The sequence below is a fragment of the Mesorhizobium sp. M0833 genome (assembly GCF_040319905.1).
Lineage (GTDB): Bacteria > Pseudomonadota > Alphaproteobacteria > Rhizobiales > Rhizobiaceae > Mesorhizobium.
Genome location: NZ_JAMYOQ010000032.1, coordinates 1 through 56,404, shown reverse-complemented (window position 1 = coordinate 56,404; position 56,404 = coordinate 1). Strand labels below are relative to the sequence as shown.

Here is a 56,404-nt window from a genome sequence, read left to right as displayed (position 1 = left end):
GGCGACGACACGATGGGCGCGCGCCAGGTCGCGGGTGAACACGCCAGCGGCGAGGCCGAATTCGGTGTCGTTGGCGCGCTCGATCACCTCGTCCTCGCTGTCGAATTTCAGCACACTCATCACCGGCCCGAAAATCTCCTCGCGCGCGATGCGCATCGTGTCGGTGACACCGGTGAACACCGTCGGCTCGACGAAGAAGCCATCCTGGAAACCCTGCAGCGAAGGCACGTTTCCGCCGCAGGCGAGCACCGCGCCATCCTGCTTGCCAGCCTCGATGTAAGAGACCACCTTGTCGTGCTGCGCCTTCGAGACCAGCGGCCCCATCTGCGTGTCCGGATCGAGCGGATCGCCGATGCGGATTTTCTTCGTCCGTTCGGTCAGCCTCTCGACGAAACGGTCATGGATGCCGCTCTGCACGAAGACCCGCGTGCCGTTGGAGCAGATCTGGCCGGTCGAATAGAAATTGCCGAGCATCGCGCCGCCGATGGCGTTTTCGAGGTTGGCGTCTTCGAAGATGATCAGCGGCGACTTGCCGCCGAGCTCCATGGTCGCGTGCTTCATCTTCGAGCCGGCGAGCGACAGCACCTTGCGGCCGGTCGGCACCGAGCCGGTCACCGAGACCTTGGCGACGACATCATGGCCGACAAGGCCGGCGCCGACATCGCCAAAACCCTGCACGACATTGAACAGCCCGTCCGGCAGGCCGGCCTCGGTGTAGATTTCGGCGAGCGCCAGTGCTGAGAGCGGCGTGTTCTCCGACGGCTTGAACACCATCGCATTGCCCATGGCGAGGGCCGGTGCGGATTTCCAGCCCGCGATCTGGATCGGGTAGTTCCAGGCGCCGATGCCGACGCAGACGCCGAGCGCCTCGCGCCTGGTGTAGGCAAAGGGTCCGCCGAGATCGATGGCCTCGCCATTGAATGCGGCAACGGCGCCGCCGAAATATTCCAGGCAGTCGGCCGCCGACGGGGCGTCAGCAACCAGCGTCTCCTGGATAGGCTTGCCGGTATCCAGCGTCTCAATGCGCGCCAGATCGGCATTGCGCGCGCGCAAAATGTCTGCGGCACGGCGCAGGATGCGGCCGCGTTCGACCGGCTTCAGCCGCGCCCAGGCCGGTTGTGCTGCACGCGCCGCCTCGATCGCGAGCTCCAGCACGTTTGGCGTCGCCGAGCGCAGCATGGCGATGGTCTCGCCAGTTGCCGGATAGATAACCGGCAGCGCTGCGCCGCGCTCGTCGTCGATATAGCGGCCATTGACATAATGCGATGCCGTTGGCTGGGCGCGCATGACTGTTCTCCAAATCGTCTTGTCGCGGCATGCGGAATATGCGTCCGCCGGATCATGGCCTATCTGTCCGACACCTGCCAGCGCGGATTGATCCATGGTTCCTGGTTGGAAGGTGGCAGCGGCGTGCGCCCGAGAATGTGGTCGGCGGCCTTCTCGCCAGTCATGATCGTCGGCGCGTTAAGATTGCCGTTGGTGACGCGCGGGAAGATCGAGGAATCGGCGACCCGCAGCCCTTCGATGCCGATGACACGGCATTCGGGATCGACGACGCTCATCGCATCATCGGCACGGCCCATCTTGCAGGTGCCGCAAGGATGGTAGGCGCTTTCGGCGTGGTCGCGAATGAAGGCGTCGAGCTCCTCATCGGACTGCACATGCGAACCCGGCGACAGTTCCTTGCCGCGGTACGGATCGAAGGCCGCTTGCCCGAAGATTTCGCGGGTCAGCCGGATGCAGTGGCGGAACTCCTTCCAGTCGTCCGGATGCGACATGTAGTTGAAGCGGATCACCGGCTTCGATTTGGGATCGGGCGAGCGCAGCGTGACCGAACCGCGCGACTTCGACCGCATCGGCCCGACATGCGCCTGGAAACCATGCGCCTTGGCCGCCGCCTTGCCGTCATAGCGGACCGCGGCCGGGATGAAGTGATACTGGATATCGGGATAATCGACGCCAGCGCGCGAGCGCACGAAGGCGGCTGCCTCGAAATGGTTGGTGGCGCCGAGGCCGGATTTGAAGAACAGCCATTGTGCCCCGATCATCGCCTTCGAAAACGGATTCAGCACCGAGTTCAGCGTGATCGGCTTTGTCGATTCCTGCTGGATGTAGAGCTCCATATGATCCTGCAGATTGCGGCCGACGCCCGGCCGGTCGGCGATCACCGGAATGCCGTTCTCCCTAAGGTGCTGGCCGGGGCCGATGCCGGACAGCATCAGGATCTTGGGCGAGTTGATCGAGGACGCGGCAACGATCACCTCGCGCCGCGCTCTGACTACCTGAATCCGTTTGCGCGCTTCAATCTCGACGCCGGTGGCGCGTTGATTCTCGATGATCACCCGCCGGGCGAAACCCTTGACCACGATGACATTTTTCCGCCTCAGCGCCGGCCTCAGATAGGCGCTCGCCGCCGAGCAGCGACGGCCGCCGCGGATGGTCTGCTCCATCGGCCCAAAGCCCTCCTGCTTCGCGCCATTATAGTCGTCGGTCAGCTCGAAGCCGGCCTGACGGCCTGCCTCGACGAAGGCGCCATAGAGTGGGTTCGTCCTCGAGCCGCGCTGCACAGTCAGCGGGCCGCCATGGCCGCGCCAGCCATCCTCGCCGCCTGCGCTGTCCTCCATGCGCTTGAAATAGGGGAGCACGTCGGCAAACCCCCAGCCGGCCGCGCCCTGTTCGGCCCAGTGGTCGAAGTCGCGGGCATGGCCGCGCACATAGACCATGCCGTTGATCGACGACGAGCCGCCGATGACCTTGCCGCGCGGCGTCGCCAGCACGCGGCCGCCGAGGTGCGGCTCCGGCTCGCTGGCAAAGCCCCAGTCGTAGAGGCTCATATTGAGCGGGATCGACAACGCCGACGGCATCTGGATCAGCGGCCCGATATCGCTGCCGCCATATTCGATGACGATGACCGAATGCTTGCCGTCCTCCGACAGCCGGTAGGCCATGGCCGAGCCGGCCGAGCCGGAGCCGATAATGACGAAATCCGCTTCAAGCATGGTTCATGCGCGCCCGTGGTTCATATGCGCAATGAAATCGGCCAGCGAGACGTTGCCGCCGGTTGCCACTACGAGAACGGTCTTGCCGGTCGCGTCGACCTTGCCGCCGAGCAACGCCGCCAGCGAAGCAGCGCCGGATGGTTCGAGCACCAGCTTCAGCCGCTCGAAGGCGATGCGCATGGCGCGCCGCACCGAAGCATCGTCCACGGTGACGCCGCGAACGCCGGCTGCCTTCACCGCTGCGAACGGCGCGTCGCCCGGTCGCCGCGACATCAGCCCGTCGCAGATCGATTTCGGCCCGATCGGCATGGTTTCGATGGCGCCATGCGCCAGCGACGAGCCCATGCCGTCAAAACCTTCGGGCTCGACGCCGATGATCTCCGTGGCGGGCGACAGGTAATGGAAGGCCAGCGAAACGCCGCCGATCAGGCCGCCGCCGCCGACTGAGCAGAACAAGAGATCGACCTCCGCTTGCCTGGCGGCGAGCTGGTCGAGTGCCTCCAGCCCGGCACCGGCCTGGCCGGCGACGATCTCCGGATCGTCGAACGGGTGCAGCAGCGCCAGGCCTTCGCTAGCAGCGATCTCGCGCGCCTTGGCGGCGGCGACTTCCTCACGCGCGCGCTCGCCATGGTCAGTCAGCACCACGCGCGCGCCGTAACCCGATGTGGCGTCGCGCTTGGCGGCTGGAGCGTCGATCGGCATGACGATGGTGACGGGAATGCCAAGCGCTTCGCCTGCCGCCGCTAGCCCCTGCGCGAAATTGCCGGAAGAGTAGGCGACGACGCCCTTTTTGGTTTCGTCAGGCGAGAGCTTCTTCAGCCGCCAGTAGGCGCCGCGCACCTTGAACGATCCGGCCCATTGCAGCGATTCGGCCTTGACGAAGACGCGGGCAGCGCCGGTCTCGCGGGCGAGTGCCGCCGATTCCAGCAGCGGCGTGACCTGCGTTGCCTTGGAGGTGACGGCATAGGCCTGCCTGAGATGGTCGAGCGAGGGGACGAGACGGTCTGCCATCATTTGCCTCGCGGAAAGCGCTTCTGCTCTTCGAGCAGGTCGAGGTTCATGTGGTTGCGCATGTAGCGCTCCGATGCCTTCTGCAGCGGCTGGAATTCCCAAGGATAATGGGTGCCGTTGCGCAGCGCCGGGTAGACCACCCAGCGGCGTGCCTGGCTGGCACGCACCGCGGCATCGAACGCCGCCATGTCCCAGCGCGCCCGCACCTTGTCTGTGAAAGCGGCCACCAAAGCCGCATTGGGCGGATCGGCGGCGAGATTGGTCAATTCCCGCGGATCCGATTCAAGATCAAACAGTTGCGGCGGATCGATCTCGCAATGGATGAATTTGTGGCGGCCCTCGCGCATCGCCACCATCGGCGCGTTGGAGCCTTCGGCGGCATATTCCATCAGCACCGGCGCGGAGCGTTTCTTTCCGTTCAGCAACGGCAGCAGCGACTGGCCGTCGGTCCACGGGGCAATCGCGCTGATGTCGATGCCGGCGAGGTCGCAAAGCGTCGGCGTCACGTCGAGATTGGAAACCGGCGTCTCGATTAGCCCGGCGTGTATGCTCTTGCCGGCGATCATCAGCGGCACCCGCGCCGAACCTTCGAAAAAGCACATCTTGAACCACAGGCCGCGCTCGCCAAGCATGTCGCCATGGTCCGAGCAGAACAGGATGATCGTATCGTCGAGCATTCGCGTGCGCTCGAGTACCGACAGCAATTCGCCGACCTTGTCGTCGAGATAGGAGATGTTGGCGAAATAGCCGCGCCGCGCGCGGCGTATCTGCTCAGTGGTGATGTCGAAGCTGTCATAGTCGCTGGCGCGGTAGAGCCGCTGCGAATGCGGGTCCTGCCTGTTGTAGGGGATGAAGCCGACCTCCGGCTCGAGCGCCGGGCAATCCTCGTAGAGATCCCAGTAGCGCCGCCGTGCGACGTAGGGATCGTGCGGATGGGTGAAGGAAACCGTCAAGCACCAGGGCCGATGTGCGGCATCGTCGGAGACGCGGGCAAAATCGTAGAGCTTCTGCACCGCATGGAAGGCGACCTCGTCGTCATATTCCAGCTGGTTGGTGATCTCGGCAGTACCGGCGCCGCTGACGGAGCCGAGATTGTGATACCACCAGTCGATGCGCTCGCCGGGTTTGCGATAGTCGGGTGTCCAGCCGAAATCGGCCGGATAGATGTCGGTGGTCAGCCGCTCCTCGAAACCGTGCAACTGGTCCGGCCCGACGAAATGCATCTTGCCGGAGAGGCAAGTGTGATAACCGGCAGCGCGCAGATGATGGGCAAAGGTCGGGATCGAAGACGCGAATTCGGCGGCGTTGTCATAGACACCGGTGCGTGACGGCAACTGGCCGCTCATGAATGCGGCGCGGCCCGGGGCGCAGAGCGGCGAGGCGGTGTAATTGTTGCAAAACCGCGCCGAACGCGCGGCGAGCGCCTTCAGATGCGGCGCGTGCAGGAAGTCCGCCGGCCCATCCGGGAACAGCGTTCCGTTGAGCTGATCGACCATGACGATCAGGATGTTGGGTTTGGATGTCACTGCTTCTGCCGTCCGCTGAGCTTCGTTTCGAGATAGTCCTCGATCAGTGCGATTGCGGTCGCGGCATCGGGGACGCCGTCCTTCAGCGCGCGCCTGATATAGAGCCCGTCGATCAGCGCCGCAGTCGCTTCGGCGACCCGGTCGGCCTCGCTCCTCGGCAGGATGCCGGTCAGCCCGCTGAGCAGATTGGAATGCAGCCGCCGCGCATAGACCTTGAGCAGCCGACGAAGTGCTGACGACTTCTGCGCCTCGACATAGAAAGCGAGCCAGGCGGCGATCGTTTCGGGCTGGAACTGGATGTCGGAGAAGTTGACCGCGACCACCGCCGAGACGCGCTGGCGCGCCGTGCCGGCCGCGCGAAGTGCACGGCGCGTATCGGCGGTGAGTTCGCTGAGGATGTGCCGCATGGTCGCCAGCAGCAATTCGTCCTTGGCGCCGAAATAATGGTGGGCAAGCGCCGAGGACACGCCGGCGCGCCCGGCGATTTCCGACATCGTCACATCGAGCGAACCGCGCTCGCCGATCGCCGAGATCGTTGCGTCGATGAGCGCCCTGCGGCGCAACGGTTCCATTCCGAGTTTCGGCATTCTTGCTCCGGCCTGTTGGCACCAAGATTATTTTTTATTGACGCATCAATCAACAAAAATCCGGTCTGATTTGCTGGCAAAAGCCAGGCACTATGACCAGATGTTCAAGATCAAGCGATTGTGCGGTTCTGGCCCCTTCACGAAGCCGGCGGAACGGTTCATGCTTGAACAATGCTGAGGCGCGCCGCAAGTATCGCGTAGCCCGGGTCCACAGGATGGAGATCGCCATGACAGCATGCATCGTCGGTTGGGCGCATTCGCGCTTCGGCAAGCTCGAAGGCGAGACGCTGGAGAGCCTGATCACCAAGGTGGCAGTCGAGGCGCTTGATCATGCCGGCATCGGTCCGGATGACGTCGACGAGATCGTGCTCGGCCACTTCAACGCCGGGTTTTCCGCCCAGGATTTCACCGCGAGCCTGGTACTCCAGGCCGACGACCGGCTGCGCTTCAAGCCGGCGACCCGCGTCGAGAACGCCTGCGCCACCGGCTCGGCGGCAGTCAGGCAAGGCATCCGCGCCATCGCCGCCAATGCCGCCCGTATCGTGCTGGTGGTCGGCGCCGAGCAGATGACGACGACATCAGGTCCCGAGATCGGCAAGAACCTGCTCAAGGCCTCGTATCTGCCGGAGGACGGTGACACGCCGGCAGGCTTCGCCGGCGTCTTCGGCAAGATCGCCCAAGCCTATTTCCAGCGCTATGGCGATCAGTCGGATGCGCTGGCTATGATCGCCGCCAAGAACCACAAGAACGGCGTCGACAATCCCTATGCGCAGATGCGCAAGGATTTCGGTTACGAGTTCTGCCGGCACGAAAGCGAAAAAAACCCCTTCGTCGCCGGTCCGCTGAAGCGCACGGACTGCTCGCTGGTCTCAGACGGCGCCGCCGCGCTTGTCCTTGCTGATACGGCCACGGCGCTGAAGATGCGCCGCGCCGTCGCCTTTCGCGCCAATGAGCATGTGCAGGATTTCCTACCGATGTCGAAGCGCGACATTCTCGCCTTCGAAGGCTGCGAGCAGGCCTGGAACCAGGCGCTGAAGCAGGCGGGCGTGACGCTCGGCGACCTTTCCTTCGTCGAGACGCATGACTGCTTCACCATCGCCGAACTGATCGAGTATGAGGCGATGGGCCTGGCCAGGCCGGGCGAGGGCGCCAAGCTGGCCCTGGATGGCGAGACGGCGAAGAATGGAAGGTTGCCGGTCAATCCGTCGGGCGGGCTGAAGGCCAAGGGCCACCCGATCGGTGCCACCGGCGTATCCATGCATGTGCTGAGCGCCATGCAGCTTGTCGGCGAGGCGGGCGGCATCCAGGTGCCGGGAGCAAAACTCGGCGGCATCTTCAACATGGGTGGTGCCGCGGTCGCCAACTACGTTTCCATTCTCGACAGGATCAGATAAACCCGCCCGCATTTGCGGGAGGTGACATGGCAAATCCGGTTCTGGTCGAAGTCTTGCGCGGCGCAATCGTCGAGAGTGCCCATCGCGGCGCTGTTGCCGTCTTCGACGCCGATGGCAAGCCTGTCTGGGAGATCGGCGACACGGCACAGCCGGTGTTCCCGCGTTCGGCGGTCAAGGCGATCCAGGCGCTGCCGCTGGTCGAGAGCGGCGCTGCCGATGCCTACGGCTTCGGTGATCGGGAGCTGGCGCTAGCCTGCGCCTCGCATTCCGGCGAGCCGCCACATGTCGAGCTGGCGCGCGCCATGCTGGCGAAGGCCGGCCTGGACGAGGCGGCACTCGAATGCGGCGCGCATTGGCCGTCGAGCCATGGAGCGACGCTGGCACTTGCCCGCGCCGGCAGCGTGCCGAGCGCGCTGCACAACAATTGTTCCGGCAAGCACTCAGGCTTCCTATGCACATGCGTTCACAGCGGCATCGCCCATCGTGGTTACGTCAAGGCTGGCCATGCCTCGCAGGAGATGGTGCGCGAAGCGATGCAGGCGGTGACCGGTGCTGCCCATGACGCCGATCACCGCGGCACCGACGGCTGCTCGATTCCGACCTATGCCGTGCCGCTGCGCAGCTTTGCCCTTGGCTTTGCCCGCATGGCGACAGGTGCCGGCTTCGAGCCGGTGCGCGCCCGGGCGGCGAAGCGGCTGCTCTCCGCCTGCATGGCCGAGCCGTTTTTCGTCGCCGGCACGGGCAGGTCCGATGTTGCGATGATGGAGGCCGCGCCCGGGCGGATTTTCGTCAAGGGAGGCGCCGAAGGTGTTTTTTGCGCCGCCCTTCCGGAGCTCGGGCTTGGCATCGCGCTGAAATGCGACGATGGCGCCGGCCGCGCCGCTGAAGCGATGGTCGCGGCCGTGCTGGCTAAGCTGCTGCACGCCGACAAGATGGTAGCGGCGAAACTGGTCGAACAGGCAAATCCGCCCATCGAAAGCCGGATCGGCGCCAAGGTTGGCGCGCTCCGGCCGACGGCCACCCTCAACTGATGTGGTTGCGCTCGACGGTCAAATGCGCGTAGCCGGCATTGCCTAATGCGGCGAGGTCGCCGGTCACCGGCTCGGCCCAGCGTTGGCCGACAATCGCGCCGTTCTGGACCCCGTCGATGACATTGTCGGAGATGATTGCCGTCCCGGCACCTTCGACCACGGTGACGACGATGCCGGTCCCCGCCTTGCGGATGACGTTTCCCGTGGCGACCACATTGCGCATGAACGGTCCCCAGCCGATCTGCATGCCGTAGAGCGGCGCATTCTCGACGACATTGCCGGAAACTGTGGTGTCTGCCTCGACGCTGATGCCGACGCCGAAGCCGGGCGCGTCGGCAGGGTAGGGGCCGCTGGTCGACAGATTGCGGACGATGTTGCCGGAGCAGACGCCCATGCGGCCGCCTTCGTTGAAATTGACGATCGAAATGCCGTTCGCGGCGCCATCGACAATATTGTTGCCGATGATCGCACCTTCGAATGAGAATTCGGAATACACGGCCGTTTCGCCCGAGCGCGAGCAGGTATTGCTGGTGATCTGCACATTGCTGGCACTGTTGGCGCGGATCGCCGAAAACGCGCAGTCCGAAACAATATTGCCGGAGATGATGACGTTGCCGGCGCGGAAGGCATTGATGCCATTGCCGTTCTGGCCGGTTCCGCCGCCGCGCGCCTGGATCCGTTCGATCCGGTTGCCGCTGACGATGGTGCCGTCTTCAGCCGCTTGCCAGCGGTGCACGAGAATGCCGCCATTGGCGCAGTCGGAGACGCTATTGCCTGATATTTCCAGGCCATCGGCCTCGACCGAATAGATGCCGGCGTCGGCCGCACCGGATATCTCCGAGCGCTCGATGCGGCCCGAGGCGTGTTCGAGCGCCAGACCGTTCTTGCCGCTGCCGGTCATCTGGCAGTTGTCGACGACCAGATGGACGATGCGGCGCAGATCGAGCAGGCCTTGCGTGTAGTCGCCCATCCAGCGCTTGCTGCCGTCGAACACGAGCCCGCTGAGTTCGATATGCTCGGCCTGTTCTGCCATGATGAGATGGCCATTGCCGCCATAGACGATCCGCGATGCGCCCGGCACCCCGGACAGGCGCACGCGGCCGGGCAGCGACAGGTTGGAAACGATATAGGTCCCCGGCGGCAGGAACACCGCCATATCGCGGTCGTGCGCGTCGCGCAGCAGCTTGGTGAAAGCCTTGCTCTGGTCGTCAAGCGCGCCGGGCCGGACGCCGAGATCGGTCGCGTTGATCGCGCCGCGCATCGCGGCTTTCTCGATGCCGGGCAGGTTCTTCGCCGCTGCCTTGCCGAGCGAAAGCCCCATGACGGCAAATCCGGCGGTCTGCGCAAGCAGCGTTCGTCTGTTCAACATCGGCACAGATTCCTTGTGTTCGACGGTCGCGCCGCAGGATTCGTGCCAGACAGGATCGGCCCCGACGTCGGTTCGCCGGCTACGGCTTGTGGAGTCGTCACGTCAGGCATAAGTTCGTCGGATGAGCAGGGCCTTCACCCGCGAGGAAGACAGCGAAAACGCCATCGCCGGCATCGGCGAGCGGCCGATCAGCCATCACCGCAATCTGGTGACGGAACGCGGCCTGGCGCTGATCGATGCGGAGGTGGCCGCTCTGCGCGACGAGCTCGGCAGAGCCGAAAAGCGGGCCGACCGCGAGCGCATCGCGCTGGTGTCGCGTGATCTTCGCTATTGGACGGCGCGGCGCGAAAGCGCCGAACTTTCGGTGCCGGAGCCGGGCAGCGACATGGTTCGCTTCGGCATGGGTGTCACGTTGGAAAGCGACGACGGCAAGAAGGTGCACTGGAAGATCGTCGGCGAGGATGAGGCAAATCCCGCCAAGGGGACAATTTCCCATGTGTCGCCGATGGCGATGGCGCTGTTCGGCAAGAAGGTCGGCGAAGTTGCCGTGGTCAATGGCAAGGAGTGGGAGATCGTCAAGCTCTCCGACAGTTAGTCTCCGAGCTCGACGACATGGTCGCGGAAGAACGCCGCGGCACCAGCCTCGTCGATTTCGCCCGCGGCGACCATCATGACCAGTTGAATAATGTCCGCCTGCTCGGCTTCGATGCTCAAGCCATTGAAATAAAGGAACAGATCGGCCGCCGCGAAAGCAGTAAGCTTGTTTCCGTCGACGAATGGATGGTTTTTGGCGATACCGAAAAGATAAGCGGACGCCAGCTCACAGAGATCGGGCTCGCCATAGATTTCCCTCTGCTGCCGCCTGTAGAGCGCCGACTCCAGCATTCCCTCGTCGCGGATGCCCGCTGCGCCGCCGTGGAGGCGCAGCTGCTCGGCGTGAAGCGCCTCCACGAATTCCCGCGAATGATGCTCGGTCATTTTGCGAGCGCGCGGTAGGCAACCTCATACTTCTTCATCCGCTCACGCGCGATCTTCATCTTGCGCTCGAATTCTTCAGCAGTGTCCTCGGTGCGGCGCAGACGAAGCTCATCGCCTTCCTGAACGATGACGATGCTGTCGCCCGCCTTCAGGTTCATGCGGTCGAGAATTTCCCTCGGCAGGATCACGCCTTCGGAATTGCCGATTTTGCGAATGGTGGTGTTCATGGTGAGACATCCTGTTGCAACGCTGATTATAACTCTGCGTGTTTCTCGTTACAACAGACGTTAGAACAAGGCATCAGCCAACCTGCAGCAGGCGGTCCATCAGCCGGTCCGCCGCTTCCGGGATGACTGTGCCGGGCGGGAAAATTTCAGTGGCGCCTGCCTGCCGGACTGCGTCGTAATCCTGTGGTGGAATGACGCCGCCGGCGACGATCAGCATGTCGTCGCGGCCGAGCTTCTTCAGCGCGAGTTTGAGTTCGGGAATAAGCGTCAAATGGCCCGCAGCTAGCGACGAGGCGCCGACGATGTGCACGTCATGCTCGACGGCCAGCCTGGCGATCTCTTCCGGCGTCTGGAACATCGGCCCGACGGTGACGTCGAAGCCTAGGTCGGCAAAGGCGGTGGCGATCACTTTCTGGCCGCGATCATGGCCGTCTTGGCCCATCTTGGCGACCAGAATGCGCGGCCTGCCGCCCGACTTCTCCTCGAACGCCACGATCTTGTCCTGCAGCCGGTCGACCACTGGACTGTGACCAAGCGCGTTGCGATAGACGCCGGAGATCGTCTGCACCGAGGCGACATGACGGCCGAAGACTTTTTCCAGCGCCAGCGAAATCTCGCCGACCGTGGCATTGGCGCGTGCCGCCCGGATGGCGAATTCCAGCAGGTTTTCGTTGCTGCCGGCAGCGCGGGTCAGCGCATCGAGCGCGCTCTCGACGGCGGCGACGTCACGCGTGCCTTTCAGCCGCTGCAGCTTCGACAATTGCCGCGCCCTGACCTCGGCATTGTCGATCCTCAGCACGTCGACATCGATGTCCGTCCCGGGCTGGTGGGCATTGACGCCGACCACGATCTGTTCGCCGGAATCAATGCGCGCCTGGGTGCGCGCGGCAGCCTCTTCGATGCGCAGCTTCGGTAGGCCCTTTTCGATTGCCGCGGCCATGCCGCCGAGGCTCTCGACCTCCTCGATATGCGCAAGCGCACGCGCCGCCAGGTCATGCGTCAACCGTTCGACATAGGCGGAGCCGCCCCACGGGTCGATAATGCGCGTCGTGCCGGACTCCTTCTGCAGGATGAGCTGTGTGTTGCGGGCGATGCGGGCCGAATGGTCGGTCGGCAGCGCCATTGCCTCATCGAAGGAATTGGTGTGCAGCGACTGCGTATGCCCTTGAGTCGCGGCCATCGCCTCGATCATGGTGCGGATGATGTTGTTGTAGGGGTCCTGCGCCGTCAGCGACCAGCCCGAAGTCTGGCAATGGGTGCGCAGCGACAGCGAACGCTCGTCCTTCGGCGAAAAATTCTTCAGCATCAGGCTGGCCCACAAAAGGCGCGCTGCTCTCAGCTTCGCGACTTCCATGAAGAAATTCATGCCGATGGCCCAGAAGAAGGAAAGGCGCGGAGCGAAACGGTCGATGTCGAGGCCGGCCGCGACGCCGGCGCGGGCATATTCGATACCGTCGGCAATCGTGTAGGCGAGCTCGAGGTCCGCCGTCGCTCCCGCCTCCTGCATGTGGTAGCCGGAGATCGAGATCGAATTGAACTTCGGCATGTGCTTCGACGTGTAGGAAAAAATGTCCGCCACGATCCGCATCGAAGGTTTTGGCGGATAGATATAGGTGTTGCGCACCATGAACTCTTTCAGGATGTCGTTCTGAATGGTCCCGGCGAGGTCCTTCTGCGCGACGCCCTGTTCCTCCGCCGCGACGATATAGAGCGCCATGATCGGCAGCACGGCGCCGTTCATCGTCATCGATACCGTCATCTCGTTAAGCGGGATGCCGTCGAACAACTGGCGCATGTCGAGAATGGAATCGATGGCGACGCCGGCCATGCCGACATCGCCGGCGACGCGCGGATGGTCGCTGTCGTAACCGCGATGCGTGGCGAGATCGAAGGCGACCGAGAGGCCTTTCTGGCCGGCGGCAAGGTTGCGCCGGTAGAAGGCGTTGGATTCCTCTGCCGTCGAGAAGCCGGCATACTGCCGGATCGTCCAGGGTTGCTGGACATACATCGTCGGATAGGGGCCGCGCACGAAGGGCGGCAGGCCCGGATAGGTATCAAGATGAGGCAAGCCCTTGAGATCGCCCTGGTTGTAGAGATGCTTGATGGCGATGCCTTCCGGCGTCATCCGCTGACCTTTGACCTCGACAGGCGCCCGCCGTGGCGGCGACCAGGCGATCTGGCTGAAATCCGGGATCATGGTACCGCTCCGATCGACTGATCGATGCGGATCGGAAACAGCGGCTCGCACACCGCAACGCCTTCGTCGAAGGCAGGCCGCCGCGCCGCCGCCAGCGTCTCGACCGGACGCTCGGTCTTCGACGGGTGCAGCGTCGTGCCGACGATCGCCCGTTCGCCCGCCTGGTAGGCTGTGTTGCGGCGGGCGGAAGCTGCCTGGACGCGCCTCTGGATGTGGCCTTGCTCAAGGCTGCTCAGCACGCCGCCTTCCGCCTCGATCTGCTGGAACTCCTGCCAGGCCGCCGCGCAGAGCTCCGCAGTCAGCGCTTCGACGGCGCCCGAACCGCAAACCGGATCGGCGACGTGGTCGATGTGGCTTTCATTGGCCATGATCAGTTGCGCGTTGCGGGCAACGCGGCGGGCAAAGCCCGCGGGTAGGCCGTGCGCGATCGTGTGCGGCAGGATGGCGATCGAATCCGCGCCGCCGGCGGCAGCCGCGAAAGCGGCGATGGTGGTGCGCAGGATGTTGGTTTCCGGGTCGGCCGCCGTCATCATCCGGAAGGAGGTTTCGGCATGGATGCTGGCGGTGGAGGGCGATATCGAGCAGGCCTCCTGGACACGCGCCCACAGCCTGCGCAACGCCCTGACCTTGGCCGTCGAAACGAACTGGTCCTGGTCGACGCTCAGCGCAAAACCAATATGCGGCGCAGCGTAGACGAGCGGCTGGCGCGCCTTCTCGAACAGCCTCAGATAGGAGACGGCCGAGGCGAGCATGGTGCCAAGCTCCTGCGCCTCGGTCGCGCCGGCATTGTGGAATACCCGCCCGTCGGCCTCCAGCAGCACGCCGGGCACACCCATCGAAAAGAAATGCGCCAGCGATTGCGGCATCGAAGCCTGTAAAGCGTCGATCGACATGCGCAGCCTGCCGGTCCCGGCAAAAATCGCCGCCGGATCGATGCCGAAGGAGAGGTTGAGCTTTGCCGGGTCGGAGCGGCGCTTGGTCAAAAAAGCCACCAGCCAGTCGGCCACGGCACGGCTCCAGGGATGGGCGTCGATGCGGATCTGGATGCGGTTGAGCGGCACGCCGTCGAGCACGCCCTCCAGCGCCTCCGCCGTCCTCGGCAAGCCATAGCCGAAGGCGTTCGGCGCACCTTCGAAGACAAGCGACAGTCCGGTGGCACCCTGCGCGACGTCTTCCAGCGCCTGCGCACTGGCCCGGCCTATGTCCGGATCGTCGATACGCTGGCTGACGATCCACGGTGATCCCGGGTTGGCGCGCACGACAGGCTCGGCGGTTACCGAACGCTCGTAGAGCGGTTCGATTCGGATGGCGTCGTCCGTATGCGAGACGAGCTTTTCCTCGAAGGACCCGCCGGCCAGCGCCTTCTCCGCCAGCGCCAGCCATCGTTGCCGGTCGGCGTTCGGAAGTTCGGCATCCTGGGTCAAGGCACCGGCGCCCATCCGTTCTCCTCATTCTAGCGGCCGCAGCGGCCAGCTACGTCAGTCTACGTTCCCCGGTCGCATATCACAATGCAGCGTACACGCCGTGCAACACGTCTTGCGTGACTGCGACCGTCAATCGATTGCCAAACATGGGCAGGTTCCGCAAGCTCCAAAAGCCATTTTCGACGACGCCCATTGTCGCTGCGCAATGGCCTCACTATACCTGCGGCGGGGCTCCCTTTTCTTCAAGGGATCAGGGCATTCAACCCTATAGGTTTGCGGAGACCGGGCACATGGCCGACGACACCAGTATCTTCATAGGAGCCAGCCGCAAGCCGGACGACAGCTATCAGCGGCCCGAACAGCTTTTGCTGCAATATGGCAATCGTCACGGCCTGGTCACCGGCGCGACCGGCACCGGCAAGACGGTGACCCTGCAGATATTGGCCGAGGGTTTCTCCAATGCCGGCGTGCCGGTGTTCTGCGCCGACATCAAGGGCGACCTGTCGGGTATCGCCATGATGGGCGCGGTGCAGGATTTCCTGGTGAAGCGGGCCGAGCAGGTCAAGCTCGATCCCTATGAATTCCAGGAATTCCCGGTCATCTTCTGGGATCTGTTCGGCGAGCAGGGCCACCCGATCCGCGCCACCATCTCGGAAATGGGGCCACTGCTTCTGTCGCGGCTGATGAACCTTTCCGAGGCACAGGAAGGCATCATGAACATCGCCTTCCGCATCGCCGACGAAGAAGGTCTTCTGCTGCTCGATTTGAAGGACCTGCAGTCACTGCTGGCCAATATCGCCGACCGCGCCGAAGAGATCGGCGCCCGCTACGGCAATGTGACGAAACCTTCGGTCGGCGCCATCCAGCGCACGCTGCTGGTCCTGGAGCAGCAGGGCGCGGCCAATTTCTTCGGCGAGCCGGCATTGCGGATCGCCGACATCATGCGCACCACGCGCGATGGACGCGGCGCCATCAGCGTGCTCGCCGCCGACAAGCTGATGATGAATCCGCGGCTCTATGCGACGTTCCTTCTGTGGCTGATGTCGGAACTGTTCGAGGAACTGCCCGAGGTCGGCGACCCGGACAAGCCGAGGCTGGTCTTCTTCTTCGACGAGGCGCACCTTCTGTTCGACGACGCGCCGAAAGTGCTGATCGACCGCGTCGAACAGGTGGTCCGGCTGATCCGTTCGAAGGGCGTCGGCGTTTATTTTGTCACGCAAAATCCACTGGATATCCCTGAAACGGTGCTTGCCCAGTTGGGCAACCGCGTGCAGCACGCACTTCGTGCCTATACGCCGCGCGAACAGAAGGCCGTCAAGACGGCGGCCGAGACGTTCAGGCCCAATCCCGATTTCGACTGCGCAACCGTGATCACGCAGCTCGGCACCGGCGAGGCGCTTGTCTCGACGCTGGAAGCCAAGGGCGTGCCGTCCATGGTGCAGCGGACGCTGATCCGCCCGCCATCGTCGCGCCTTGGCCCGATCACGCCCGAAGAGCGCCGCAAGCTGATCACTGAGAGCCCGGTCGCGGGACAGTACGACCAGACCGTCGATCGCGAATCGGCCTTCGAGATCCTGCAGAAAAAGGCCAAGGACGCCCAGGAGGCACAGGCGCAGCAACAGGACGCAGGCCGTTCGCGCTGGACCATTCCCGGCTTCGGCAACGACGATCCCCAGCCAGCCGGCGGCCGCCGCGCGCCGCGCCCCTCCAACCGCCAGACGGTGGCAGAGGCGGCGATCAAATCAGTCGTGCGCTCGGTCGGCTCGTCCGTCGGGCGGGCGATCGTGCGGGGTATTCTGGGGAGTTTGGCCAGGGGGCGGTGAAGAGCATCGGACCCGAAGGCGGGCATCGGTGTTGGCAAATTCTGCCTTCGCATGAAGCGCCAGTAGCCAGATTTGGAGGACAGCGGAGGGCGGCTATGCCCCATTTGGAGACCTTTCTGACAATCGCCGACAATGTCGCGCTTCGGACCCGAAGCCGCTTTCCGGCCAGTGGGACTCCGGGCGCCATCCGTCGTTGCGAGTTCACGCCGTTCCAAATGGAGCGGTCTTGCGCTTGAGTCTGTGCTATGTTGGGTAGTGAAGGAAGGGGCAAGGTGAGCGAGATCCGCAAACTTGCGGCGATCCTGGCCGCCGATGTTGTCGGATACAGCCGGCTGGCTGGGTCGGACGAAGATCGGACGCTCGCGCGACTCCGGGCGCTGCGCAGCGATCTCATCGACCCCATCATCGCGGTTCACGCCGGTCGGGTAGTGAAGCGAACAGGTGACGGAGCCCTCGTGGAATTCCGCAGCGTTGTCGGTGCCGTGCGCTGCGCCATCGAAGTGCAAAATGGCATGGTCGAGCGCAACGTCGGCCTCCCACCGGAGCGCCGCATTGAATTCCGGATCGGTATTCATCTTGGCGATGTGGTCGAGGAGAGTGACGGCGACCTGATGGGCGACGGCGTCAACATCGCCGCCCGTCTGGAAGGAATCGCCGAACCAAATGGGATCTGCCTCTCAGGTGCGGCCTATGAACAGGTGCGCGACAAGTTGAAAGAAGAATTCGTCGATCTCGGCGACAAGGAGCTCAAAAACATTGTACGGCCGGTGCGAGCCTATCGTCTGAGCCTGAGCCAAAACGTGGCGAAGTTGGAGCTCGTCGCGTCGGCCGTGTCCGGCGGAAACCTGCCGCTTCCCGACAAGCCTTCCATTGCCGTACTGCCATTCCAGAACATGAGCGGAGACAGGGACCAGGAGTTCTTGAGCGACGGCATCAGCGAGGATATCATCACCGCGCTGTCCAAGCTGCACTGGCTGTTCGTCATCGCCCGCAACTCGACATTCGCCTACAAGGGCAAATCGGCCGACATCCGCCAGGTGGCCCGTGAGCTCGGCGTCCACTACGTGCTCGAGGGCAGCGTTCGCAAAGCCGGCGACCGTATTCGCGTTACTGCCCAGCTGATCGAAGCCGCATCCGGGACGCATGTGTGGGCCGAGCGCTATGACCGCGCGGTGAGCGACATATTTGCCGTGCAGGACGAGATCACGGGAAGCGTCGTCGGATCGCTGGAGCCGCAGCTCTATGCTGCAGAGAACGTGCGCCTCAGGAAGCGGCCGACCGAGAGCCTGGACGCCTGGGGCTGCGTCGTGCGCGCCATGCCCTACGTGTGGACCTGGGTTGCCCGGGACAACGAGGTCGGTGTCGGTCTGCTCAAGCGGGCCATCGAGATCGATCCGGAATATGCCCGCGCCATTGGCCTGCTCGGCTGGCTTTATGCCGCGAGGGCGCATCTAGGGGTGGCGGAGCCTTCCGAGGTGCTCGACGGGGCACTCGCGCTCGGCCAGCGCGCGCTCGACCAGGACAATGACGATCCATGGGCTCATCTCGTGCTCGGTTACGTTCACATGGTCGCGCGGCGTCCCAAGCCTGCCAGGGAGGCGCTTACCGAAGCGATCGAGCGAAACCCGAGCTTTGCCATGGCGCATATGGTTCTGGGCTCGAGCTATGGCTACGCCGGGATGGGCGCGGAGGGCGCCCGCCACGCAGAACTAGCGATGCGGCTCTCCCCACGCGACACGATCCAGGCAGCGGTGCTCTCGACGATCGGCACCTGTCATTTTGCAGCCGGGCGCATCGCCGAGGCGGTCGAGTTCCAGCACCGCGCGGTACAGCTCAGGCGCGACTTCGGCACCGCATGGCGCAGTCTCGCGGCAGTGGCCGGGCTGTCGGGCGACCTTGCGCTCGCCGCTTCCGCACTTGCGGAGGCCTTGCGGATCCAGCCGAAACTCACGCTGGACTGGATCGAGCGCTATCATCCGATCGCCCCCGCGGAGCTTCGTGCGCTCTATGCCGAAGGGCTGCGCCGGGCGGGCCTAAGCTAATTAATCAACCTGGCCGAACAAAGCGACACCCAACAACCTGGTAACCGCCGGCTCGAGGCAGAATGACCGCTTGAGCCGCGAGGAAGATCCCGCCGCGCTTTCGACCAGCTCAGAGGATCGAATTTGTGATCGATTTTATCGGACCGAGCAGGATCGATCCTTCCGGCACGCCGGCGTCGATCGGAATGGCTCTGCGGTTTGCTGTTGCCACCACCGGCTGGCCGACATCGGCTGTCACCACGACCGGGGTCTTGTTCGGCACACGATCGTAGAGATCGATAATGTCCTGGTTCATCAGGCGCACGCAGCCCGACGACACCGACTTGCCGATCGACCGCCATTCCGGCGAGCCGTGCAACCGGTACAGCGTGTCCTGGTTACCCTGGAACAGGTAAAGCGCACGCGCGCCAAGCGGGTTGTCCAGCCCGCCGGGCATGCCGCCATTATCGGCGCTGTATTTTGCGAGCTCGGGCTGGCGGGCTATCATGTCGTCCGGTGGCGTCCATTTCGGCCATTTCTGCTTCCATTGGACCACCGCATCGCCCGACCATTCGAAGCCGGCGCGGCCGAGGCCGACGCCGTAGCGGATCGCCTGGCCGCCCGGGCGCACCAGGTAGAGGAAGTGGTTGGTCGTGTCGACGACAATGGTGCCGGGCTGCTGCCCGGTCGGATCGTCAACGATCTGGCGCAGGAACTGCGGGTCGATCTTGTCGACAGGTATGGCCGGCAGCTCGAAGCCGCCATCCGACATCGGCCCATACATCGTCACGTAATCGCCGAGCGCCGGCTCGACATAGGTCGGCGGCGGTGGCTCGACCGGCTGCTGCGACAGGGTGGTGCAACTGGAGACCGCGACCGAGGCGGCGCCAAGGGCTGCTGCGTTGAGGAAACCGCGACGGCTAAGGCGCAGAGAGGACGATTGGGGTGTGAACATGATTGCCTTTTTTAAGTCTCAAATCGCAACAAAGCGTGAATGCGTCCGATACGGCGCAGGTGCTTGAGCAATGTCAGTGCGATAGGCGGTTCCAATTCTGGCCGCAGGGTGGACAAACAAAGGCAAAGCTGTGACTGGATCGTCACTGTTGCGTCGAGGCAACATGTCCGGCCGTCAAACCCCGGAGATCAGACCATCGAGGGACGGCAGGATCAGGGCCGGTGGGAAATCCCGGTATTCCTCTGGTTGATTGGCGCGGTTGATCCACACCGTCCTGAAGCCGAACTTGGTGGCGCCGGCGACGTCCCAGCGGTTGGATGACTGGAAAGAGACGGCGCCCGGATAGAGGCGCCAGCCCGTGGTGACCATGTCGTAGACCGACGGATCGGTCTTGAAGCGCCTGACGCTGTCGACGGAAAAGACGTCGTCCAGGACCTGGTCGAGCGCAGCGGATTTGACCGCCGCTTCCAGCATCTCAGGCGAACCGTTTGACAGGATCGCCAGCCTTGCCCCCGATGCCTTGAGCGCCTTGAGCACGGCCGGTACCTCCGGATAGCAGTCCAGCCGCCAATAGGCCTCGAGCAGCTTCGCCCTCAGCCCGGCATCCGCGGATGGAACCTTGCGCAGGGCGAAGTCGAGGGCCTGCTCGGTGAGCTGCCAGAAATCGGCATAGGCCCCCATCAGCGTCCTGACCCAGGAATATTCCAGCTGCTTGGCGCGCCAGATATCGGACAGCAACTGGCCGTCCGGCCCGATCTGGTCGGCGTGACGGCGCACGGCCGCATGCACGTCGAACAGCGTGCCATAAGCGTCGAAAACGTAAGCCGCGAACTGCATTCGACAGTTTTGAGGCCGCGTAAGGCAAGGCGCAAGCGCTGATTGCAGTCCGCCAGCCCGCTGGCCTCAACAAATCTCAGCCAAGCCGGTTGACGGCGGCCGCCAAAGCATCTTCCAATGCGCCGCAACAAGCATCGAACGGAACCTGGCAATGACACTGGCGACTGCGGCGCAATCCGCGACATGGACCTTCGTCGACGGCGACTGGTACGAGGGCAATGTTGCCATTCTAGGGCCGCGCAGCCACGCCATGTGGCTCGGCACCAGCGTGTTCGACGGCGCCCGCTGGTTCGAGGGCGTCGCTCCCGATCTCGATCGCCATGCAGCGCGGGTAAATGCCTCGGCGATCGCGCTCGGCCTGAAGCCGACGATGAGCACCGACAAGATCGTCGGCCTGACCTGGGACGGGCTGAAGAAGTTCGACGGCAAGACGGCAGTCTACATCAGGCCGATGTATTGGGCCGAGCATGGCGGCTATATGGGCGTGCCGGCCGACCCGGCCTCGACGCGTTTCTGCCTTTGCCTCTACGAATCGCCGATGATCTCGCCGGCTGGGTTTTCGGTGACGGTGTCGCCGTTCCGGCGCCCGACCATCGAAACCATGCCGACCAACGCCAAGGCTGGCTGCCTTTATCCCAACAACGGCCGGGCCATCCTCGAAGCCAAGATGCGCGGCTTCGACAATGCGCTCGTGCTCGACATGCTGGGCAATGTCGCCGAGACCGGCACCTCGAATATTTTTCTGGTCAAGGACGGCCATGTCCTGACGCCGGCGCCGAACGGCACCTTCCTGTCCGGCATTACCCGCGCGCGCACCATGGCCCTGCTGGGCGAATACGGCTTCACGACGACGGAAAAGACGCTGTCGATCCGCGATTTTCTCGAGGCGGACGAAATCTTCTCGACCGGAAACCACTCGAAAGTCGTGCCGGTCACCCGTATCGAGGAGCGCAATCTGCAGCCCGGACCAGTGGCCAAGAAGGCGCGCGAACTCTATTGGGAATGGGCGCATTCGACTTCGCCCGGCTGACCCGCTAAAAAGCGGCCGGCGCTTCGTTTCCGGAGTTGTTCCAGACCAATCCAGTCCTATGTTAGTCCGGTATCGACACCGGATTTTTCCACGAGGGAGTACGACAGATGGCTTTTGAATTGCCCGCCTTGCCCTATGATTACGAGGCCTTGCAGCCTTATATGTCAAAGGAAACGCTGGAATATCACCACGACAAGCACCATAAGGCCTATGTCGACAACGGCAACAAGCTGGCCGCCGAGGCGGGCATGGGCGATTTGTCGGTCGAAGAGGCGGTCAAACGGTCCTTCGGCAAGAATGCGGGCCTCTTCAACAATGCCGCCCAGCACTACAATCACATCCATTTCTGGAAATGGATGAAGAAGGGCGGCGGTGGCAACAAGCTGCCGGGCGCATTGCAAAAGGCGGTCGACAGCGATCTTGGTGGCTACGACAAGTTCAAGGCCGACTTCATCGCCGCCGGCACCACACAGTTCGGTTCGGGCTGGGCCTGGGTTTCGGTCAAGGACGGCAAGCTGGCGATCTCGAAGACGCCGAATGGCGAGAACCCGCTCGTCCATGGCGCGACGCCGATCCTCGGCGTCGATGTCTGGGAACATTCCTATTACATCGATTATCGCAACGCCCGGCCGAAATACCTCGAAGCCTTCGTCGACAGTCTCATCAACTGGGACTATGTGCTCGAACTCTACGAAAAGGCCTGATCCGTTCCAGAAAGCCCCGGCAAAACCGGGGCTTTTCTTTTTCAGCATCAGAACGACAGTTGCAAAATTTCACGCAAGCGTGAGGCGCAGCGTCGGAATTTTTAAGCCATCCTTGCCGTTTGTCATCGGGGTGGGACCGCATCCTGCATTGCCTTCAACATGGAGCCAAGTGAATGAGAAAGCTTATCCTCGCCATCTCGATGCTCGCCTTCGCCGGTTCGGCGGCGTTTGCCGACCCGGTTGCCGACCGGCAGGCCCTGATGAAGGAACGTGGCAAGATCGCCGCCGGCTTGTCGAAAGTGGTCAAGGGCGAGACGCCCTACGACGCAGCTTCGGTGCTGACCGCGTTGCAGGCACTGCAGGCCAATGCCGAGAAATTCCATGCCGGCGTCGACACGCTTTTCCCGGCCGGCAGCGACACCGGCGACACCACGGCGTCTCCCAAGATCTGGCAGGACATGGCCGGCTTCAAGACGGCTGAAGGCAAGTACCTCGCAGACGTCAAGGCAGCGGTCGCCGCAGCACCTGCGGATGCCGAGGCGTTGAAGGCACAGTTCAACACCATCGGCGGCGGCTGCGGCAACTGTCATCAAAACTACAGGGTGAAAAAAGGCTGATAGCGGGCAATGCGCTTGCAGAAGAAACTTGTCGGCGCCGCCCACGGTCTGGGCGGCGCGGCCGCGATTGCCGGCTGGTTCCTGTCGGCTCCGGTCAGGCTCGATGCCGCAACGCTGGCTGAGCTTGGTCCCGGCGACGCCGCCAGGGGCAAGCGCATCTTCTACGCCGGCGGCTGCACGTCCTGTCATGCCAAGCCCGGCTCGCAAGGCGACGCCCGCCTTCAGCTGGTCGGCGGCCTCGAGCTCAAGACGCCGTTCGGCACCTTCGTGCCGCCGAACATATCGCAGGATGCCAGGGACGGCATCGGCGCCTGGTCGGTCGAGGACTTTGCCAACGCCATGCTGAAGGGCGTATCACCGTCGGGCGAGCATCTTTATCCGGCATTTCCCTATACTTCATACGCGCGCATGAAGCCGGCCGACATTGCCGATCTCTATGCATTCCTCAAGACCTTGCCCGCGGTCGCCGGCAAGGCGCCCGCCAATTCGCTGGCATTTCCCTTCAATGTCCGACGCGGTCTTGGCTTGTGGAAGCTGCTTTATTTGAGTGACCAGCCGGTCGTTTCCTTTCCCGACGGCACGCCCGACCCGGTGCTGGCCGGCCGCTATCTGGTGGAAGGCCCCGGTCATTGCGGCGAATGCCACACGCCGCGGGACCTCGCCGGCGGCACCAGGAAGGGCCAGTGGCTGGCAGGTGCGGCCGCCGCCGAAGGCAGCGGTATCGTGCCGAACATCACGTCGGGCGAGGGCGGCATCGCCGACTGGTCCGAAGCTGACATCGCCAACTATCTCGAAACCGGCTTCACGCCGGACTTCGATACGGTCGGCGGCGCGATGGTCGACGTGCAACGGAACATGGCCGTGCTGACCCCGGAGGACCGTGCGGCGATCGCCGCCTATCTGAAAGCCGTGCCGCCGCATCCCAACGGCTATCCGGCTCGCAAGAAGCCGGCGAGCTGACGGCCGTTGCGTCAGCGGTCGCCGAGAAAGTCGAAGCCGGTTTCGAAGAAGTGATTGTAGTCGCAGGTCATTTCCTCGCCAGGCGCAATGTCGCGCAAGGCATAGGTCTCCTCCGGCTGCGAGACGTCGCAATTCGGGTCGTCGGCATGGTTCATGTAGCGCGCATCGTCGGCTTCGAAGACGATGTAGTTCGGGTCGCACCGGTCCGGGTAGGCGTAGCGGTCAAGGTAGGTTTTCACCGGCCCGGTTTCCCGCTCGTAGGTCGTCACCTCGATGCGGCGGTCGTATTTCGGGTCGAGCTTCCAGACCAGCGTGCCGCGGGGAATGTGGTTCTTGGCAAAGACGCCGATGCCCTGGATGGGCGATTTGTCGAGATAGACATCGACGAGCAACATGGCAGATTCCTGGGTGATTGAGTGTTGGCGGCGACCGTGAAAAGGCCGCGCATTGGGTAGCGCGCGACCTTTGCAATTGCGAGCGGAAAATCAACTGTGCCTGCCCAGTATCCGAAGCCTCATGCGGCGTCGCATGTCGAGACCCTAGCGCTGTTGCAGCGCCAGCCGGATGCCCAAGACGCAATAGATGCAGCCGACAGCCTTGCCCTGCCATCTCAGCACCGTCGGGTTTCGGCGCAGGAAAGCGCCGAGGCCGCCCGCACCCACGGCGAAAACCACCGTGCTGACGAGGCCCAACAGAACAAAGATCACGCCCAATGTCGCCAGTTGAAGCATCACCGATCCGTTTTCAGGCCGCACAAACTGCGGAAGAAATGCGAGGAAGAAAAGCGCGGTCTTGGGGTTGAGAATCTCGGTCAAAACAGCCTGCCGAAATGCTTTGGCAGCGGGGATCGCAAGTGCGCCGGCGGCCGGATAGGCAGGCATTTTCTCGATGATCGCGCGAACGCCGAGATAAATGAGGTAGGCTGCGCCGATGTACTTCACTATGCTGAAAAGCGCCGCCGACGTGGCAATGATCGCCGAAATGCCGACGATCGCCATGAAGGTGTGAACCACGTCGCCGGCCGCGATCCCCGCGCCGGTCGCGATGCCCACCCTGGTTCCGGAGCTGGTTGCTCGCGCCACGGTCAAAAGGGTGGCAGGACCCGGGATGAAAACAAAGCCAAGCACAACCGCGACATACGCAATCAATGTGGCAAGATCGATCATTGGTGGGCTTCTCCGCAATTTTCATCCTCAATGAAGGCATGTAGCGGAATAGCAAGCAATACCTGCCTATCCGCGGTGTTCACGCGGCAAGCTCGGCCTTGCCTGTGACCTTGAGCGCAAAGGCATAGGTGAAGGCGATTTCCTCCAGCCTCGAAAACCGGCCGGAGGCGCCGGCATGGCCTGAATCCATGTTGATCTTGAACAGCACCGGATTCTCACCTGTCTTGCGGTCGCGCAACCGCGCTACCCATTTGGCCGGCTCCCAATAAGTGACGCGCGGGTCGGTCAGGCCGGCCAGCGCCAGAATCGGCGGATAGTCGAGTGCGGCGACATTGTCGTAGGGTGAATAGGCGGCGATGGTCCGGTAATCCTCCGCCGAAGCGATCGGATTGCCCCATTCCGGCCATTCCGGCGGCGTCAGCGGCAGGCTGGCGTCGAGCATGGTGGAGAGCACGTCGACGAAGGGAACCTCGGCGACGACGGCGCCGAAGCATTGCGGCGCCATGTTGGCGACCGCCCCCATCAGCATGCCGCCGGCCGAACCGCCTTGCGCGACGATGCGGTCATGCTGCGTATAGCGTTCAGCGACAAGGTGCTGAGTGACCGCGATGAAATCGGTGAACGTCTTCATCTTGTTCGCCCGCTTGCCTTCGTCGTACCAGCCATAGCCCTTGTCCTTGCCGCCGCGAACATGGGCTATCGCGTAGACAAAGCCGCGGTCGACCAGCGAAAACAGATTGGTATTGAACGCGGCCGGCACGGTGATGCCGTAGGAGCCGTAGCCGTAAAGCAGGCACGGCGCCGACCCGTCGAGCGGCGTGTCGCGGTGATGGAGGAGCGAGATCGGCACCAGTTCGCCGTCGGCGGCAGGCGCCATCAGCCGGCGCGTGACATAGTGCGCCGGGTCGTGGCCGGACGGCACTTCCTGGGTCTTGAGCAGCACCCGCTCGCGGGTGCGCATATTGTAGTCGAAGACCTGCGCCGGCGTCGTCATCGACGAATAGGAAAAGCGCATGATCTCGGTGTCGTATTCGTAGGAGCCGGACAGGCCGAGCGAGAAGGCCTCCTCGTCAAAGGAGATCAGGTGCTCCTCGCCGCTCTTGCGGTCGTGCACGACGATGCGCGGCAGGCCTTCCTTGCGCTCGAGCCGGACCATGTGGTCCTTGAAGCCGATCACCGAAAGGATCAGTCGGCCCGCTTCGTGCGGCACCAGTTCCTGCCAGTTGGCACGCACCGGATCATGCGCTGGCGCCGTCATGATCTTGAAGTCCTTGGCACCGTCGGCATTGGTGAGGATGAAGAAGATGTCGCCGCCTTCTTCGAGCTCGTACTGCAGGCCGGTCTGGCGCGCCGCAACCAGCTTCGGCTCTGCGAACGGATCGTTGGCGCTCATGATGCGGTATTCCGAGGTCTCATGGTCGTTGATGCCGATCATGATCCACTCGTTGGAGCGCGTGCCGCCGACATCCATGAAGAAGCCGGGATCGGTCTCCTCGTAGATCAGCCGGTCGTTTTCCGGACTGTCACCAAGCGCATGGAACAGCACTTTGGAAGGCCGGTGGTTGGGGTCGAGGCGAGTGTAGAAAAACCCGTCATTGCCGGCATCCCAAACACCGCCACCGCCGGTGTCCGGAACCCTGTCCGCCAGGTCGTTGCCGCCGGCGAGATCGCGGACGCGCAGCGTGTAGAATTCGGAACCCTTGTCGTCGAAGGCCCAGAGCAGCTTGCTGTGGTCGTCCGAATGATCGACGCCGCCCAGCCGGAAATAGGGCTTACCCTCGGCCTCGGCATCGCCGTCGAGCAATATCTGCTTGTCGCCGCCGTCGCGCGCCGTGCGGAAATAACGCGGCTGCTGGCCGCCAAGCTTGAAGGAGGAGCCGTAGGCATAGGGCCCGTCCTTCATAGGCACAGAGGAATCGTCTTCCTTGATACGCCCCTTCATTTCCGCGAAAAGCTGCTTCTGCAGCTGAGCCGTGTCGGCCATCAGCGCCGCCTGGTAAGCATTCTCGGCTTCGAGGTGGGCGCGGATTTGGCCGTCGAGCAGAGACGGATCCCTGAACATCTCTTGCCAATTGCTGGCCCTCAGCCAAGCATAGTCGTCCGTCCGCGTCATGCCGTGATGCGTGTCGAAGATCGGCCGTTTCTCCGGCTGCGGTGGGGTGGCGGTCGGAAACACTGGGGTTCTGGTCATTGCGTCTCGCTGTGGAAGTTACTTGAATAGCGAATGAACACGCCGATCAGCGCGGGTTCAACGGCTATGATCTATTGTCGTGGTAGCTCGAGGGGACGGGCTGGAGGAGAGGACAATGAACATTTTTTCTCGGACTGTCGCGGCCCTCGCCTTCGCTGCGACGACCCTGGCCAATGCCGGTCATTCTCATGCAACTGCCTTTGCGGCTTGGCAAGTGGCCAATGTGCCGTTCGGCGACACACTCAATGTGCGCAAATATCCTTCGGGAACTTCGCAGAAGCAGGCCGCCTATCCCAACGGGACGGTTCTGCAGATGACCGGCAAATGCACCGGTGGGATAAATCTGCTCGATCTCGCCAACCATTCGTACTGGCAGCAGAAACAGAAGATCCGCAATCACTGGTGCCAAGTCTGGCATGATCCGGCACGGAACGGCCAGTTCGTCACCGGCTGGGTCTACGGAAAATACATCACTCCGTTCTAGTGACGCGGCACGCCGCTCCGGCCGACGGCTCACGAGCAACAGTAATGCTTCGCAACCTATGATTTTACTGAATCCGCCGATTGGCCAGGCTGTAATGCTGCCGGCTGGATCAAGCATTGAGCTCTATTTACCTGCTGCAGTCTGTGTAATGGCTGCTTGCCGCCGCGTCAGTCGATGCTGGTCTGACCAGAAAAAACGGCAAGTTTACACTCTGCACGAAAGAGTGAAGCTGAATATGAAAGATTTGACTTGCATCGCTGAATAGAGCGCAAGAAGCGAATTGACTTACTTGACGCCAAGGCCCATTAAGGTGCCGCGACGCGAATCGCGGAGGCTTTTTCCTGCACAAGTTCGCGCGATGCCCAACTATCGAAACGGGCGCAAACAGAAACAATTCTCGTTGGGGCCTGAACGCCATGGATATTACCGAAACACCTTCCAGAAACAGTGACGCGCTGATCGAGCTTACCGCCGACGTGGTGGCCGCCTATGTCAGCAACAATCCCGTGCCGGTCGGCGAATTGCCGAACCTCATTGCCGATGTCCATGCCGCTTTGGGGCGCGTCGGCGGGGCCGCCGAGCAGCCGCCTGCCGACAAGCAGAAGCCGGCGGTAAATCCGAAGCGTTCGGTGCATGACGACTACATCATCTGTCTCGAAGACGGCAAGAAGTTCAAGTCGCTCAAGCGTCACTTGATGACCCACTATGATCTCACGCCCGACCAGTATCGCGAAAAGTGGAACCTGGACCCGAGCTATCCGATGGTTGCGCCCAATTATGCGGCCGCCCGTTCGCAGCTCGCCAAGAAGATGGGTCTCGGCCGCAAGCGCAAGGGACGCTGATAACCGGCTCTTCCGGTTTGACACTCAAACGGCGCCTGCGGGCGCCGTTTTGTATTATGGGGTCAAAGGTCGAACCCGCCATGCTGCCGGCAACTGCCGTCCGGTCAGGCGGTCTGCTTCAACGCTGCTTCGGCGTCACGCTTGATGCGCTTGACCATCGAGCGAAGACCATTGGCGCGCTGCGGCGACAGGTGCTCGTCAAGTCCGAGCGCCTTCAATGTTGCCTCTGCGTCGGTCCTCTGTATTTCGCTGGCCGGCCGTCCCGAAAACAGCGCCAGCATGATGGCGACCAGACCGCGCACGATATGGGCGTCGGAATCGCCCTTGAAGGTGATAACGGGGTCGGGACCACCGCCCTGTTCGGTGGTCAACCAGACCTGGCTGACGCAGCCGGGCACCTTGTTGGCCGGTATGCGTTGCTCGTCGGGAAACGGCGGCAGCGCTTCACCCAGTTCAATCACATAGCGATAGCGGTCTTCCCACTCGTCGAGCAGGGAAAAGTCGTCGCGGATGGTCTGGATCGTCGTAGTCATCACCCCGGATATAGTCATCCGGCGCTGCCACGTCACGGAAAAAGAGGAGAAACGCCGCAGGCGCCGAGCGTGGGGAGCCTTGCGGTCTGGCGACGAATTCGGCCGAAACAGTCTCAGTTCTTCGCCGGCAAGTGCAGTTTCGCCGGTAGATCGACTTTCGCCGGCAAGACGATTTCCTCGGGCAGGCTGCCGGTGGTCGTCACCGTATCTGGTTCAGGGGTCTTGTCGTCCAGCATGGCGGCCGCGATCCTGGCGGTTTCCCTGGCCCGGGCGGTGATGGTGTGCATTGCCGATTTGCCGGTCTCGCACACGTCCGGCTTGCGCTCGCAGATGCCGGCGATGTCGCCGACGGCTTCGCGCGCCGCAAACAGCGCCTGGAGCGGCCCGACGCTTTCGCGGCCCGCATCATCGGCGCCGACACCCAGCGGCAGCGCCAGAAGCACCAGCGAAAACCAGAAAGCAGCTCTTATCAGAAAGCCCATCTGTCTGTCCTTTATGACGGTCATGCCTCCGAACCGCACGACCCGTACCGCGATACTGGCACAGACGCGCAAAGGACGGCTTGTCCCGAAAGCAACAGTTTTCCTCAAATTTTAGGCAGATTCGAAACGAAGCGTTTTGAAGTTCATTTGCCTCGAATGGTTCATATTTCATTCAGCAAATGATTACCATTCAACGTGCTGTTTTTATTAGTTATTTTTTGCGTTGGTGACAGTTTGATGCGATCGGCCGCAAGCCCAGGCGCGGGTGGTCCGGATAACGCTCCGTTTACTATGGCGGCAATTGCCCCGGTTTTTACCCACCGGTATCCCGATATTTGCAGCCTGCCGGGGGACGATCGGCGCAGCCTTATCCATTCCTTAAACGCTGGATGCGAGTTTCGGATCGACAAAAGCCGCCTGCAAAGCAGAGCCGTTCACGACCGGGTGCGTTGAGTTGAGTGCGATCAAGGCCAGATACGCCGAGTTGCCGGGCGCGATAGCCGCCGGTTGCGAACGGATGGTTCATCCGTCCGTCCTCGGCCAGGACGACCGCCGCCGTGAGAGCCGGTTCATTGGCGTCATGCTGGCAGCTCCCTTCTTCGGCGCGGGTGCAGCGGTGACGCTGGTCACGTCGGGCATGGGCGCGGCCGTGACTGTGGCTGCGATCTTTGCGGCGTTCGGCCTTTGCTGGTTCGCCGCCCTGCTGGTGGCTGCATCGGGCAAGATGACCCTGGCCGGCCAACTCGCCTTGGTCGTCGGCAGTGTTGCCCTGGGTGCCCTTATCGCTGCCGCCGGCGGTGTGGCCTCGCCGGTTGCCTTGCTCGCGGTGGCGCTGCCGTTTGAAGCCTGGTGGATCGGCCAGTCGCGGCGTGCCGTGATCTGGGGCGCCATCTCGGCCCTTGTCGCAGTCTTGCTGCAGCCTTTAGCCGGTTCCGTCTTGCCGCTCGGCCAGACCGAAATCGCCGCATGGCACTGGCTGGTGACGTTGGCCTGGGCGCTCACGCTCATTCCGCGTGTCGCTTCACTTCGTGCCACCGCCAGCGCTCAGCTCGATTCGGCCGGCAGCCACCGGCTCGAAGACCTGATCGACGCCGTCGTGCTGCGAATCGCTGCGCATGGTGAGGTCCTGGACGCCTCGGCTAAGGCACGCACGATGCTGAGGCTGCCACCGGAGCTGCTTTTCGGCACCGGACTTTTCGATCGCATCCATCTGTCCGACCGCGTCCCGTATCTCAGTGCGCTGGCCGATATGCGCGATGGCGCCCTGTCGCGCCGGCTCGATCTTCGCGTCCGGCTGCCGCAGAACAGCGGCGTGACGGCCGACAATTACCGGCCGTTCTCGCTCGAGATGATGCGCGCACCGGGGCAGGAGACTGTCTTCACGCTTGTTCTGCGCGAAAACGATGAAGTGGCCGGACTGCGCCAGGAGCTCGCCGCTGCCAACGAGGCGGCTGCTTCGGCCGAGGTGGCGAAAGGACGCTTCCTTGCCGTCGTCAGCCATGAGTTGCGCACCCCGCTCAATGCCATCATTGGCTTTTCCGACATGCTGCTGCACGAGATGTTCGGCAGCTTCAAGGATCCGCGCCAGAAGGAATATGTCGGCTTGGTCAGGGATTCGGGCCAGCACCTGCTTGCCGTCGTCACCTCGATACTCGACGTATCGCGGATCGAATCGGGCGCCTACGCGACCGAACCGGAACCGTTCCGCTTCCGCGAAGCGGTCGAGATGTGCCAGTCGATGATGCGCCTGCAAGCAGAGGCAAAGGCCATCGATCTGCAGGCCCAGATCGCGCCGGACGCAGGCGAAATAAATGCCGACCGTCGCGCCGTGCAGCAGATCCTGATCAATCTCGTCTCTAACGCGATAAAGTTCACGCCTGAAGGCGGCAATGTCGTCATCGGCGCCAAGCGCATCGGCTCGCGGCTGCATTTCTGGATCCGGGACACCGGCATCGGCATCGCCGAGGAAGATTTCGCCAATCTCGGCAAGCCGTTCATGCAGATCCAGAACGACTATACCCGCCGTTTCGAAGGCACAGGGCTCGGGCTTTCGCTGGTGAAGGGGCTGGTGGCGCTGCACGAGGGCACAATGTCGATCGAAAGCATGCCGGGCGAGGGCACCACGGTGACGATCAGCCTTCCCGTGAGCGGCCCGACGGGCCGCTCGGCGGAGAAGACCGGCGTGGTGCCGATGTCCGCGGTCAAAGCCAAGGCGGACGGTGGCAAAGGGGAGAGCAATGGGTCGCTCCGCAAAACAGCCTAAGGCGGTCAAACGCCGCGGCAATGCCTTCGAGCACGGAGCGATGGCGCTGGGCAGCCTGATCTCGCGCAATCCTGTTGTGGTCGGCGGCTCCACCGCGTTCCTGGTGACGCTGTTCTACGTCTCGGCGAACGCGCTTTGGTACCAGCCCTTTCCGCATGCCGGCGCGTTTTTCGCTACCAGAAGCATCGAACGCTTTCCGCGGGCGGATAGCGATGAGCCCGAAACCACCATCAATATCGTGCGTCCGGCCGCTGCGCCGATCAAGAGCGACCCGGTCGTCGAGCAGGTCCAGGGCATCTTGAAGGATCTCGATTTCTATTCCGGCACCGTCGACGGGATTCCCGGACCGAATACGCGCAAGGCCATCCAGGCCTATCAGCAGAAAGTCGGATTGAATGCCTCCGGCGAGATCGACGGCGTCCTGCTGGATCAACTGGGCGCCACGCCAAAGACCGCGGCCGTGGTTCCGCATCCCGTGCCGCGGCCGGTCGAAACGGCCGCTGCTCCGGCCGCCATTCCGGTATCCGCACCAGCAAATGCAGCGGCGCAAACGCCGGATCCCCGCATCGTCAAGATCCAGGCCGGACTGAAAGCGTTCGGCAATGAGGATATGCAATTGGATGGCGTCGTCGGCGCGCGAACCAAGGCCGCGATCAAGGAATTCCAGGCGCTGTTCGGCTTGCCGGAGACCGGCGAGCCCGACGAGATCGTCTACGTCAAGATGCGCGAAATCGGCCTGACCAACTGAGGGCTGTGACGACGCCCCTTATAGGTCGGCTCGGCAAAGACCGGTTACGGTTTTCCGGCCAATGCTGTAAGGACCGCCGCATGTCCAGGAATTTTTTATGCGGGTAACCACCGATCTGTGGGTGTCGGCCCTGTTGCGCCGGGTTTTTAGCGCCGGCGGCTTTGCCGCCGTGGTCAAGCGCGGCGCCACGGAAGCCGGCGCAGTTTTCGTGTTGGCGCGTGGCCGGCTAGGAGAGATGGCGCTGTTCGGGCCGGCGCCGCAGACGAGCTACGATTCGGCTAGGCCGGACGACCGTTTTTTCAGTCTGCTTGGCGAAGGCGACGATGCCGCCATCTTCGACGCGCGGCTGGAGCGCGAGAAGAAATTCGATCCGGATATCTGGGTGATCGAGATCGAGGCGGGCGCCGTTCCCGTCGAGGAGCTTATCTCGGTCAAGGCGTCGTAACGGCAGGCCTTCAGATGCGAAGCGCCTTTGGGGTGGCGGTTACATCGGCGCTGTTCGGCTTGCGCAGGTCGGCATTTGCCGCGACGCGCCCGGGCTTGCGAACGATTTTCGACACGGTGTCGGCCTTCCAGCCGCGGAGCCTGTCCAACGCAGCGTCGCGGTGCAGCAGGCGGTAGCGGTCGAGGAAGATGCGGATCGCCTGCGGGTGCGGAAACTGGGTCGGATAGATGGCAGCCGTGATCAGGAACGCCTTGTCTTCGCTGAGGTCGAGCGCGCGCAAGGCGAAAAGTAGCGGTGTGTAATTTTGGCTCGCGGTGAGCGTCTGCGCCGTTGAAAAATCGACTTCGAGCGCATCGGCGAGCGCTGTCTGAAAGAATGCCGCATTGCCGGTCAGCGCGGTTTCGCGCAGCTTGACGTAGGTTTGTGGCTCGACGAACGGTCTGATCGCGGTGCCGCTCTCGGCGCGCATCATGGATCGCAACCGGCGACGTACAGTTTCGGCGGCGTCGGCCGCCTCTTGTCTGTTTGCGTCGCTCGCGACCATTTCCGCGTTTTCGGACGGGGCAATGGCAGTTGCTTCCGGCTGCTGCTGCGACCGCACCAGCGTCGGCCTTTCAAGCACTTTGATGAGATCGGCGATGGTTTGGTTGAGATCCTTGCGGCGGGCAATGGCACGGGCATGCGGCAGGCCGTGACGCCCAATCAGCGCGATCAGGTCGACGTCGCTGAGGGCACGCGAGCGGATGAGTAGCGGAGCGGCGATGTCGACCCGCTCCTGGCAAAGCCGCCGCACCAGCGCGGCGGGTGCATATTCGCATTCGGAAAGGGCAGCTGCGACGTAGCGGCGCGATTCGACCGAGACATTCTCGAAAAGCGGCAGCGTCAGGTCTTCGAGCTGCGCGATCTCCCGGCGCGAAGGGCGGGTGAGCGAGCAGAATGCCGATACCGCGGCGCGAAACAGCCTTTCGGCCTTTCCCGATTCAGCTCCTGCTGAGATTTGCCTGAAATCCGAAGCTGACACGAAGGATACGCCCGACACTCGACACGATCTGGAGGGCGCTCTGCCGGGCTGTACCGGTTTCGCGTTTCCCAAGAACAAAGATCAATTTAGCGGCGATCCGTTAGCGCTCCGTTAACCTACTGCCTTCTTAATCGACTATGGAGGCGTTGCGTTGTGCTCCGGGGCAACCGAGAGGAATACGCGAACCATGGGCATGGTACTGTCTTTCGTGCCGCGAACGGCGGCAACCAATCGAGCACAACAAGCCGCGCCGGCGGCAGTGATCATATTTCCCGGGGTGCGCTACGAGCAGCGGCCGCTGACGGGCGAAACGCGGCCGACCGGCCCCGACAAGCCGGGACCGTCGGGAACATTGCCGGTACCGCACCACTGAGCATCGGAACCGGCCTAAAAATCCTGCAGTTCGCAGGAACTCTGTTCGAGAAACCGCGAGACGATCGGCTTCCAACTGTCGTCGGGCACGAACGAACGGATGACGAACACGCCTTCCTCTATCGGCGCCTCGACGAAGATGGCTCCTTGCAGTTCCTCGGGAAGGTCCTTGCGGACTTCGATCATCTGGGCCGGCGTCAGCACAACGGTGTCCAGCACGCCTGCGGTCGCACTGTGGTCGTTGAACGAGTAGATGTTGTGGCCGCCGCGGTCGTAGACCGATATCGACCAGAACGGCACCTTGCCCGGCGCCTTGACCCGCACCATCCCCTCGGCAAGGTCGAAGCGGCAAGCCGCCGCATAAAACAGCGGATCGACCGATTTCACCACCGGCGCGCCGCCGGCTTCCGCGTCGAGCCTGGTCATCTTGTAGAGATCCGAAGCCATGGCCAATCGCGACCAGGCGTCGCGTTCGGAGAACTCGGGGACGAGCAGCAGCACGACGATGTGCACGATGCCGGCGCCGAGCAGGCCGAGCAGCACGGCATGCAGCAGGCTACGCATTGCAGCCGACCTTCTGGATTTGTGGCAGCGTGACGTCCGAGAGACCGGTGCTGCTGGCGATCGGTGTGTCGTAGAACGTGAGCACCAAGTACATCTTGCCGGCGCCGCTGGTCAGCAGCCAGTTGCCGGGCGCAGGGCGGCTGCCGACGGAAATGACCACCGAATTGTCGGCCTGGCGCAGCACTTGATAGGACTGCAGCGCAGCCGGCCTCGGCGTGCCGGTCTCGACCACCCCAAGCGACTGGTCGGCGGCATAAAGCGTCCAGAACCGGGCGGTGGGAAAACCGCCCGCAATCTTGTAGGCGCATTGCCGCTTGAGCTGTTCGCCGCCGGAATCGCGTTCGGCTATGAAGGACAGTCCTTCCGCCTGTCCGAGCGCCAGCACGCCTTCGCGAGCCACGCGGGCCTTGGAATAGGGATCCGCCGTCGGCGTGCCGATATCCGGGAAGGCGGTCCATTGGCCGATCCTGATGGCGCCGACGCCATCCTGCAGCTTCAGCGCGTACCAGACGCTGGCGCCACCGCCACCGATGGCGATGGCAAGCGAAAGCAGCGTCAGGAAGGCGTTCTTGAGCATGAGGAGCCGAGAGAACCGAAGGCCGGGGACAGAAAGATTGCGGCCCGGGATATCTCGGCGCAGGGGCTTATGGCAAGCGGCCCCGCGGAATTGGCCGTCACAGCGCCGACAGGGTCTCCGGTGCAGCGGGCGCGTCGAGCACGGGTGCCGCCTGGAAAAGCCTGGTCAGTTCTTTCAGGGTCCGGGTGGTCCGGCTGGACAGCACCGGCGGACGCTCGGCGGCGGCGTCGGCTGCTGCCTGTTCAGCGTTCTTCTTTTCCGCTTCCTCGGCCTTGGCGGCAATTTCGGCATCGACGAAGGGGTGATCGATACCGGGGATCGGTTTCAGGTCTATATTCTGGTGCGCATAGAGCATCAGCCGCTGCCACACCATTGCCGGCAGCGTGCCGCCGGTCATCTTGTTGGTCGCGGTGAAGTCGTCGTTACCGAGCCAGACGGCGGCTGTGTAGTTGCCGGTAAAACCGACGAACCAGGCATCGCGGTAGGATTGCGTCGTGCCGGTCTTGCCGGCGACAACGATGTTTGGAAGGGCCGCGCGCCGGGCCGTACCGATCACCGGAACGGCGGCCAGCATGGTGTTCATGTATTTGAGCGCCTGCTCCGACAGCACCCGGTGCGGCGGCGGCGCGTCCTTGGCGAAGTCGTAGACCACCTCGCCGGTACGGTTGAAGAGTTGGCTTATGCCGTGCCGGGTTCCGGCAAAGCCGTTCTGGGCGAACACGCTGTAGCCCGTCGCCTGGTCCATCACAGTCATGCCCGATGTACCGAGCACCATGGTCTTGTGCGATTCCAGCGGCGACTCGACGCCCATGGCTTCCGCCATCGCCTTGATCGGCTTGATGCCGAGATAATCCTTAGCCAGCCGCACCGGCACGGTGTTGATTGATTTGGCCATCGCCGTGATCAGCGTCACCTTGCCGGCCGACCCGCCATTGTAATTGTGGGGCGACCAGCTGCCCCAGGAGATGGGTCCGCCGGACACCACCGAATCCGGCGTGAAGCCATGCTCCATCGCCGTCGCATAGACATAGGGCTTGAACGAGGAGCCGGTCTGGCGAAGTGCCTTGGTGGCGCGGTTGAACTGGCTGGCGCCGTAGTCGCGGCCGCCGACGATCGCCCGGACGGCGCCGTTGGTCTCGATGACGACGATGGCGCCCTCGGGGACGTTGTATTCCTTGCCGAACTGGCGGAGGTGGAACTCCATCGATTCTTCGGCCGCCTTCTGGATGTTGGCGTCGAAGGTGGTGTGGGCGACAAGCGAGTGCGGGCCGCCTTTGGCGGCGATCTTCTTGACCTCGTCGAAGGCCCAGTCGAGGTAATAATCGGGGCTCTTCTGCTCGCCGCGGTCGACGATTTCGGCCGGGTGTAATCTTGCCTGCAGCACCTGGCCTTCGGTCATGAAGCCGGAATCGACCAGATTGGACAGTACCACATTGGCCCGCGCCCGGGCGGCGGGCAGGTTTATGTGCGGCGCGTATTTGGTCGGCGCCTTGAACAGGCCGGCCAGCATCGCCGCCTCGGCAAGGTTCAGGTCCTTGACGCTCTTGCCGAAATAGAAATCGGCTGCCGCCTCGATGCCGAAAGTGCCGCCGCCCATATAGGCGCGGTCGAGGTAAAGCTGCAGGATTTCCTTCTTCGACAGATTGGCTTCGAGCCACAGCGACAGGAAGGCTTCCTTGATCTTGCGCTCGAAGGTCCGTTCATTGGTCAGGAACAGGTTCTTGGCCAGCTGCTGGGTGATGCTCGAGCCGCCCTGGACGACGGAATTGGCCCGTACGTTCTCGAAGATGGCGCGCGACAAGCCAAGCACGTCGATACCGTAATGGTCGAAGAAACGGCGGTCCTCGGTGGCCAGCACCGCCTTGATGACATGGTCGGGCATCTCGTCGACCGGCACCGAATCGCGCTGGATAATGCCGCGCTGGCCGATCTCGTTGCCGTAGCGGTCTAGGAAGGTGACGGCGAAGTCGCCTTGCGTGCGCCAGTCACCGGCGGTTATCTGGAAGGCCGGCAAGGCCAGCGCCAAAAGGACGACGATGCCGCCGGCACCGAGCGTAAAGCCTTCACTCAACAGTTCGATCAGGCCGCGGCGCCAGCCGCCGACGCGGAAACGCCGCGAGAAGATGGTGGCCGCCTCCCAGAACTGGCGCGCCCTGAAGCCGATTTCATAGACAGAGGAATCGATCCACGCATCCACCGCCAGCAGCCTTGCGGCGATCGGACCTCTTCTCTTGCGTGGTTCCAAAGGACTGGCCATTCCAGGATCCGGCTGCGGCGACGGCGCCAACTGAGAAACCGCATGCGGGCAATTTCACGGCGGCGCGCCTTTCAAGACTATTCGTCCATTTTGGTGCTGCCTACAAGGGCGATGAAGGTTCCGCGGTTGCGTGGGTGCTGAGGATCGGCAGCGTCACATGGGACGCTTGTCCGCGATCTTTTTCGGGTCGCGGCCTATCATGCCGGCGTTGGCTTTCCGGTGCTTGTCGGCAAGCCTGCGAATGCGATCGAAGCGGCTTTCCTTGGCCACTTCGATTTTCGCCGCTGAATGTGGCTTCGGGACGAATGCGATCATGGATCGATCTCCTTGCCGATGGTGCGCGCCGGGGAAGATACCCCGGCGGCTGTCTTTCAGGCTTGTTTCCGGCAGTGGCTGGTCAATAGCCCATGCCGCCGGGCGAAGCAGCGGCTTCCTTCGCCGGAACGTCGGTGATCATGGCTTCCGCCGTGATCAGAAGCGCCGCAATGGAGCCCGCGTCCTGCAGCGCCGTCCGTACCACCTTCGCCGGGTCGACGATGCCGGCCTTGATCATGTCGACATAGACCTCGTTCTGGGCATCGAAGCCCTGATTGTGATCCTTGCCGTCGGCGAGCTTGCCGACGACGATCGAACCTTCGACGCCGGAATTCTCGGCGATCTGCCGGATCGGCGCTTCGAGCGCTCTCGACACGATCGAAATGCCCGCCGTCACATCGGCATTGGCTCCGGTCATCCCGTTCAGCACAGCTTTGGCGCGCAGCAACGCGACACCGCCGCCCGGAACGATGCCTTCTTCAACGGCCGCGCGCGTGGCGTTCAGCGCATCGTCGATGCGGTCCTTCTTTTCCTTGACCTCGGATTCGGTGGCGCCGCCGACGCGGATGACGGCAACGCCGCCCGCCAGCTTGGCGAGACGTTCCTGCAGCTTCTCCTTGTCATAGTCGGACGTGGTTTCCTCGATCTGCGCCTTGATCTGCTGGACGCGCGCCTGGATGGTGGTCTTCTCGCCGGCGCCGTCGATGATCGTGGTGGTGTCCTTCTCGATCAGCACGCGCTTGGCGCGGCCGAGCATGTCTATGGTAATGTTCTCCAGCTTGATGCCGAGATCCTCGGAAATCATCTGTCCGGCGGTGAGCACGGCGATGTCTTCCAGCATCGCCTTGCGGCGGTCACCGAAGCCAGGCGCCTTGACGGCCGCTACCTTGAGGCCGCCGCGCAGCTTGTTGACGACCAGCGTTGCCAGCGCTTCGCCCTCGACGTCCTCGGAGATGATCAACAGCGGCCTGCCGCTTTGCACCACGGCTTCGAGGATGGGCAGCAGGGCCTGCAGATTTCCGAGCTTCTTTTCGTGGATGAGGACGTAAGGGTCTTCCAGCTCGGCGCGCATCTTCTCGGCATTGGTGACGAAATAGGGTGAGAGATAGCCGCGGTCGAACTGCATGCCTTCGACGACGTCTAGCTCGGTTTCGGCGGTCTTGGCCTCCTCGACGGTAATGACGCCGTCATTGCCGACCTTGTCCATCGCCTTGGCGATCATGGCGCCGACACTGGTGTCGCCATTGGCGGCAATGGTGCCGACCTGCGCGATCTCGCCTGAGGACTTGACCTTCTTGGCTCGGGCCTGGATTTCCTTTACGACGGCGCTGATGGCAAGGTCGATGCCGCGCTTGAGGTCCATCGGGTTCATGCCGGCGGCAACGAATTTGGCGCCCTCGCGCAGGATGGAAGCGGCAAGCACCGTGGCGGTGGTGGTGCCGTCGCCGGCGAGGTCGTTGGTTTTCGAGGCCACTTCGCGCACCATCTGTGCGCCCATGTTTTCGAACTTGTCGGAAAGCTCGATTTCCTTTGCCACGGCCACCCCGTCCTTGGTGATGCGCGGCGCGCCGTAGGCCTTGTCGATGATGACGTTGCGGCCTTTGGGGCCGAGCGTCACCTTGACGGCGTTGTTGAGGATTTCGACGCCGCGCAGCATGCGGTCACGCGCGTCGGTGGAGAATCTGATTTCCTTGGCAGACATGATCTTTTCCAGTTCGGTTGTCGTGGCAAGGCGCTTGCAGCGCCTGAATCAAAGCTCGGAGCGTCCTTTGCGCGCGCGGGAGGGCGCGCGGCCTTCCAATCAGGCGGCCTTCTTGGCAGCCACGGTCTTGTCGATGATGCCCGTCTCGCTTTTTTCGATGATGCCCATGACGTCGGCCTCCTTCATGATCAGAAGGTCCTCGCCGTCTATCTTGACCTCGGTGCCGGACCATTTACCGAACAGAATGAGATCGCCGGCCTCGACGTCGAGCGGGATCAGCGCGCCGCTTTCGTCCCGCGCGCCCGGCCCGACAGCGATCACTTCGCCTTCCTGCGGTTTTTCTTTGGCATTGTCGGGGATGATGATGCCGCCCTTGGATTTGGTGTCGCTTTCGGCGCGCCGAATGACGACGCGATCGTGGAGTGGCCGGAATTTCATGGGGACTCTTTCTGGGGCCGGCTTAGGCGGCCGCCCCCTCTCTATAGGCGCCTTGGCACTCGATTGATAGGAGTGCCAAAAAATATTCATAGGGCATATAAAATATTGAACGAATTATCTTGCCTGATCATCCCTTGGTGTTCGGGGCCTTTCCGAATATTAATGAAATTGAATTTCTGTCTTTGAACACCTATTTACGATGAAGTTCACAGCCATGACTTTCGCTGCAAGGGAGATTTTACCGATGGCCGAAGGCAATCAGAACATCATGGAAAAAGCTCAGGCTCGCTTCATGGAAAACCAGAAGAAGACGGCGGAACGGAACAAAGCAACTGCCGAATATCTTTCGGAGGCGAAGGCTAGGAGCATCAAAACGGCAAGGCTGAGGGAATTGCGACTGGCCAAGGAAGAGGCGGACCGCGCGGCGGAAGCTCTGAATCCGGTCGCCGCAAAGAAGAAGCGGGCGTCACGGGCAGTCAAGAAGGCCGTAACCGCATCGACGGAGGCGAAATCATGAGCCTGACATTTCCCAATCCCAGCCGCAGCTACGACGAGGCAAGCAAACGCATCCGCTTCGTCGGCCATGACGGCATGTTCCAGATTTCCTTCTCTGTCGCTACCGATGCCATCTCCAAGATGCAGCCGGGAACGGCGGCCTCAGAAGCTACCTACCTGGCAGCCTTCGACACGGCTTCCAACTCGATCCACGATGTCGCCAGGAATGCCTATGCCCGCACCCGCAGGAGCATATATGTGCTGACCGCGGCCGATTTTCGCTAGTCGCGATCCGTCCACAAGACGCTTTCTCAGGGCGTCCGACTTCGCTCGCCGTTTGACGTCGCGACCGTTCAGCCGGTCACGGGTCCGTGACGCGGACGGCTGCGGCGTCGCGCATTCCAGGAGCAGGGCTTATTCCCGAGGTCATGAAGGTTCATAATCCGTATGAGACGCGCTGATTCGCGCTTTTGCCGGGATGCCGTCATGCAACGCAGCTACGCAGCCGGGAGGTCGACGCGACGGGCGAGGGCAAAGACAATGACCGCGCCGGCCATCGAATTGCAGAAGGCCATATTCGAGGCGGTGAACGACGATCCCGATTTATCGGCGGCACTGGGCGACGCACGATTGTTCGACCGTGCGCCGGAAAATGTTGCGTTTCCCCACATGACCGTCGGCCGCACCAGCGTCTACGACTGGGCAACAGGGACGGAGAACAACGCCGAGCAGTTGCTGACGCTGCATGTCTGGTCGAAGTCCGAGGCCAGCAAGGAAACCACCGACATCATGGACCTGGTCAGCGCCCGCCTGCGAGATGCGGCGCTCTCGCTTGGCGACCATCGTCGCGCCCACCTCAAGCTCGAATTCGCCGAAGCCCGCTACGACGAGGACCTTTCGGCCCATCATGGGCTGCTGCGCTTCCGCGCCGTAATCGAGGAAGGCGGCTGACCACCGGGCACTTTTCGCGAATCGGGCAATTTTGTTCTTGCTTTGTGCCGGCAGCTATGCTACTAATTTAGGCATGGTGCTAATTGGCTCCAACGACCCGCAGCTTGGCGGGTTTTTTTTGTTTCAGGTTCGGTTCGCCTGAGCTGCTATCGGTTGCCTTGGGCCGGATGCTTCGTCCTCCCAAATGGTCCTGCCCGCCAGATGATGCCGGTTGTCGGCGAAGGATTGCAGGGCTAGGTTAAACTTTGGCGATTTCGCGAGACGGGCGGCGAAATGGCAATCCGATAATCTCGCGCTTCAGGGGTGTGGCGGGCATGCATTCGAGCGTTCACCGTTCATATCACGTTCAGCACCGGCGCGTTAGAACGCTGGCCATGAAAACCCTTCGCTCCCACTTCCGGACCGCGGCACTGGCGCTCTCAGCCGCCGGCCTGCTTGCGTCGCAAGCGATGGCGATCCCCGCTGTCACCCCCGAGCAGCCCCAGCCGGTCGTCCTCGCCGCGTCCGACTGCTACGCGATCGGCCAGCAGGTGGCCGAGCAGAATGGCGGCACCTTGGCCAAGGCCTCGCAGTCGACACGCGGCGGCCAGCCGGTCTGCGTCATCGTCGTGCTCGTTCCGGGCAAGGACGGGCAGCGTCCCCGCCGCTCGGAGATCGTCGTTCCGCTGAACTGAACCGTGCCGTTTCCCAGTCTGCCGGAATCGGCCTATATCTGAACAGCTTCAACAGGCCTTCCGCATGCGCGTACTCGTCGTCGAAGATGACAAGGATCTCAACCGGCAGATCGGCGACGCGCTGGTCGATGCCGGCTATGTCGTCGACCGCGCTTTCGATGGCGAGGAAGGGCACTTTCTCGGCGACACCGAGCCCTATGATGCCGTGGTGCTCGATATCGGCCTGCCGCAGATGGACGGCATCAGCGTGGTCGAGCGCTGGCGGCGCGGCGGCCGCAAGATGCCGGTGCTGATCCTGACGGCACGCGACCGCTGGAGCGACAAGGTTGCCGGCATCGACGCCGGCGCCGACGACTACGTCACCAAACCTTTTCACATCGAGGAAATCCTGGCCAGGGTGCGCGCATTGATCCGGCGCGCTGCCGGGCATGCCTCGTCCGAGCTGACCTGCGGGCCGCTGCGCCTCGACACCAAGGCCTCCAAGGCCGACGTCGACGGCGTGCCGCTGAAGCTGACCTCGCACGAATTCCGGTTGCTTGCCTACCTCATGCATCATATGGGCGAGGTGGTGTCCCGGACCGAGCTGGTCGAGCATCTCTATGATCAGGATTTCGACCGCGATTCCAACACGATCGAGGTCTTTGTCGGACGGCTTCGCAAGAAGATGGGCATCGACATGATCGAAACTGTTCGCGGCATGGGCTACCGCATGCGTAAGCCGGAGGCGTAACGCGGAACCGCTTCCTACAAGACCCGCCGTCTCGAACACGCCGTCGCTGCGGTCATGGCCGCGTTCGCTGGCGTTTCGCGTCATCGCTTTTTCCACGGTCTGGGCGATCCTCACTCTGGTCGTCATCTTCACCTTGATCACCACGCTTTATCGCCAGGCCAGCGAGCGCGGTTTCGACAGCCTGCTTTCGGCGCATCTGTTCAACCTGATCGGCTCGGTCGGCGTTTCCGAAAGCGGCCAATTGACCGGCGCCCCCGACCTTGGTGATTTGAGGTTCTCGGAGCCGAATTCCGGCTGGTACTGGTCGGTCGAGCCCGCCTCGGAAGGCGTGCACGGCGATCTCCATTCGTCGTCGATGACCAAGGCGATCCCGTCGCCAAGCGTTGCCGAGGTGCCCTTCAATGCCAGCTTCCAGCGCAGCTATTCAGCGGATGGCATCGAAGGCGAGCAGTTGGAGGTGTTCGAGAGCGAGTTCGTCCTCGATGCGAAAAACCGCGCCGCGCGCTTCCGTGTCATGGGCAACCAGACCGAGCTGGAGCAGGAAATCGCTACCTTCCAGCGGCGCCTGTTGACCTATCTGTCGCTGTTCGGCGTCGGCATGATCGCCATCAACGCGATTGCGATCCTGCTCGGCTTGCAGCCGCTGCGCCGGGTCAGGAATGCGCTTGCGATGGTGCGCGAAGGAACCGCGCAACGCCTCGACGGCCGTTTCCCGGCCGAGATCGAGCCGCTCGCCAACGAGACCAATGCGCTGATCGAGAACAACAGGCGTATCGTCGAGCGGTCGCGCACGCAGGTCGGCAACCTGGCGCACTCGCTGAAGACGCCGCTTGCCGTGCTGCTCAACGAGGCGCGGGCGCTGGGTGGCGCCAAGGGGCAGCTGATCGCCGAGCAGGCTGCTTCCATGCAGAAGCAAGTGGACCATTATCTGCAACGTGCCCGCGTCGCCGCGCAGCGGGACAGCGTCGTCTACCGGACGCCGGTGACACCGCTGGTCCAGCGCATGGTGCGCGTGCTGCAGAAGCTCAACCCGCAGACGGCGCTGTCGCTGTCATTGCCGGCCACCGACATCGTCTTTGCCGGCGAACGCGAGGACCTGGAGGAGTTGCTCGGCAATCTGCTCGACAATGCGATGAAATGGGCAAGGAGCGCGGTCGCCGTTTCGGTCAAGCTCGTCGCTGGCACGGAAGGCTCAGCCAACCTGTTCGAGATAGCCATCGAGGATGACGGCCCCGGCATTCCCGACGACAAGGCGCGCGAGGTATTGCAGCGCGGCCGGCGTCTCGACGAGACAAAACCGGGCAGCGGGCTCGGACTTGCCATTGTCGCCGACCTTGTCAACGAGTATGGAGGCTCTCTGGCGCTGGAACGATCCGTCATGGGTGGATTGAAGGCGATGGTTCGATTGCGGAGCCTTCAGTAATGCTTTTCCAGGTGGCCGGCTGCGGCCAAATTTCCGACAAACATCGACATTATGGCCGCGCCAGCCTGATGACAGCGCGGCGGTCCAGCTCAAGAAAGCCGGTATTGGCATGAAGATTCGCGTCGCGCTCGTTTCCGCCTTGCTCGCCATCTCCGGCTGCACGACGCTCAGCAAGGGCCCGGCCGTTACGGTAACGCCGGCCGCCACGCCCCCCAGCGGCGCCAAGGTGGCGACGACGATCATCTCCGCCATAGGCGGCGGCCTCGTCGGCGGCTCTATCGGCGCCGGCCTGAGCGAGACCGAGAAACGCAGCGCGCTCGAGGCGGAATACAAGGCGCTTGAATACACGGCGAGCGGCCAGAAAGTGGCTTGGAAGAGCGACAGTTCGGCCCATCGCGGCGAAGTGGTTGCCGCCCAGCCCTATCGCGTCGGATCGCAGGACTGCCGGCAATACACCCATACGGTGTTTACCGGCACCGCCGGCGCCACCGCGCGCGGAACCGCCTGCCGCAATGCCGACGGCAGCTGGACGCCGCTGACGTAGCTGGTCCGGCCGTTGGTGCGCCGATCCCGATCGGCACCAAAGCATGTCGCGTTCGGCCCCGCCAAAGCGTCGCAGCACGCTTGTGTTGGCAGGGCAGGGGTCTCGTTCTATTGGAAGAGCCATGCTGTTCTGGGTCATAGCCGCAATCCTGACGCTGGGCGCAAGCCTGGCGGTGCTGCTGCCGTTGGCCGGTGGATCGAAGAACGCGTCCGCTGCCGGCGATCACGACCTCGAAGTCTATCGCGACCAGCTGGCCGAGCTTGACCGCGATATGGCGCGTGGCCTGATCCAGCCGATGGAGGCCGAAGAGGCTCGCGCCGAAATCGCCCGCCGCATCCTTCGCCTGAGCAATGCCGGCCAAGCCGGCGAGACGGCGACGCAGCCGTCGCGGTCGACAAGACTGGTGGCGACGGCTGCCGTGCTGGTGGTTCCACTGGTCAGCTGGGGCCTCTATGGCCATCTCGGCTCACCCGACCTGCCATCGCAGCCACTCAGCGAACGCCTGGCCAAGAACCCCGCCGACAGCTCGGTCGACGAGCTGATAGCCCGCGCCGAGGCGCACCTGGCGGCCAACCCATCCGATGGCCGTGGCTGGGACGTTCTGGCGCCGGTCTATCTGCGCATGCAGCGATACGCCGATGCGGTGACCGCCTATCGCAACGCCATCCGCCTCGACGGCGACAGCGCCGCCCGTCAGGCGGGTCTTGGCGAGGCGATCGCCAATGCGGCCGGCGGCATTGTCTCAGCCGAAGCGCAGGCGGCGTTCGAGGCGGCGTTGAAGCTCGATCCGGCCAATCCGAAGGCCGCGTTCTATCTCGCGATGGGCATGGCACAGGAGGGCCGCATAGCTGAAGCCACGGCGGCCTGGCAAAAGATGCTGGCCGCCTTGCCGCAGGGCTCGCCGTGGCGCGGCGCCGTCGAGCAGGCGCTGGCCGAATCCGCCGCCCGCAGCGTCGCTTCGGAGGGGCCTGCGAAAGGGCCGAGCGCCGAGGATATCGATGCTGCTTCCTCGATGTCGCCGCAGGACCGGCAAGCCATGATCAGCACTATGGTTGCCGGCCTCGACGAAAAGCTTCGGCAAAATCCGCGCGACGAGGAAGGGTGGATGCAACTCGTTCGTTCTTATGTCGTGCTGGGCAAGACAGATCAGGCACGTGACGCGCTCAATCGCGGTATTGCTGTCTTTGGCGCCGATAGCGACCAGGCCAGGAAATTCACCGCCTTTGCCGCCTCGCTCGGCGTGACGGCGACGGAGTAGACGATGACGCGCAAGCAGAAACGACTGTCGGTGATCGCCGCGGGGCTGGGGTTTCTCGGTGTTGCAACCGGGCTGACCTTCTATGCGCTTGGCCAGAAGGCCTCCTATTTCTACATGCCGGCCGATCTGGCCACCGCCAGCCTTCAGCCGGGCCAGCGCATCAGGCTCGGCGGCCTCGTCGAAAAAGGCACCGTCGAGCGCGGCCATGGCGCCACCGTCGCCTTTTCGGTGACCGACAACCAGAAGGACGTCAAGGTTACCTATACCGGCATTCTTCCCGACCTTTTCCGGGAAGGGCAGGGCGTGATCACCGAAGGCTCGTTTGGCCCTGACGGCATTTTTGTCGCCGACAGCGTGCTCGCCAAGCATGACGAGACCTATATGCCCAAGGAAGTGGCCGACGGCCTCAAGGCCAAGGGCGTGTGGCAGGAGAGCAAGAGTGACTGAGCAGGTTCCGCAAAAGTGTTCCACGGTTTTGCGGCAAGAACCTGCGGCAAGATCTAGCGAGCGCGGCGACAATGGTTGAAACCGGACATTTCGCCCTGGTCCTGGCGTTTGCGCTGGCCCTGGTGCAGACGGTGGTGCCGGTGTTCGGCGCGCGCACCGGCAACCACAAGATGATGGCCGTCGGCGCACCCGCCGCGCTGACCGGCTTTGCCTTGACGGCGCTGTCCTTCGTAGCGCTGGCGACCGCCTATGCAGGGTCCGATTTTTCGGTTGAGAGCGTCTGGGAGAACTCGCATTCGCTGCAGCCGCTGATCTACAAGATCACCGGAACCTGGGGCAATCACGAAGGTTCGATGCTGCTCTGGGTGCTGATCCTGACCTTCTTCGGCGCGCTTGTCGCTGTCTTCGGCGGCAATCTTCCGGTGACGCTCCGGGCCAATGTGCTTGCCGTGCAGGGAGCGATCGGCGCCACGTTCTTCCTGTTCATCCTGACGACGTCGAACCCGTTCGTCAGGCTCAATCCGGCGCCCATCGAGGGCCGCGATCTCAACCCGATCCTGCAGGACCTCGGCCTCGCCATCCATCCGCCGCTGCTCTATCTCGGCTATGTCGGTTTCTCGATCTGCTTTTCCTTCTCGGTCGCTGCCCTCATCGAGGGCCGCATTGACGCATCCTGGGCGCGCTGGGTGCGGCCATGGACATTGGTTGCCTGGATGTTCCTCACCGGCGGCATCGCCATGGGCTCCTACTGGGCCTATTACGAACTCGGCTGGGGCGGCTTCTGGTTCTGGGATCCGGTCGAGAACGCATCCTTCATGCCGTGGCTGGCGGGCACGGCGCTGCTCCATTCGGCGATCGTCATGGAAAAGCGCTCGGCGCTGAAGATCTGGACGCTGCTTCTGGCGATCCTGACCTTCTCACTGTCGCTGCTCGGCACCTTCCTGGTGCGTTCCGGCGTGCTGACCTCGGTGCACGCATTCGCCACCGATCCGACGCGTGGCGTTTTCATCCTCTGCATCCTGACGCTGTTCATTGGCGGCTCGCTGGCGCTGTTTGCCTTGCGCGCCTCCCGGCTGACGGCCGGCGGCCTGTTTCACCCGATCTCGCGCGAAGGCGCGCTGGTCCTGAACAATCTGTTCCTGACCACCGCCACCGCCACCGTGCTGGTCGGCACGCTCTACCCGCTCGTCGTCGAAGCCCTGTCTGCCGACAAGATTTCGGTCGGCGCGCCGTTCTTCAACCTGACATTCGGCCCGCTGATGGTGCCGCTCTTGGTCGTCGTGCCGTTCGGGCCGCTGCTCGCCTGGAAGCGCGGCGACATTTTCGCGGTCGCCCAGCGCCTGATGGCGGCTTTCGCCGCGGCGCTGCTCGCCGTACTGGTGACGGCCTTGTTCATCGATGGCGCATCGGTATTCGCAGCGCTCGGGGTCGGCCTTGCCTTCTGGCTAATCTGCGGTGCGCTCACCGATCTCGCCGTCAAATCCGGCTTCGGCACCGTCGCGCTCGCCACCATGCTCAGGCGCTTCGCCGGCCTGCCGCGCTCAGTCTTTGGCACAGCGCTTGCGCATCTCGGTCTCGGGCTGACGACGCTTGGCATTGTCGGCACGCTTTGCTTCGGCACCGAAAAAATCCTGTCGATGCATGCCGGCGAGACCGTCGAACTGTCCGGCCACAAGCTGCGCTTCGAGGGGCTCTACCCGGCCCAGGGGCCCAACTACAGTGAGGATCGCGGCCGCTTCGCCCTGCTTGGCGCCGACGGCAGCGTCGCAGGCGAGATCACCTCGGCCAAGCGCTCGTATCCGGTGCGCCAGATGACCACAACCGAATCCGGCATCAGGACGATCGGCTTCAGCCAGCTCTATCTTTCGCTTGGCGACGAGGGCAGCGATGGCTCTGTGGTCGTTCGTCTGTGGTGGAAGCCGCTGGTGACGCTGATCTGGGGCGGCGGACTGGTGATGATGGCGGGCGCGGCGATGTCGCTGCTCGACCGTCGCCTGCGCGTCGGCGCACCGTCGCGCCGCAGGCCTGCGGGCGCCATGCCATCGGCGAGCCTGCAATGAGAAGGGGCACACTGGCCTCGCTGGTCCTGCTGCTGGCGCTGTTGTTCGCCGGCGCCGCGCAGGCGGTCAAGCCCGACGAGGTGCTCGCCGACCCGGCACTCGAGGCGAGGGCGCGCGCTTTGTCGGAAGGCCTGCGCTGCATGGTCTGCCAGAACCAGTCGATCGACGAGTCCGATGCCGATCTTGCCCGTGACCTGCGCATCCTTGTGCGCCAGCGCCTGGTCGCCGGCGATACCGATCAGCAGGTGATGGACTATGTCGTTTCGCGCTACGGCGAGTTCGTGCTGCTGAAGCCACGCTTCAATCTGCGCAATGCCTTGCTCTGGGGAACGCCAGTTCTTCTGCTGCTCGTTGGCGGGACGTGCATCCTGCTGGCCGCCCGCTCGCGCCGCTCGACGGCGACCAACGCCCTGACCGCGGACGAGCAGGCGGCGTTGGACGCGATGCTCCGCCGCGATTGATCGATACATTACGAAAGTTTCATGTACCGGAAATGGCGCCGTAATGTGCGGCTCTCTATTTCCTTTGTCGAGGATGCCAACCAAGGGGCGTCCCTTGAAAAGAGGATACGAGAACCATGAATGTTGCCCCCAATTCATCTCTTCGCACTCGCAAACGCCTGCTGGCCGCAGCCGCATCCCTGGCCATTGCCGGCGCCATCGGCTTCGGCGCCGTTGCCACCGGGACAGCCCCGGTGCTGGCCGACGCCGTGCGTGTCGAGGCACCGCAGGTCCCAAGCTTCGCCGATGTGGTCGAGCGCGTTTCGCCGGCGGTTGTCAGCGTGCGCGTCAAGGCCAAGATCCAGCCGACGGCCGATGACGGTTCCGACCAGATGGACGACGAGGACGGCTTAGGCAATCTTCCCGATAACCCGCAGCTGCGGCGTTTCTTCCGCGAATTCCGCGGCTTTGGCGACCAGGGCCCGAACGGAATGCGCCGTTTTGGACATCGTGACCGCAACAACGACCAGCCGCGGCCGGTGGCGCAAGGGTCCGGCTTCTTCATCTCCGATGACGGCTATCTCGTCACCAACAACCATGTCGTCGAGGAGGGCACCGCCTTCACCGTGGTGACCAATGACGGCAAGGAACTCGACGCCAAGCTGATCGGCACCGATCCGCGCACCGATCTTGCCGTGCTCAAGGTCGATGACGGCAACAGGTTCACCTATGTCGACTTCGCCGATGATTCCAAGGTTCGCGTCGGCGACTGGGTGGTGGCTGTCGGCAATCCGTTCGGCCTCGGCGGCACGGTTACCGCCGGCATCGTTTCGGCCCGCGGCCGCGATATCGGCGCCGGTCCCTATGACGACTTCATCCAGATCGACGCCTCGGTGAACCGCGGCAATTCGGGCGGCCCGACCTTCAACCTCAACGGCCAGGTTGTCGGCATCAACACCGCGATCTTCTCGCCGTCGGGCGGCAGCGTCGGCATTGCCTTCGACATTCCCGCTTCGACCGCCAAGCAGGTCGTGCAGGACCTGATGAGGAACGGTACCGTCCAGCGCGGCTGGCTCGGCGTCGAAATCCAGCCGGTCACACCTGAAATCGCCGAGTCGCTTGGCCTTGGGTCCGGCAAGGGCGCGCTCGTTGCCAGCGCGCAGGACAACGGTCCCGGCAAGAAGGCCGGCATCACCGCCGGTGACGTGATCACCCAGGTGGACGGCAAGGACGTTGCTTCGCCGAAGGAACTCGCCCGACTGATTGGCGCTTACCCGCCCGGCAAATCGGTCGACGTCACGGTGTGGCGCAACGGCAAGAGCGAGGCGGTCAAGGTCGACCTTGGCAAGCTGCCGTCGAGCGACAAGCAGGCCTCGGTCGACCAGCAGCCTGCTCCGGCACCGAAGACCGACACGCTGGCCGATCTCGGCCTGACCGTTACCAAGTCCGAAAATGGCAAGGGACTTGTGGTGACCGACGTCGACCCCGACAGCGATGCCGCCGATCGCGGCATCCAGCCCGGCGACGTCATCACCTCCGTCAATTCGACGGAAGTGAGCGGCACCGCCGACGTCGACAAGGCGATGGCCGACGCGGTGAAGTCCGGCCGCAAGGCGGTGTTGATGCAGATCACCCGCGACGACAGCAACCGCTTCGTCGCACTGCCTGTCGCCAAGGGCTGACTTTTCCGGTGCGGCGGTTTTCAACACCCCCGAGCCGCCGCACGGGAAAGCACGGGGCCTGAATACGTTAGTCAGTCATCGTGTTCCGCCCCAGCGGCAGCGGGCTTCCCATCGCCCGCTGCCGCTCGAACATGTCGCTCAAAGCGTGAAGCGGTTTTAGGCTACGACATGCTAAAACAAAGACTTACCGCGTATCCCTGAATCACTTTGTTCGCGATACGCCATGGAGAAGGCCACGATGCGTATGCCGGCCACTCAATCTTCCAGCGAAATCGCGTATAACGGTTCTATGAAGATTCTCGTCATAGAAGACGATCGCGAGGCAGCCGACTACCTGCAGAAGGCGTTCGCCGAGGCCGGCCATACCGCCCATATCGCCGGCGACGGCGAAACCGGCTTCGCGCTCGCCGATTCCGGCGACTATGACGTCATGGTCGTTGACCGCATGATGCCGCGCCGCGACGGCCTGTCTGTCATTGCCGGGCTCAGGTCCCGAGGCAACACGACGCCCGTGCTGATCCTGTCGGCGCTCGGCGAAGTCGACGACCGGGTCACCGGTCTGCGCGCCGGCGGTGACGACTACCTGACCAAACCCTACGCCTTTTCCGAACTGCTCGCCCGCGTCGAGGTGCTGAACCGCCGCGCCAGCGCCAGGGAAGCCGAAACCGTCTACCGGGTCGGTGATCTCGAACTCGACCGGCTGTCGCATTCGGTGCGCCGCGCCGGGCGCGAGATAACGCTGCAGCCGCGCGAGTTCCGCCTGCTCGAATATCTGATGCGCCATGCCGGCCAGGTGGTGACGCGCACCATGTTGCTCGAGAACGTCTGGGACTACCATTTCGATCCGCAGACCAACGTCATCGACGTTCATATCTCGCGGCTGCGGGGCAAGATCGAGAAGGGCTTCGACAAGCCGATCCTCCACACGGTTCGCGGCGCCGGCTACATGCTGAAAAGCGGCTAGAACCCCATGGCTCTTTCCGTGCCGGCCATCATGAAGACGACGGCAGCGCGGCTTTCGGCGCTTTATCTTCTGCTTTTTGCGCTGTGTGCGGTGTTGCTGGTCTTGTACATGACCTCGCTCTCGGTGCGCATGCTGACCGCCCAGACGCAGGAGACGATCAACGACGAGGTGCTCGGCCTTGCCCGCGCCTATCAGCGCGGCGGCCTGCCGCTGCTGGTCCGCGTCGTCGAGCAGCGCTCCCGCCAGCCCGGCGCCAATCTCTATCTGATCGCCGATGCCAACGGCCAGATCCTGACCGGCAACGTGCAGAGCCTGGAGCCGGGCGTGATCGAGGCCGAGGGCTGGACCACCGAACCGTTCTCCTACCGCCGCTTCGGTGAGGGCGAACTCGAGCGGCAGCGCAACCCGGTCTCCGACCCGAACGAGCCCGCCCAGAGCGAAGTCCAGGCCGAAGGCGAGAAAGGCCACAACGCCGTTGCCCTGGTGCTGCGCCTGCCCAACCAGATGATCATGCTGGTCGGCCGCGACCTCGGCGAGCCGGAGCGCTTCCGCGCCGTCATTCGCCGCGCCTTGATGCTGGCGCTCGGCATGATGGGCGTCGGCGGGCTGCTGATCTGGTTCTTCGTCGGGCGCGCGGCGCTGAAGCGCATCGACAGCGTGTCGGAGGCGAGCCGCCGCATCATGGGCGGCGATCTTTCCGGCCGGCTGCCGGTCACCGGCGCCGGTGACGAGTTCGACCGGCTGTCGGAAAACCTCAATTCCATGCTGGCCAGGATCGCCACGCTGAACGAGGGCCTGAAGCAGGTCTCCGACAACATCGCCCACGATCTGAAGACGCCGCTGACCAGGCTGCGCAATCGCGCCGAGGCGACGCTTTCCGGCAAGCACAACACCAGTGACTACCGGCAGGCGCTGGAAGGAACGATCGCCGAGTCCGATCAGCTGATAAAGACCTTCAACGCTATCCTGATGATTTCGCGGCTGGAGGCCGGCTATTCCTCGGAAAGCACCACCAGGGTCGATCTGGCCGCTGCCGTGCACGACGTCGTCGAACTCTACGAGCCGGTAGCGGAGGAGGCGGGCGTGACGCTCGAAACTTCGGTGCAAGGTTCTTTCGTCGTCGACGGCAATCGCGAGCTGATCGGCCAAGCACTGTCCAACATCGTCGACAATGCGATCAAATATTCGACCGACTCGACCTCCAGGCCTACGGTTCGCGTGACGCTGGAGCGTGTCGGTAGCGAGATCGGACTCGCCGTCTCCGACAACGGCCAGGGCATTCCCGACGATGTCGACCGCGCCAGGGTGACCGAGCGTTTCGTGCGGCTGGAAAAGAGCCGCTCGCAGCCGGGTTCCGGCCTTGGCTTGAGTCTCGCCAAGGCGATCATGACATTCCACAATGGACGGCTTGAGCTTCTGCCCGGCAATCCCGGATTGTCGGTCGTCATGAGTTTTCCCGGGCGGGAGGATCGCTGATGGTTGCGAGGATGGCAGTGCGACGCCTGGAAACGGACTGGCTGTTGAAGCCGGCGGTAGAGCTCGTTCCGCTGGATGCAAGCCGCGCCAGGCAGGAATTGTCGGAGATCGCCGACGCCGCGCGGCAAAAGGAACTGCCGCGACTGGCGAAATTTCTCGCCGGCAAGGGGCTCGTCCAGGATTTCCTCGCCGCCGTGTTCGACCTGTCGCCGTTCCTGCGCGATACCGCGCGCCGCCGGCCGCGGATACTCGATGCGCTTTTCGACGGGAGGGTCGAGGCGCGGCTGTCATCGATCGGCGCCGCGGTCGACAAGGCAGCACGCGCAGAGGCCGTCTCCGAAAGCAGCCTGATGATGGAGCTGCGCCAATGCAAGGCGGAGGCGCATTTCCTGATCGCCTTGGCCGATCTGGCCGGCGAGGCCGAGACCTCGTTGACAGTGCGGCGACTGAGCGACCTTGCCGATGTCTGCACGCGTGCGGCCGTCGATTTCCTGCTCCGCGACGCGCATGAGCAGGGCAAGCTCCGATTGCCGGATCCCAAAAATCCGGCGCGACGCTCGGGCTGGATTCTGCTCGGCATGGGCAAGCTCGGCGCGCATGAGCTGAACTTCTCCTCCGACATCGACCTCGTCGCCTTCTTCGACCCCGATGCGCCTGCCGTCGTCGATCCGCTCGATGCCACAGAGCTGTTTTCGCGCCTGACCCGCCGGCTGGTCCGTATCCTCCAGGACCGCACCGAGCACGGTTACGTCTTCCGCACCGATCTCAGGCTTCGTCCCGATCCCGGCTCGACGCCGCTGGCGATCCCGGTCGAGGCGGCGCTGCGCTACTATGAGGCGCGCGGCCAGAACTGGGAGCGCGCCGCCATGATCAAGGCTCGCCCGGTGGCCGGCGATGTTGCCGCCGGCGCCGCGTTCCTGAAGGAACTGCAGCCCTATATCTGGCGCAAATACATGGACTATGCGGCGATTGCCGACGTCCATTCGATCAAGCGCCAGATCCACGCCCACAAAGGCCATGGCGAGGTCGCGGTCAAGGGGCACAACGTCAAGCTCGGCCGCGGCGGCATCCGCGAGATCGAGTTCTTCGTCCAGACCCAGCAGCTCATCGCCGGCGGCCGCTTTCCCGAACTGCGCGGCCGCGAGACCGTGCCGATGCTCGGCGAACTCGCCGCGCGCGGCTGGATCACCGCCGACGCGCGCGATGCGCTCACCAGGCAATACTGGTTCCTGCGCCGCGTCGAACATGCCATCCAGATGGTTGCCGACCAGCAGACGCATATTCTGCCGGAGGACGAAGAGGGGCTGGAACGCGTTGCCCGCATGCTGGGCTTTGCCGATGCGGCAGGCTTTGCCGAAACGTTCCGCGCGGCGCTGCATCAGGTCGAGCGCCACTATGCAGCGCTGTTCGAGACCGCGCCGGAGCTTTCGGCCGGCATCGGCAATCTGGTCTTTACCGGCGACGTCGACGATCCCGATACCTTGCAGACCCTGCGGCGGCTCGGCTTCCAGCGGCCGAGCGACATCTGTCGGGTTATCCGCGGCTGGCACTTCGGCCGCTACCGCGTCACCCGGTCGGCGGAGGCGCGCGAGCGGCTGACCGAACTGACGCCGGCGCTGCTGCAAGCCTTCGGCCAGACGCGGCGAGCGGACGAGGCGGTGATCCGCTTCGACGAATTCCTTGCCGGCCTGCCTGCCGGCATCCAGCTGTTTTCGCTGCTGCAGTCGAATCCGGCGTTGCTGAAGCTGATGGCGACGATCATGGGCGCAGCACCGCGGCTAGCCGCCATCATCACGCGCCGGCCGCATGTCTTCGATGGCCTGCTCGATCCGGCGCTGCTGAGCGAACTGCCCAACCGCGCCTATCTGTCGGCGCGCCTCGCTGCCTTCCTCGAAGGCGACAGGGCTTACGAGGACGTGCTCGACCGGCTGCGCATCTTTGCTTCGGAGCAAAAATTCCTGATCGGCGTCAGGCTGCTTGCCGGGTCGATCGATCCGCCGCGCGCCGGCCGCGCTTTTTCCGATCTCGCCGACCTGACCATCGAGGCGACGTTGCAGGCGGTGACAGCGGAATTCGCGTTGCGTCATGGCTATATTGCCGGCGGCAGGGTCGCACTGCTCGGCATGGGCAAGCTCGGCAGCCGCGAACTGACGGCGGGTTCCGACGTCGACCTCATCCTGCTCTACGATCACGACGCCGATGCCGAGGAGTCCGACGGCGACAAGCCGCTTGCCCCGTCGCATTACTACAGCCGGCTGACGCAGCGGCTGATCGCCGCCGTTTCCGCGCCGACCGCCGAGGGCGTGCTCTACGAGCTCGACCTTCGCCTGCGACCGTCCGGCAACAAGGGGCCGGTGGCCACGCACGTCGATGCCTTCAAGAAGTACCAGCGCCAGGACGCCTGGACGTGGGAGCATATGGCGCTGGCGCGGGCCCGCACGATCGGTGGCGATGCCGAGCTCTGCCGCGAGGTTGAGGAGGAAGTTGCCGCAGTGCTCGCTCTGCCGCGCGATCCAGCCAAGGTGATGGCCGAGGCATCCGAGATGCGCGCCATGGTCGATAAGGAGAAGCCGCCGCGCGATCCCTGGGACATCAAGCTGATCCCGGGCGGCCTCATAGATCTCGAATTCATTGCCCAGGTTGCGCTGATCACGGGAAAGATCGAAGCCGGCCGCAGGGCTACCGGCACGGCTGAGGTCCTGTCGCGCCTGGCGCCGGATTTCGCCGGCGCCCAGGTCAGGCAGGAACTGGTGGATGCCTTTTCGCTCTATCTGGCGCTGACTCAGATGATACGGCTTTGCCTCACCGGCGCGTTCGAACGCGACGACGTTCCGCCAGGGCTTTCCGATCTGCTTCTTGCGGTCACCGACCTGCCTGATTTCGGTGTGCTTGAAGCGCATCTTAAGGAGACGTCGCAGAAGGTCAGAAAGGATTTCGACCTTCTGCTTCGTGCGAAGCAACCGTGACGGCAACCAGCCGTACGGGCGAGAGCATCGGACCCAAAATTGCGACCTTTTTTTGGGAGGTTCCGATGTTCAATCAAAGAGATAGAGCGGGGGATTGAAGGTTCGCCGCTCTAGAGCGTCGGACATTCAGGTTGAATCGCGAAGGATTCCGCTAACGTCGGGTTTGTGATTCACTTCCTTAAGGAGGTGATTTGCCATGCCCAA

Annotated in this window: 54 protein-coding genes (1 of these 54 cut by a window edge); 30 read left to right on the top strand and 24 right to left on the bottom strand. The window is 63.4% G+C overall.

From position 1 onward, the window contains the following. The 5 genes in view from betB to betI are tightly spaced (at most 59 nt apart) and all read right to left on the bottom strand, a layout consistent with a single transcriptional unit that may run on beyond the window. Positions 1-1,287, bottom strand: the 5' portion of a protein-coding gene (gene betB / locus NKH98_RS26935; RefSeq protein ID WP_352903133.1) for a betaine-aldehyde dehydrogenase. The gene continues 177 nt to the left of window position 1, outside the view; only the first 1,287 of its 1,464 coding nucleotides appear in the window; it begins with the start codon at positions 1,285-1,287; the stop codon falls past the left edge of the window. A gap of 59 nt (positions 1,288-1,346) precedes the next feature. Continuing rightward, the gene (gene betA, locus NKH98_RS26930; protein ID WP_352903130.1) at positions 1,347-2,999 is read right to left on the bottom strand and encodes a choline dehydrogenase; all 1,653 of its coding nucleotides are present in this window, start codon (positions 2,997-2,999) and stop codon (positions 1,347-1,349) included. A 3-nt stretch (positions 3,000-3,002) separates the two neighbouring features. Then, complete coding sequence (locus tag NKH98_RS26925) at positions 3,003-4,010, bottom strand: threonine/serine dehydratase family protein (RefSeq protein ID WP_502894335.1); 1,008 nt, start codon at positions 4,008-4,010, stop codon at positions 3,003-3,005. Continuing rightward, positions 4,010-5,536, bottom strand: a complete 1,527-nt coding sequence (gene betC / locus NKH98_RS26920; protein ID WP_352903124.1) for a choline-sulfatase — start codon at positions 5,534-5,536, stop codon at positions 4,010-4,012. Before betC ends, NKH98_RS26925 begins: the two co-directional genes overlap by 1 nt. After that, positions 5,533-6,123 carry a choline-binding transcriptional repressor BetI gene (gene betI / locus NKH98_RS26915; RefSeq protein ID WP_352880850.1) on the bottom strand — a complete coding sequence of 197 codons (591 nt, stop codon included), beginning with the start codon at positions 6,121-6,123 and terminating at the stop codon, positions 5,533-5,535. Before betI ends, betC begins: the two co-directional genes overlap by 4 nt. Positions 6,124-6,350: 227 nt before the next feature. Between betI and NKH98_RS26910 the strand changes: the two genes are divergently transcribed. Together NKH98_RS26910 and NKH98_RS26905 are read left to right on the top strand one after the other, a co-directional pair. Continuing rightward, positions 6,351-7,517, top strand: a complete 1,167-nt coding sequence (locus NKH98_RS26910; protein ID WP_352903121.1) for an acetyl-CoA acetyltransferase — start codon at positions 6,351-6,353, stop codon at positions 7,515-7,517. A 26-nt stretch (positions 7,518-7,543) separates the two neighbouring features. Further along, the gene (locus NKH98_RS26905; protein ID WP_352903118.1) at positions 7,544-8,548 is read left to right on the top strand and encodes an asparaginase; all 1,005 of its coding nucleotides are present in this window, start codon (positions 7,544-7,546) and stop codon (positions 8,546-8,548) included. Here the strand turns inward: NKH98_RS26905 and NKH98_RS26900 are convergent. Continuing rightward, positions 8,541-9,917, bottom strand: coding sequence for a TIGR03808 family TAT-translocated repetitive protein (locus NKH98_RS26900; protein ID WP_352903115.1), 1,377 nt, complete (start codon positions 9,915-9,917; stop codon positions 8,541-8,543). The two genes, NKH98_RS26905 and NKH98_RS26900, sit on opposite strands and share 8 nt — an antisense overlap. Positions 9,918-10,038: 121 nt before the next feature. Between NKH98_RS26900 and NKH98_RS26895 the strand changes: the two genes are divergently transcribed. Then, positions 10,039-10,512 (top strand): GreA/GreB family elongation factor, encoded by a 474-nt coding sequence (locus NKH98_RS26895; protein ID WP_254819923.1) that lies wholly within the window; start codon positions 10,039-10,041, stop codon positions 10,510-10,512. Here NKH98_RS26895 and NKH98_RS26890 read toward each other — a convergent pair. The 4 genes from NKH98_RS26890 to NKH98_RS26875 form a co-directional block, all read right to left on the bottom strand. Beyond that, on the bottom strand, positions 10,509-10,895 hold the full coding sequence (locus NKH98_RS26890) for a type II toxin-antitoxin system death-on-curing family toxin (RefSeq protein WP_352903112.1): 387 nt from the start codon (positions 10,893-10,895) through the stop codon (positions 10,509-10,511). The genes NKH98_RS26895 and NKH98_RS26890 overlap by 4 nt on opposite strands. After that, positions 10,892-11,122, bottom strand: a complete 231-nt coding sequence (locus tag NKH98_RS26885; protein WP_254819925.1) for an AbrB/MazE/SpoVT family DNA-binding domain-containing protein — start codon at positions 11,120-11,122, stop codon at positions 10,892-10,894. Before NKH98_RS26885 ends, NKH98_RS26890 begins: the two co-directional genes overlap by 4 nt. Before the next feature lie 73 nt (positions 11,123-11,195). Further along, a complete protein-coding gene (gene scpA / locus NKH98_RS26880; protein ID WP_352903108.1) occupies positions 11,196-13,319 on the bottom strand; it encodes a methylmalonyl-CoA mutase in 2,124 nt (707 codons plus the stop codon). Beyond that, on the bottom strand, positions 13,316-14,758 hold the full coding sequence (locus NKH98_RS26875; RefSeq protein ID WP_352479508.1) for a methylmalonyl-CoA mutase subunit beta: 1,443 nt from the start codon (positions 14,756-14,758) through the stop codon (positions 13,316-13,318). The genes scpA and NKH98_RS26875 overlap by 4 nt, the downstream gene beginning before the upstream one ends. A 275-nt stretch (positions 14,759-15,033) precedes the next feature. On the opposite strand from NKH98_RS26875, the gene NKH98_RS26870 reads away from it, so the two are divergent. Both NKH98_RS26870 and NKH98_RS26865 read left to right on the top strand, forming a co-directional pair. Next, positions 15,034-16,566 (top strand): helicase HerA-like C-terminal domain-containing protein, encoded by a 1,533-nt coding sequence (locus tag NKH98_RS26870; RefSeq protein WP_352903106.1) that lies wholly within the window; start codon positions 15,034-15,036, stop codon positions 16,564-16,566. Between the two features lie 272 nt (positions 16,567-16,838). Beyond that, positions 16,839-18,608, top strand: a complete 1,770-nt coding sequence (locus NKH98_RS26865) for an adenylate/guanylate cyclase domain-containing protein (protein WP_352903103.1) — start codon at positions 16,839-16,841, stop codon at positions 18,606-18,608. A 109-nt stretch (positions 18,609-18,717) separates the two neighbouring features. On the opposite strand, the gene NKH98_RS26860 is transcribed toward NKH98_RS26865, so the two are convergent. Further along, positions 18,718-19,542, bottom strand: coding sequence for a L,D-transpeptidase (locus NKH98_RS26860; RefSeq protein WP_352903100.1), 825 nt, complete (start codon positions 19,540-19,542; stop codon positions 18,718-18,720). A gap of 174 nt (positions 19,543-19,716) precedes the next feature. Further along, a complete protein-coding gene (locus NKH98_RS26855) occupies positions 19,717-20,379 on the bottom strand; it encodes a haloacid dehalogenase type II (protein WP_352690040.1) in 663 nt (220 codons plus the stop codon). Between the two features lie 151 nt (positions 20,380-20,530). Here NKH98_RS26855 and NKH98_RS26850 point away from each other — a divergent pair, with 151 nt between their 5' ends. The 4 genes from NKH98_RS26850 to NKH98_RS26835 all read left to right on the top strand — a co-directional run bounded on the left by NKH98_RS26850 (position 20,531) and on the right by NKH98_RS26835 (position 23,690). Beyond that, the gene (locus tag NKH98_RS26850) at positions 20,531-21,409 is read left to right on the top strand and encodes a branched-chain amino acid aminotransferase (protein ID WP_352479513.1); all 879 of its coding nucleotides are present in this window, start codon (positions 20,531-20,533) and stop codon (positions 21,407-21,409) included. 107 nt (positions 21,410-21,516) lie between these two features. Then, entirely contained in the window at positions 21,517-22,113 is a 597-nt protein-coding gene (locus tag NKH98_RS26845; protein WP_352903097.1) for a superoxide dismutase, read from the top strand. A gap of 173 nt (positions 22,114-22,286) precedes the next feature. Beyond that, positions 22,287-22,730 (top strand): c-type cytochrome, encoded by a 444-nt coding sequence (locus NKH98_RS26840; protein WP_254819933.1) that lies wholly within the window; start codon positions 22,287-22,289, stop codon positions 22,728-22,730. Positions 22,731-22,739: 9 nt separating this feature from the next. Next, positions 22,740-23,690, top strand: a complete 951-nt coding sequence (locus tag NKH98_RS26835; RefSeq protein WP_352903094.1) for a cytochrome c — start codon at positions 22,740-22,742, stop codon at positions 23,688-23,690. An 11-nt stretch (positions 23,691-23,701) separates the two neighbouring features. Here the strand turns inward: NKH98_RS26835 and NKH98_RS26830 are convergent, their stop codons facing one another. From NKH98_RS26830 to NKH98_RS26820, 3 genes are all read right to left on the bottom strand, one after another. Next, a complete protein-coding gene (locus NKH98_RS26830; protein WP_254819935.1) occupies positions 23,702-24,085 on the bottom strand; it encodes an SET domain-containing protein in 384 nt (127 codons plus the stop codon). Positions 24,086-24,229: 144 nt separating this feature from the next. Then, positions 24,230-24,856, bottom strand: coding sequence for a LysE family translocator (locus tag NKH98_RS26825; RefSeq protein ID WP_352903091.1), 627 nt, complete (start codon positions 24,854-24,856; stop codon positions 24,230-24,232). Positions 24,857-24,935: 79 nt separating this feature from the next. Beyond that, positions 24,936-27,047 carry a S9 family peptidase gene (locus NKH98_RS26820; RefSeq protein WP_352903088.1) on the bottom strand — a complete coding sequence of 704 codons (2,112 nt, stop codon included), beginning with the start codon at positions 27,045-27,047 and terminating at the stop codon, positions 24,936-24,938. A 115-nt stretch (positions 27,048-27,162) separates the two neighbouring features. Between NKH98_RS26820 and NKH98_RS26815 the strand changes: the two genes are divergently transcribed. Next, the gene (locus NKH98_RS26815; RefSeq protein WP_352805649.1) at positions 27,163-27,531 is read left to right on the top strand and encodes an SH3 domain-containing protein; all 369 of its coding nucleotides are present in this window, start codon (positions 27,163-27,165) and stop codon (positions 27,529-27,531) included. Positions 27,532-27,947: 416 nt separating this feature from the next. Beyond that, positions 27,948-28,373, top strand: coding sequence for a Ros/MucR family transcriptional regulator (locus tag NKH98_RS26810; RefSeq protein ID WP_023677844.1), 426 nt, complete (start codon positions 27,948-27,950; stop codon positions 28,371-28,373). 104 nt (positions 28,374-28,477) lie between these two features. Here NKH98_RS26810 and NKH98_RS26805 read toward each other — a convergent pair whose 3' ends face one another. Both NKH98_RS26805 and NKH98_RS26800 read right to left on the bottom strand, forming a co-directional pair. After that, complete coding sequence (locus tag NKH98_RS26805; protein WP_352479545.1) at positions 28,478-28,906, bottom strand: SufE family protein; 429 nt, start codon at positions 28,904-28,906, stop codon at positions 28,478-28,480. Positions 28,907-29,019: 113 nt separating this feature from the next. Next, a complete protein-coding gene (locus tag NKH98_RS26800; RefSeq protein ID WP_352903084.1) occupies positions 29,020-29,388 on the bottom strand; it encodes a DUF5330 domain-containing protein in 369 nt (122 codons plus the stop codon). 517 nt (positions 29,389-29,905) lie between these two features. Between NKH98_RS26800 and NKH98_RS26795 the strand changes: the two genes are divergently transcribed. The 3 genes from NKH98_RS26795 to NKH98_RS26785 all read left to right on the top strand — a co-directional run bounded on the left by NKH98_RS26795 (position 29,906) and on the right by NKH98_RS26785 (position 32,844). Beyond that, positions 29,906-31,651 (top strand): sensor histidine kinase, encoded by a 1,746-nt coding sequence (locus tag NKH98_RS26795; RefSeq protein WP_352903137.1) that lies wholly within the window; start codon positions 29,906-29,908, stop codon positions 31,649-31,651. After that, entirely contained in the window at positions 31,626-32,399 is a 774-nt protein-coding gene (locus NKH98_RS26790) for a peptidoglycan-binding domain-containing protein (RefSeq protein WP_352903081.1), read from the top strand. The genes NKH98_RS26795 and NKH98_RS26790 overlap by 26 nt, the downstream gene beginning before the upstream one ends. Positions 32,400-32,496: 97 nt before the next feature. Beyond that, complete coding sequence (locus NKH98_RS26785) at positions 32,497-32,844, top strand: DUF1491 family protein (RefSeq protein WP_352903079.1); 348 nt, start codon at positions 32,497-32,499, stop codon at positions 32,842-32,844. A gap of 10 nt (positions 32,845-32,854) precedes the next feature. On the opposite strand, the gene NKH98_RS26780 is transcribed toward NKH98_RS26785, so the two are convergent. Further along, positions 32,855-33,865, bottom strand: coding sequence for a DUF2336 domain-containing protein (locus NKH98_RS26780; protein WP_352903077.1), 1,011 nt, complete (start codon positions 33,863-33,865; stop codon positions 32,855-32,857). 187 nt (positions 33,866-34,052) lie between these two features. Between NKH98_RS26780 and NKH98_RS26775 the strand changes: the two genes are divergently transcribed. Continuing rightward, complete coding sequence (locus NKH98_RS26775; RefSeq protein ID WP_352647215.1) at positions 34,053-34,238, top strand: hypothetical protein; 186 nt, start codon at positions 34,053-34,055, stop codon at positions 34,236-34,238. A gap of 14 nt (positions 34,239-34,252) precedes the next feature. On the opposite strand, the gene NKH98_RS26770 is transcribed toward NKH98_RS26775, so the two are convergent. From NKH98_RS26770 to NKH98_RS26745, 6 genes are all read right to left on the bottom strand, one after another. After that, positions 34,253-34,801 (bottom strand): DUF1254 domain-containing protein, encoded by a 549-nt coding sequence (locus NKH98_RS26770; RefSeq protein ID WP_254819944.1) that lies wholly within the window; start codon positions 34,799-34,801, stop codon positions 34,253-34,255. Further along, positions 34,794-35,378: a DUF1214 domain-containing protein gene (locus tag NKH98_RS26765; protein WP_352706148.1), complete on the bottom strand. Its 585-nt coding sequence runs from the start codon at positions 35,376-35,378 to the stop codon at positions 34,794-34,796. The genes NKH98_RS26770 and NKH98_RS26765 overlap by 8 nt, the downstream gene beginning before the upstream one ends. 97 nt (positions 35,379-35,475) lie before the next feature. Next, complete coding sequence (locus NKH98_RS26760; RefSeq protein WP_352903075.1) at positions 35,476-37,635, bottom strand: transglycosylase domain-containing protein; 2,160 nt, start codon at positions 37,633-37,635, stop codon at positions 35,476-35,478. A gap of 153 nt (positions 37,636-37,788) precedes the next feature. Beyond that, positions 37,789-37,950 (bottom strand): hypothetical protein, encoded by a 162-nt coding sequence (locus tag NKH98_RS26755; protein WP_352903072.1) that lies wholly within the window; start codon positions 37,948-37,950, stop codon positions 37,789-37,791. Between the two features lie 82 nt (positions 37,951-38,032). After that, entirely contained in the window at positions 38,033-39,652 is a 1,620-nt protein-coding gene (groL, locus tag NKH98_RS26750) for a chaperonin GroEL (protein ID WP_352690028.1), read from the bottom strand. Positions 39,653-39,751: 99 nt separating this feature from the next. Next, positions 39,752-40,090 carry a co-chaperone GroES gene (locus NKH98_RS26745; protein WP_254819949.1) on the bottom strand — a complete coding sequence of 113 codons (339 nt, stop codon included), beginning with the start codon at positions 40,088-40,090 and terminating at the stop codon, positions 39,752-39,754. 244 nt (positions 40,091-40,334) lie between these two features. Between NKH98_RS26745 and NKH98_RS26740 the strand changes: the two genes are divergently transcribed. The 15 genes from NKH98_RS26740 (at position 40,335) to NKH98_RS26670 (ending at position 56,200) form a co-directional block, all read left to right on the top strand. Continuing rightward, on the top strand, positions 40,335-40,607 hold the full coding sequence (locus tag NKH98_RS26740; RefSeq protein WP_352880886.1) for a hypothetical protein: 273 nt from the start codon (positions 40,335-40,337) through the stop codon (positions 40,605-40,607). Beyond that, positions 40,604-40,870, top strand: coding sequence for a DUF1488 family protein (locus NKH98_RS26735; protein WP_254819951.1), 267 nt, complete (start codon positions 40,604-40,606; stop codon positions 40,868-40,870). The genes NKH98_RS26740 and NKH98_RS26735 overlap by 4 nt, the downstream gene beginning before the upstream one ends. A gap of 255 nt (positions 40,871-41,125) precedes the next feature. Further along, the gene (locus NKH98_RS26730; protein WP_352903069.1) at positions 41,126-41,536 is read left to right on the top strand and encodes a DUF3168 domain-containing protein; all 411 of its coding nucleotides are present in this window, start codon (positions 41,126-41,128) and stop codon (positions 41,534-41,536) included. A gap of 374 nt (positions 41,537-41,910) precedes the next feature. After that, entirely contained in the window at positions 41,911-42,210 is a 300-nt protein-coding gene (locus NKH98_RS26725) for a hypothetical protein (RefSeq protein ID WP_352479531.1), read from the top strand. Positions 42,211-42,274: 64 nt separating this feature from the next. After that, the gene (locus NKH98_RS26720) at positions 42,275-42,940 is read left to right on the top strand and encodes a response regulator transcription factor (protein ID WP_023718390.1); all 666 of its coding nucleotides are present in this window, start codon (positions 42,275-42,277) and stop codon (positions 42,938-42,940) included. A gap of 82 nt (positions 42,941-43,022) precedes the next feature. Then, positions 43,023-44,363: an ATP-binding protein gene (locus tag NKH98_RS26715; RefSeq protein WP_502894334.1), complete on the top strand. Its 1,341-nt coding sequence runs from the start codon at positions 43,023-43,025 to the stop codon at positions 44,361-44,363. Positions 44,364-44,472: 109 nt separating this feature from the next. After that, complete coding sequence (locus NKH98_RS26710) at positions 44,473-44,907, top strand: RT0821/Lpp0805 family surface protein (protein ID WP_352903067.1); 435 nt, start codon at positions 44,473-44,475, stop codon at positions 44,905-44,907. 121 nt (positions 44,908-45,028) lie between these two features. Beyond that, entirely contained in the window at positions 45,029-46,165 is a 1,137-nt protein-coding gene (gene ccmI, locus NKH98_RS26705) for a c-type cytochrome biogenesis protein CcmI (RefSeq protein ID WP_352903065.1), read from the top strand. Between the two features lie 3 nt (positions 46,166-46,168). After that, positions 46,169-46,612 (top strand): cytochrome c maturation protein CcmE, encoded by a 444-nt coding sequence (ccmE, locus tag NKH98_RS26700; RefSeq protein ID WP_254819958.1) that lies wholly within the window; start codon positions 46,169-46,171, stop codon positions 46,610-46,612. A gap of 71 nt (positions 46,613-46,683) precedes the next feature. Next, positions 46,684-48,672: a heme lyase CcmF/NrfE family subunit gene (locus NKH98_RS26695; RefSeq protein ID WP_352903064.1), complete on the top strand. Its 1,989-nt coding sequence runs from the start codon at positions 46,684-46,686 to the stop codon at positions 48,670-48,672. Beyond that, positions 48,669-49,133: a cytochrome c-type biogenesis protein gene (locus tag NKH98_RS26690; protein WP_352903062.1), complete on the top strand. Its 465-nt coding sequence runs from the start codon at positions 48,669-48,671 to the stop codon at positions 49,131-49,133. The genes NKH98_RS26695 and NKH98_RS26690 overlap by 4 nt, the downstream gene beginning before the upstream one ends. 116 nt (positions 49,134-49,249) lie before the next feature. Continuing rightward, positions 49,250-50,794, top strand: a complete 1,545-nt coding sequence (locus NKH98_RS26685; protein ID WP_352903060.1) for a Do family serine endopeptidase — start codon at positions 49,250-49,252, stop codon at positions 50,792-50,794. A gap of 289 nt (positions 50,795-51,083) precedes the next feature. Continuing rightward, positions 51,084-51,758 carry a response regulator transcription factor gene (locus tag NKH98_RS26680; RefSeq protein WP_352903058.1) on the top strand — a complete coding sequence of 225 codons (675 nt, stop codon included), beginning with the start codon at positions 51,084-51,086 and terminating at the stop codon, positions 51,756-51,758. Positions 51,759-51,764: 6 nt separating this feature from the next. Then, entirely contained in the window at positions 51,765-53,234 is a 1,470-nt protein-coding gene (locus NKH98_RS26675) for an ATP-binding protein (RefSeq protein WP_352903057.1), read from the top strand. Then, positions 53,234-56,200: a bifunctional [glutamine synthetase] adenylyltransferase/[glutamine synthetase]-adenylyl-L-tyrosine phosphorylase gene (locus NKH98_RS26670; protein ID WP_352903054.1), complete on the top strand. Its 2,967-nt coding sequence runs from the start codon at positions 53,234-53,236 to the stop codon at positions 56,198-56,200. Before NKH98_RS26675 ends, NKH98_RS26670 begins: the two co-directional genes overlap by 1 nt. Positions 56,201-56,404 lie beyond the last annotated feature (204 nt).

Coding starts and splice junctions, on each gene's coding strand:
- betA (WP_352903130.1), bottom strand. CDS start 2,999: ATGCTTGAAGCGGATTTCGTCATTATCGGCTCCGGCTCGGCCGGCTCG.
- NKH98_RS26925 (WP_502894335.1), bottom strand. CDS start 4,010: ATGGCAGACCGTCTCGTCCCCTCGCTCGACCATCTCAGGCAGGCCTAT.
- betI (WP_352880850.1), bottom strand. CDS start 6,123: ATGCCGAAACTCGGAATGGAACCGTTGCGCCGCAGGGCGCTCATCGAC.
- NKH98_RS26910 (WP_352903121.1), top strand. CDS start 6,351: ATGACAGCATGCATCGTCGGTTGGGCGCATTCGCGCTTCGGCAAGCTC.
- NKH98_RS26905 (WP_352903118.1), top strand. CDS start 7,544: ATGGCAAATCCGGTTCTGGTCGAAGTCTTGCGCGGCGCAATCGTCGAG.
- NKH98_RS26900 (WP_352903115.1), bottom strand. CDS start 9,917: ATGTTGAACAGACGAACGCTGCTTGCGCAGACCGCCGGATTTGCCGTC.
- NKH98_RS26895 (WP_254819923.1), top strand. CDS start 10,039: ATGAGCAGGGCCTTCACCCGCGAGGAAGACAGCGAAAACGCCATCGCC.
- NKH98_RS26890 (WP_352903112.1), bottom strand. CDS start 10,895: ATGACCGAGCATCATTCGCGGGAATTCGTGGAGGCGCTTCACGCCGAG.
- NKH98_RS26885 (WP_254819925.1), bottom strand. CDS start 11,122: ATGAACACCACCATTCGCAAAATCGGCAATTCCGAAGGCGTGATCCTG.
- scpA (WP_352903108.1), bottom strand. CDS start 13,319: ATGATCCCGGATTTCAGCCAGATCGCCTGGTCGCCGCCACGGCGGGCG.
- NKH98_RS26875 (WP_352479508.1), bottom strand. CDS start 14,758: ATGGGCGCCGGTGCCTTGACCCAGGATGCCGAACTTCCGAACGCCGAC.
- NKH98_RS26870 (WP_352903106.1), top strand. CDS start 15,034: ATGGCCGACGACACCAGTATCTTCATAGGAGCCAGCCGCAAGCCGGAC.
- NKH98_RS26860 (WP_352903100.1), bottom strand. CDS start 19,542: ATGTTCACACCCCAATCGTCCTCTCTGCGCCTTAGCCGTCGCGGTTTC.
- NKH98_RS26855 (WP_352690040.1), bottom strand. CDS start 20,379: ATGCAGTTCGCGGCTTACGTTTTCGACGCTTATGGCACGCTGTTCGAC.
- NKH98_RS26850 (WP_352479513.1), top strand. CDS start 20,531: ATGACACTGGCGACTGCGGCGCAATCCGCGACATGGACCTTCGTCGAC.
- NKH98_RS26845 (WP_352903097.1), top strand. CDS start 21,517: ATGGCTTTTGAATTGCCCGCCTTGCCCTATGATTACGAGGCCTTGCAG.
- NKH98_RS26840 (WP_254819933.1), top strand. CDS start 22,287: ATGAGAAAGCTTATCCTCGCCATCTCGATGCTCGCCTTCGCCGGTTCG.
- NKH98_RS26835 (WP_352903094.1), top strand. CDS start 22,740: ATGCGCTTGCAGAAGAAACTTGTCGGCGCCGCCCACGGTCTGGGCGGC.
- NKH98_RS26830 (WP_254819935.1), bottom strand. CDS start 24,085: ATGTTGCTCGTCGATGTCTATCTCGACAAATCGCCCATCCAGGGCATC.
- NKH98_RS26825 (WP_352903091.1), bottom strand. CDS start 24,856: ATGATCGATCTTGCCACATTGATTGCGTATGTCGCGGTTGTGCTTGGC.
- NKH98_RS26820 (WP_352903088.1), bottom strand. CDS start 27,047: ATGACCAGAACCCCAGTGTTTCCGACCGCCACCCCACCGCAGCCGGAG.
- NKH98_RS26815 (WP_352805649.1), top strand. CDS start 27,163: ATGAACATTTTTTCTCGGACTGTCGCGGCCCTCGCCTTCGCTGCGACG.
- NKH98_RS26810 (WP_023677844.1), top strand. CDS start 27,948: ATGGATATTACCGAAACACCTTCCAGAAACAGTGACGCGCTGATCGAG.
- NKH98_RS26805 (WP_352479545.1), bottom strand. CDS start 28,906: ATGACTACGACGATCCAGACCATCCGCGACGACTTTTCCCTGCTCGAC.
- NKH98_RS26800 (WP_352903084.1), bottom strand. CDS start 29,388: ATGGGCTTTCTGATAAGAGCTGCTTTCTGGTTTTCGCTGGTGCTTCTG.
- NKH98_RS26795 (WP_352903137.1), top strand. CDS start 29,906: ATGGTTCATCCGTCCGTCCTCGGCCAGGACGACCGCCGCCGTGAGAGC.
- NKH98_RS26790 (WP_352903081.1), top strand. CDS start 31,626: ATGGGTCGCTCCGCAAAACAGCCTAAGGCGGTCAAACGCCGCGGCAAT.
- NKH98_RS26785 (WP_352903079.1), top strand. CDS start 32,497: ATGCGGGTAACCACCGATCTGTGGGTGTCGGCCCTGTTGCGCCGGGTT.
- NKH98_RS26775 (WP_352647215.1), top strand. CDS start 34,053: ATGGGCATGGTACTGTCTTTCGTGCCGCGAACGGCGGCAACCAATCGA.
- NKH98_RS26770 (WP_254819944.1), bottom strand. CDS start 34,801: ATGCGTAGCCTGCTGCATGCCGTGCTGCTCGGCCTGCTCGGCGCCGGC.
- NKH98_RS26765 (WP_352706148.1), bottom strand. CDS start 35,378: ATGCTCAAGAACGCCTTCCTGACGCTGCTTTCGCTTGCCATCGCCATC.
- NKH98_RS26760 (WP_352903075.1), bottom strand. CDS start 37,635: ATGGCCAGTCCTTTGGAACCACGCAAGAGAAGAGGTCCGATCGCCGCA.
- NKH98_RS26755 (WP_352903072.1), bottom strand. CDS start 37,950: ATGATCGCATTCGTCCCGAAGCCACATTCAGCGGCGAAAATCGAAGTG.
- groL (WP_352690028.1), bottom strand. CDS start 39,652: ATGTCTGCCAAGGAAATCAGATTCTCCACCGACGCGCGTGACCGCATG.
- NKH98_RS26745 (WP_254819949.1), bottom strand. CDS start 40,090: ATGAAATTCCGGCCACTCCACGATCGCGTCGTCATTCGGCGCGCCGAA.
- NKH98_RS26740 (WP_352880886.1), top strand. CDS start 40,335: ATGGCCGAAGGCAATCAGAACATCATGGAAAAAGCTCAGGCTCGCTTC.
- NKH98_RS26735 (WP_254819951.1), top strand. CDS start 40,604: ATGAGCCTGACATTTCCCAATCCCAGCCGCAGCTACGACGAGGCAAGC.
- NKH98_RS26730 (WP_352903069.1), top strand. CDS start 41,126: ATGACCGCGCCGGCCATCGAATTGCAGAAGGCCATATTCGAGGCGGTG.
- NKH98_RS26725 (WP_352479531.1), top strand. CDS start 41,911: ATGAAAACCCTTCGCTCCCACTTCCGGACCGCGGCACTGGCGCTCTCA.
- NKH98_RS26720 (WP_023718390.1), top strand. CDS start 42,275: ATGCGCGTACTCGTCGTCGAAGATGACAAGGATCTCAACCGGCAGATC.
- NKH98_RS26710 (WP_352903067.1), top strand. CDS start 44,473: ATGAAGATTCGCGTCGCGCTCGTTTCCGCCTTGCTCGCCATCTCCGGC.
- ccmI (WP_352903065.1), top strand. CDS start 45,029: ATGCTGTTCTGGGTCATAGCCGCAATCCTGACGCTGGGCGCAAGCCTG.
- ccmE (WP_254819958.1), top strand. CDS start 46,169: ATGACGCGCAAGCAGAAACGACTGTCGGTGATCGCCGCGGGGCTGGGG.
- NKH98_RS26695 (WP_352903064.1), top strand. CDS start 46,684: ATGGTTGAAACCGGACATTTCGCCCTGGTCCTGGCGTTTGCGCTGGCC.
- NKH98_RS26690 (WP_352903062.1), top strand. CDS start 48,669: ATGAGAAGGGGCACACTGGCCTCGCTGGTCCTGCTGCTGGCGCTGTTG.
- NKH98_RS26685 (WP_352903060.1), top strand. CDS start 49,250: ATGAATGTTGCCCCCAATTCATCTCTTCGCACTCGCAAACGCCTGCTG.
- NKH98_RS26680 (WP_352903058.1), top strand. CDS start 51,084: ATGAAGATTCTCGTCATAGAAGACGATCGCGAGGCAGCCGACTACCTG.
- NKH98_RS26675 (WP_352903057.1), top strand. CDS start 51,765: ATGGCTCTTTCCGTGCCGGCCATCATGAAGACGACGGCAGCGCGGCTT.
- NKH98_RS26670 (WP_352903054.1), top strand. CDS start 53,234: ATGGTTGCGAGGATGGCAGTGCGACGCCTGGAAACGGACTGGCTGTTG.